Source organism: Caulobacter sp. FV1ye6ST (assembly GCF_058681225.1).
In genome coordinates, this window is the sequence record NZ_CM178733.1 from 1 (window position 1) to 55,352 (window position 55,352).

A 55,352-nucleotide genomic window follows, 5' to 3' on the forward strand; every position below is an offset into this window, starting at 1 on the left:
CTTCGTTAGAAGCCGCCCTCCGAGAAATGCTAAGGAGTTCTTCGGGGCTTTTGAGTATTTCGGACTGGTCTAGTTTTTGTTTCTTTTGAAATAAGTGCTTGACTGGTTTCGGTGGTTTCTTTAGAAGCTGCCGGCTCTGCCGAAGACCTCCGGGTTGGTTGGCGGTGAGGTCGGAAAGTTTTGAAAAAAACGATTTGACACGGAATTCGAGGTTCGCTAGATAGCCGCCTCCGCCGACACCGGGCGCTAAACGGTGGGGTCGCTCCGGCGGTTCGGGTCTTTGACATTGTTGATTTGGAAAGAGAAACGCAGGCGGCGGCGCTCTGGCGGTAGACTTTAGGTCTACCTTCGACGCTGACAAATGCGGTCTCTTGAAGACACCATGAATATCATGGACTGGAAACTTCGGTTTTCATTTCATCGATGTGATTGGGAACTCGTCAAGATACTATGCAAACCAGATACCTGGTTCTGGGTTTTCCCCCGGGACTGGAAGTCTGATGTCAATGTCAACTCAACCTGAGAGTTTGATCCTGGCTCAGAGCGAACGCTGGCGGCAGGCCTAACACATGCAAGTCGAACGGATCCTTCGGGATTAGTGGCGGACGGGTGAGTAACACGTGGGAACGTGCCTTTTGGTTCGGAACAACTCAGGGAAACTTGAGCTAATACCGGATAAGCCCTTCGGGGGAAAGATTTATCGCCATTAGAGCGGCCCGCGTAGGATTAGCTAGTTGGTGGGGTAAAGGCCCACCAAGGCTACGATCCTTAGCTGGTCTGAGAGGATGATCAGCCACATTGGGACTGAGACACGGCCCAAACTCCTACGGGAGGCAGCAGTGGGGAATCTTGCGCAATGGGCGAAAGCCTGACGCAGCCATGCCGCGTGAATGATGAAGGTCTTAGGATTGTAAAATTCTTTCACCGGGGACGATAATGACGGTACCCGGAGAAGAAGCCCCGGCTAACTTCGTGCCAGCAGCCGCGGTAATACGAAGGGGGCTAGCGTTGCTCGGAATTACTGGGCGTAAAGGGAGCGTAGGCGGACTGTTTAGTCAGAGGTGAAAGCCCAGGGCTCAACCTTGGAATTGCCTTTGATACTGGCAGTCTTGAGTACGGAAGAGGTATGTGGAACTCCGAGTGTAGAGGTGAAATTCGTAGATATTCGGAAGAACACCAGTGGCGAAGGCGACATACTGGTCCGTTACTGACGCTGAGGCTCGAAAGCGTGGGGAGCAAACAGGATTAGATACCCTGGTAGTCCACGCCGTAAACGATGAGTGCTAGTTGTCGGCATGCATGCATGTCGGTGACGCAGCTAACGCATTAAGCACTCCGCCTGGGGAGTACGGTCGCAAGATTAAAACTCAAAGGAATTGACGGGGGCCCGCACAAGCGGTGGAGCATGTGGTTTAATTCGAAGCAACGCGCAGAACCTTACCACCTTTTGACATGCCCGGACCACCAGAGAGATCTGGCTTTCCCTTCGGGGACTGGGACACAGGTGCTGCATGGCTGTCGTCAGCTCGTGTCGTGAGATGTTGGGTTAAGTCCCGCAACGAGCGCAACCCTCGCGATTAGTTGCCATCAGGTTTGGCTGGGCACTCTAATCGTACTGCCGGAGTTAATCCGGAGGAAGGCGGGGATGACGTCAAGTCCTCATGGCCCTTACAAGGTGGGCTACACACGTGCTACAATGGCGACTACAGAGGGCTGCAATCCCGCGAGGGGGAGCCAATCCCTAAAAGTCGTCTCAGTTCGGATTGTTCTCTGCAACTCGAGAGCATGAAGTTGGAATCGCTAGTAATCGCGGATCAGCATGCCGCGGTGAATACGTTCCCGGGCCTTGTACACACCGCCCGTCACACCATGGGAGTTGGCTTTACCCGAAGGCGCTGCGCTAACTCGCAAGAGAGGCAGGCGACCACGGTAGGGTCAGCGACTGGGGTGAAGTCGTAACAAGGTAGCCGTAGGGGAACCTGCGGCTGGATCACCTCCTTTCTAAGGATGCTTCTCCAGCCTCTCACGAGGCTATTGAAGCTCCAATTAGTGCGCTAGACGCACACAAATGAGCGGATCGCCGCCGTCTTCGTTTCTCTTTCCACTTGTTCTGGACCGTCGAGGTTCAGGACACGATCGCGAGCCCTGGAGCGGGTCAGACTGTTGTCTGATCTGATCTGAGCGGCCTATGGGCCCGTAGCTCAGTTGGTTAGAGCGCACGCTTGATAAGCGTGAGGTCATAAGTTCAAGTCTTATCGGGCCTACCACTCTTCCATCCTACGGATCCGCAACCGACCAGTTCCCCGCTGGGCAAGCAACTCACACCGAGTGTGAGGGGCCATAGCTCAGTTGGTAGAGCGCCTGCTTTGCAAGCAGGATGTCGTCGGTTCGAATCCGTCTGGCTCCACCATTTTTCCTCGCAATCCTCGCTACCGCTTCGCTGCTTGAGCGAGGCTAGCTGGTAGGGTTGGGAAAATCGCGATCGAGGATGATCAAGTTTGCGCTGGCTCTTGAGCCAGTTGCGAAATGACATTGTGAAGGCAGGGTTCCTCCGCCAACCGTAGCTCACCCCTGGGATACGGACCTGGTTTAAGGATGGACTTAAGAAGACATCATTGTCTGACTAAAGGTAGAGCTCATGCTCGAGGCCTTCCCGCGCGATGCGGCTAGGTCTCAAGAGGCATGGGTTTTGCTGAGAACGATCAAGCGCATAAGGGCTTCTGACGGATGCCTTGGCATTGAGAGGCGATGAAGGACGTGGCACGCTGCGATAAGAGCCGGGGAGGCGCGAGCACCCTTTGATCCGGCTATCTCCGAATGGGGAAACCCACCTTTATGGTCACCCAACTTAGTCTTGCCTTCGGGCAGGGCCAGGATTGGTTGATCAGAAGAGGTATAATGGGCTGAATACATAGGCTCCATTAAGCAAACCCGGGGAACTGAAACATCTCAGTACCCGGAGGAAAGGACATCAACCGAGACTCCCGTAGTAGTGGCGAGCGAACCGGGACCAGGCCAGTGCTGTCGTGACATAAAGCTGAATGTGCTGGGAAGCACAGCCATAGTGGGTGATAGCCCCGTAAGCGTCAAATAGCGACAGACTCGAGTAGGGCGGGACACGTGAAATCCTGTCTGAACATGGGGGGACCACCCTCCAAGCCTAAGTACTCCTCAATGACCGATAGCGAACAAGTACCGTGAGGGAAAGGTGAAAAGCACCCCGACAAGGGGAGTGAAACAGATCCTGAAATCGGAAGCCTACAAGCAGTCGGAGCCACCGAGCGTGGTGACGGCGTACCTTTTGTATAATGGGTCAGCGACTTCATGTGCCGTGCAAGCTTAAGCCGTTAGGTGTAGGCGCAGCGAAAGCGAGTCTGAATAGGGCGAATAAGTACGTCGCATGACGACCCGAAACCAGGTGATCTATCCATGAGCAGGATGAAGGTAAGGTAACACTTACTGGAGGTCCGAACCGGTGAATGTTGAAAAATTCTCGGATGACTTGTGGATAGGGGTGAAAGGCCAATCAAACCTGGACATAGCTGGTTCTCCGCGAAAACTATTTAGGTAGTGCCTCGGACGTATTCCTTGGGGGGTAGAGCACTGAATGGATGCGGGCGGCGCGAGCTGTACCAATTCTAATCAAACTCCGAATACCCAAGAGAACTATCCGGGAGACACACGGCGGGTGCTAACGTCCGTCGTGAAAAGGGAAACAACCCTAACCATCATCTAAGGCCCCCAAGTACTGGCTAAGTGGGAAACGATGTGGGTTTGCTTTGACAACCAGGATGTTGGCTTAGAAGCAGCCATCATTTAAAGAAAGCGTAACAGCTCACTGGTCAAGCGAACCTGCGCGGAAAATGTAACGGGGCTTAAGCCAGTCGCCGAAGGTATGGGTGTGCACTCTGTGCACGCGGTAGCGGAGCGTTCCGTAAGCCGATGAAGGTGAGGCGTGAGCCTTGCTGGAGGTATCGGAAGTGAGAATGCTGACATGAGTAGCGATAAAGAGGGTGAGAGACCCTCTCGCCGAAAGCCCAAGGGTTCCTGCGTAAAGCTAATCTGCGCAGGGTTAGTCGGCCCCTAAGGCGAGGCCGAAAGGCGTAGTCGATGGGAATCAGGTGAATATTCCTGAACCAGTTGGAAGTGACGGATCTGGTAAATTGTCGGGGCTTATTGGATTGCTCCCGGCAGTGAACAGGTCCCTGGAAATAACTCCAACGGAGACCGTACCCGAAACCGACACAGGTGGGCAGGTAGAGTATACCAAGGCGCTTGAGAGAACTGTGCTGAAGGAACTCGGCAAATTGCACGCGTAACTTCGGGATAAGCGTGACTCTCTTTTGGGCAACCAGATGAGAGTGGCACAAGCCAGGGGGTAGCGACTGTTTATCAAAAACACAGGGCTCTGCGAAGCCGCAAGGCGACGTATAGGGTCTGACGCCTGCCCGGTGCCTGAAGGTTAAAAGGAGGGGTGCAAGCTCTGAATTGAAGCCCAGGTAAACGGCGGCCGTAACTATAACGGTCCTAAGGTAGCGAAATTCCTTGTCGGGTAAGTTCCGACCTGCACGAATGGCGTAACGACTTCCCCACTGTCTCCAGCACAGGCTCAGCGAAATTGAATTCCCCGTGAAGATGCGGGGTTCCCGCGGTCAGACGGAAAGACCCTATGAACCTTTACTGCAGCTTCGCCTTGGCGTTAGCAACAACATGTGTAGGATAGGTGGGAGGCTATGAAACCGGGGCGCCAGTCTCGGTGGAGCCATCCTTGAAATACCACCCTTATTGTTGTTGACGTCTAACCGCGGCCCGTTATCCGGGTCCGGGACATGGCGTGGCGGGCAGTTTGACTGGGGCGGTCGCCTCCCAAAGTGTAACGGAGGCGCGCGATGGTGGGCTCAGACCGGTCGGAAATCGGTCGTCGAGTGCAATGGCATAAGCCCGCCTGACTGCGAGACTGACAAGTCGAGCAGAGACGAAAGTCGGCCATAGTGATCCGGTGGTCCTGCGTGGAAGGGCCATCGCTCAACGAATAAAAGGTACTCTAGGGATAACAGGCTGATTTTGCCCAAGAGTCCATATCGACGGCAAAGTTTGGCACCTCGATGTCGGCTCATCACATCCTGGGGCTGGAGCAGGTCCCAAGGGTTCGGCTGTTCGCCGATTAAAGTGGTACGTGAGCTGGGTTCAGAACGTCGTGAGACAGTTTGGTCCCTATCTGCCGTGGGTGTACGAGACTTGAGAGGATCTGTCCCTAGTACGAGAGGACCGGGATGGACACACCTCTGGTGGACCTGTCATGGCGCCAGCTGTGCAGCAGGGTAGCTAAGTGTGGAATAGATAACCGCTGAAAGCATCTAAGCGGGAAACTAACCTCAAAACAAGGTCTCGCTGAGAGCCGTGGAAGACCACCACGTTGATAGGCCGGGTGTGGAAGTGCGGCGACGCATGGAGCTTACCGGTACTAATAGCTCGATAGGCTTGATCGTTCTTCAGTCAAACCCATGCAATCGCATGGCTCTACTTCAGACACTGATGTCTTCTTCACAATCCTCATCCCAACGGGCGTGATCCCTGAGGGATGAGTGATATCCTTTTCGCTGACCTGGTGGCTTTGCCGGGGGTTCCCCACCCGATCCCATTCCGAACTCGGTCGTTAAGTCCCCCTGGGCCAATGGTACTTCGTCTCAAGGCGCGGGAGAGTAGGTCGCCGCCAGGTCCGCCAAAAGGATATCAAACCCCAAGTCCAAAACCCTGCATCACAATCTCGAAACACCCTGACGCGGGGTGGAGCAGCCCGGTAGCTCGTCAGGCTCATAACCTGAAGGTCACAGGTTCAAATCCTGTCCCCGCACCCAAGGCCTATACCGTAACACCACACACCCTGTCCGCGCGCGGATAGGGCTTTTTTGTACCTAGACGTGCAATCACCGGTGGCATAAACGCAACGCTCGCTGATTGGTGGGCTTGGGAATAACGCTTCCCATCTCCAGAACCCCGGTACCCCTCCGCCGTGAGCCGCCTTGCTGACGGGTAGCCTAGCCACGATGCTGCGTAAGCGGAGCCCCAACCCCACCTAGCGCCGGTGCGTGGTTCCTCGGATGGTGCGCGCCCTGATCTGGGGCGAGCTTAGCTCCATGACGATCTGAACCGCCCCGGGTTTGCCGGAGGCCCTAACTCCTGAGAGATAGGGTCCATGATGAGCAACAAGACGACGAACAAGTTTTCACCTGAGATTCGCGAACGAGCGGTGCGGATGGTGCTAGACCACGAGGGCGAGCATCCGTCTCGCTGGGCGGCGATGGTGTCGATCGCCGACAAGATTGGCTGCACGGCCCAGACACTGAACGAGTAGGTCAAGAAGACCGAGGTCGACGCGGGCAAGCGGGCAGGCGTGCCCAGCGACGTGGCCGAGAAGATGAAGGCGCTGGAGCGGGAGAACCGGGAGCTGCGCCAGGCCAACGAGATTCTGCGCAAGGCGTCGGCTTATTTCGCCCAGGCGGAGCTCGACCGCCCGTTCAAGAAATGATCGCCTTCATCGACGATCACCGAGGGGCTTACGGGGTCGAGCCGATCTGCAAGGTGCTGCCGATCGCCCCGTCCACCTACCGCGAGCGACTGGCCCAACGGCGCGATCCGGCGCGGCTGTCGGCCAGGGCGCGGCGGGACCAGGCGCTGAAGCCCGAGATCGCCCGCGTCTTCGCCGAGAACTTCGCCGTCTATGGCGTGCGCAAGGTCTGGCGGCAGATGCGCCGGGAGGGTTTCGAGGTCGCCCGGTGCACGGTGGCGCGCCTGATGGGTGAGCTTGGCCTTCAAGGGGTGATCCGCGGAAAGCCGGTGCGCACCACGATCAGCGACAAGGCCTCGCCCTGTCCGCTCGACCACGTGAACCGCCAGTTCCACGCCCCGGCGCCCGACCGACTGTGGCTGTCGGACTTCACCTACGTCGCCACCTGGGCGGGGTTTGTCTATGTGGCCTTCGTCATCGACGCCTATGCCCGGCGGATCGTGGGCTGGCGCGTCAGCCGCACCGCCCACGCCAGCTTCGTCCTCGATGCGCTGGACCAGGCCCTGCACGAACGCCGCCCGCAACATCGCGGCGGCCTCGTGCACCATTCGGACCGCGGCTCGCAATACGTCAGTATCAAGTACACGGAGCGATTAGCCGAGGCTGGCATTGAGCCTTCGGTTGGCAGCGTCGGCGACAGCTATGACAACGCCTTGGCCGAGACCATCAACGGTCTCTACAAAGCCGAGGTCATCCATCGGCGCGGCCCTTGGCGCTCCTACGAGGCCGTCGAGTACGCCACGCTTGAAACGCAGTTCGGCGAAGCCAATGGGTCGACTGGTTCAACAATCGCAGGCTCCTCGAGCCCATCGGCAATATCCCGCCCGCCGAAGCCGAAGCCGAAGCCGCCTGCCAGGCCTTCATCGATGGGGTGCTCAAGCCACGCTTCCTTCCAGCGGTGCAGCCCACCGAGTTCAACTATCCCGTCGACATCCAGGGCAAGTGGCAGGCCCATCGTTATCGCTTCCTCCAACGCTACCGATCAGGGTTTACCGACAACCTAGGCGAAGAGTTTGACGCCCCTTTTGTTCGCTTGGATTGGATCGCCGCCGACCGGTTCAATATCCAATGGCATCGCCACACCGGAGCCTGGTTTCTCCTGCATCGCGGCAAATCACTCGCCCAGGCCCTCAAGCTCATCGAGACTGACGGCCACCTCCATCCTCTTTAGGTCGCAATCTCGATGCGACGCTCAACGGATAGCTACCCCGCGGCCTACGCCGGATGGGTACGGACCGCGTCGGGTGTCGTGCAGTTTTTCTGACGGGGGAGCCAGAAGACCCCGATTCCGAGGCGGTCACTCAGCGGCTTAACTGACGGGCGCGGCGACGAGCCGCGATCGAAGCCCAGGAGACCGGGATGGATCCGCGCGAGGAAGTGGGTGAACGCGACCCGCCGGTTTGGGCGGCCGAGCCGATCGCCTGGGCTTCTTGCCTCGCTACGGCGATCCTGCCGACGGCCGTGCTGGACGCCGTGTTCCGCACACTGAAGACTCCCATGCCCGCCTCGGCGACCTTTGGCCTCTATGTCTGCGCCTTCACTCTCCTGGCCTGGATGGTCAAGCCCTGGTCGGCTCGGTCCTAGAGCATTTTCCGATCGGACTGGATCGGTGCAATGCTCTAGCCCTTTGTTTTAACGCATTTTCCGACGACGAACCGGTGTCCACTTCGTCCGAAAATGCTCTAGTCGCAATCCGGCTTAGAGCTTCAGCTTCGCGGCGATGGCCGACCAGGGCGCGAGCTTGAAGTTCTGGTGTTCGGGCGGCGAGATATTACGGCCGTCCTGGGCGACGAAGGCCCCGGCCTCCAGGCCCGCGCCCAACGAGGCGCTGGTGACGTCCAGGCCGTCGGTCTCCGAGATGCCGTCGACGCCGTTGTCGCCATTGGCGGTGACGGCGAAGCTGCCGACATAGGCGTTGCCGCCCTCGCGACGGAACACGGCGTAGCTGTTGTTGCCCTGGCTGGAAACGACCAGGTAACCCTTGCCGCCGGCCTGGGCGTAGAGGCCGACGCCTTCGAGGTCATCCTTCAGGGCCGGGTTGTCGGCGATCTTCACCACGGCCTTCCTGGCCTGGCCTGCCTTGGCGTCGGCGCCGAGCCTCCAGAGCGCCACGTCCTCCTCGGCGACATAGAGCGCGCCGGTCTCGTCGTCGGCCACGCAGCCTTCGGTCTGGGTGTCGAACCGGAGGTCGCGCACGGCCTGGGCGGCGACCTTGCCGGCGGGCGTGGCCGTCAGCTTCCACTGGCGCACCAGGCCGTCGGGATCGCTGATGAACACGAAGGTTCCGCCTTTTCGGTCGCGATACATGCACAGGCCGTATGGGTCCGAGAGGCCGGTGGCCTGGACGCCGTCGGCGACGTTGGTCAGCTGGCGGGTCTCCGGATCGAGGGTGTAGAGCGCGATGGCCTTGTGGGTCCGGTCGCTGGCCGCGACCAGGGTCACGATCTTGCCGCCCAACTTGAAGCCGCCCCGCAGGTCGACATTGTTCATCTTGCCGTCGGCCAGATATTGCAGGCGCTTGCCGGACAGGTCGTAGACCAGCAGGCCGCCCTTCTTGTCGGTGGCGATGATCGCGCTCTTGGCCGGATCGGTCGGATGCACCCAGATGGCCGGATCGTCGGCGGCGTCGCCGTCGTGACCGACCGGCTCGGTCTCCATGCTCGGATAGACGAGGGCGACCTTGCTGGGCGCGGCCGTCGGCGCGTCCTGGCCCGGCGAGAGGTTCAGCGCCGAGACGATGTCCCGCCACGAGATGATCTTGCTGTTGGCGCCGGCCTTGCGATCGTCGGCGATCAGCAGGGCGCCGCCGGGTAGGCCCCGGCCGACCGGGGCGCGGACGCCGGACAGGCCCGAGGGGGCCGCGATCGCCGCCGCGCCGTTCGCCTGGACCCTGAACGCGCCGACGAAGCGGTCCCCCGCGCTTCTGTCGTAGATGTTGTAGTCGCCAGCGTCGGCATTGGCCGCGACCAGATAGTCAGCGCCCTTGCCGCCGTTGATCACCGCCAGGCCGCCGACCTCGCCGGCGATATGGCCCAGGCGGTTGATGTCGACGATGGTCGGAACCGGATCAGCCTCCGGATCGGCGTCGTAGCGCCAGATGCCGACGGCCTTTTGGGCGACATAGAGCGCGCCGCTGGCGTCATCGGCGACGCAGTATTTGGCTTCGGACGACAGGCGCAGCGTGCGGACGACGCGACCGTCGATCTTGCCGTCGGCGGTCGGATAGAGCAGCCACTGGTCCAGCTGACCCTCGCGGCCCATGGCGAAGGCGTAGAGCGCGCCGTCGCGGGCGCTGCGGTGCAGGCAGATCCCTTCGCCGGAATAGCCGAGCAGCAGCGGACGCGCGTCGATCGTCGTGGTCTCGCCGCTGAGGTAGTCGCGGCCGAACAGGCGCAGGCGGCCGGCCTGGCGGTCCAGCGCGGCCAATAGAGCGCGCTGGCCGTCGTCGCGGGTGTCGACCGCATAGACCTCGCCGCCCGGGATGGCGGCGATGCGCTGGCCGTCCAGGCCGTAGAGCTCGAGGCCTCCCAGCTTGGCGCTGGCGGCGATCACGCTGCGCGCCGGATCCTTCGGGTCGCGCAGGAGGGCCACGGCGTTGGCGCCGCCTTGGGTGGTTGGGACCGTCGCGCCGATGACGCCGACGGCGGGCGAGACGGCCGAAGCGGCGGTCTGGGCCAGAACCGGAGTCGCGGTCAGCAGGGCCAGCAGGCTGGCGGTCAGTGTCAGGCGGTTCATGGCGTCGGCCCCTCGTGCTCGGCGGCCTGCCCCCCGCGACCCCGTTTCGTCCGGATACCGCGCGTCGATGACAGCGGCGTGAGGCTGTCGGTCTCACCAGAAGGGTTTGGCGTCCAGCAGCGCCCTCAGCGCCTCGCGGGCCGCATCCAAGAGGGCGTCCTCGTCGTCGGCCATGACCACGCGCGAGACGTCGCGGGCCAGATTCGCGTCGCCCTGGGTCACCGTCTCGACCAGGGTCTGGCGGACGCCGCGGTCGTTGAGCGCGCCCAGCGCCTCCTGCACCGCCCGCGAGGCCTGCAGGAACCGCTCGACCCGCTTGGGATGGTCGGGAAACAGCGGGCTGAGATCCTCGGCCGCGTAGCGCAGGGTCTTGCCCTTGAGCCGCAGCCGATGGCGGTCGTGGGCGTCGAGCTCGTCGAAATGCTTGGCCCGGGCCTTCACCGGCTTGAGGCGGTGATCCAGCACGCGGGCGGAGAAGGCGTCCGCGCGGCTGTCGCGCAAGGCCGCCAAATCCGTATCCGTCGTCCAGGCGCCGGTCTCGAGCCAAGCCGCCGCCTCCAGCAGAACCTCGCGCGCCCGGCCGCTGGTCGCCGCGGCCTCCATGCGCAGATAGGCGTTGGCGCGGGCCGCGTTCAGGGCGCGTTCGAAGTCGTCGCGGCCAGCGAAGGCCGCGCCGCTTCCGGCTTCGCGCCAGACCTCGCCGATGAAGACGTCCAGGTCGCGAGCCGCGTCGAACTCGGCCGCCAGCCAGTGAAGGCCTTCGTCTAGCAGCTGGGCGGCGGCGTCTTCGGCCAGGGGCTTGAAGATCTTCAGCAGCGCCCGCAGGCGGCGACTGGCGACGCGGGCCTGGTGGACGCCCTCGGGCTCGGGCCGCTCCCGCAGCGATTCCAGCGCCGCGCACAGATGGGCGAGATCCGCGTGACCCAGGGCCTGCAACGCCTCGCCGACGCTGGCGTGGCGGTCCAGCGTCGCGGTCTGGCGGCGGGGCGAGACGGGCGCGTCGCCGGCGGCCAGGCCGTAGCCGCGCTCGGCCTTGCTGACCAGCGACAGCCGCAGCGGGACGTGGCGGGCGATGTCGCGCGCCAGGTCGAACAGGGCGCTCGCTGGGCCGCTCTTCAGCTCCAGCTCCAGTTCGCAGACCGCCGCCTGGCGGTCGCCGGCCAGCAGCTTGCCCTGGTCGAGGGCCGCCTCGATCATCGCGCCGCCGACCTCGACCAGCCGCACCGTGCGTTGGACGCGGGTCGTGAACACCGGGCTCAGGGTCTGGCCTATCAGCATGGCCGCGGCCGGCGTGCGGCCCAGGGCGTCAGGGTCGGGCTCGGGCCCGGCGATCGGCTCTTCCCACTCACCGCGCGAGAACACGCCGCCGGCCGAGGCCGATTTCAGGGTCTGCTTGCGGCCGCCTTCGCCGTCACGCACCCGCAGGCCGAAGCCGGCCTTGCGCAAGGCATGACCGGGCGTGTCGAAATAGGTGGCGTCCAGCTGTCGCACCGCGCCATCGCCCTTCAGCTGGGCCAGGGTCTCGGGCGCCGCCTCGGGCGGGATCAGGAATTTCAGCTCGATCTCGCGATCCATGCCCTGACCAACTCCCGCGCGGCCCTTCGGCTCCCTTAGCGCTATGCCGCCTAGTCGACGTCTTGCCAAGTGTTTGGCGCGGGTCCAAACGTTCGCGCCATGAGTCAGATCAACGCTTCCCCCGTCTCCCCCCTGGCCCGCCACGACTGGACCCTCGCCGAGGTGGAGGCGCTGTTCGCGCGTCCGTTCATGGAACTGGTGTTCGACGCCGCGACCGTCCACCGCGCGCATTTCGATCCCTCGGAGATGCAGTTGTCGCAACTGTTGTCGGTCAAGACCGGCGGCTGCGCCGAGAACTGCGGCTATTGCAGCCAGTCGGCGCACTTCAAGACCGGTCTCAAGGCCGAGAAGCTGATGGCCGCCGACGACGTGGTGGCCAAGGCCCGCGCGGCCCGCGACGGCGGCGCCCAGCGCTTCTGCATGGGCGCGGCCTGGCGTGAGCTGAAGGACCGCGACCTGCCCAAGCTGACCGAGATGATCGGCGAGGTGAAGGCCCTGGGCCTTGAGACCTGCGCCACCCTGGGCATGCTGACCGCCGACCAGGCCAAGGCCCTGAAGGACGCGGGTCTCGACTACTACAACCACAACCTCGACACCGGCCCGGACTACTACAAGGACGTCGTCACCACGCGCACCTACCAGGAGCGCCTCGACACCCTGGCCCACGTCCGCGACGCCGGCATGAGCACCTGCTGCGGCGGCATCGTCGGCATGGGCGAGAGCCGCCGCGACCGCGCCGGCCTGCTGCACCAGCTGGCGACGCTGCCGGCTCACCCCGACAGCCTGCCGATCAACGGCCTTGTGCCCGTCAGCGGCACGCCGCTGGGCGACAAGGTCCTGGCTGAAGGCAAGGCCATCGACGCCATCGAGTTCGTCCGCACCATCGCCGTCGCCCGCATCGTCTGCCCGAAATCCATGGTCCGCCTGTCGGCCGGCCGCGAGGGCATGGGCCGCGAACTGCAGGCCCTGTGCTTCATGGCCGGCGCCAACTCGATCTTCGTCGGCGGCAAGCTGCTGACCACCCCGCTGCCCGGCCAGGACGAGGACAGCCAGCTGTTCCAGGACCTGGACCTGCGGCCGATGGGCGGCGCGGTCCGCGTCGAGGCCCATCACCACGACCACGAGATCGTCGCGGCGGAATAGGGCGCTGCGGCACGGCTCCGCCGCTTCACGCGGCGCGGCCGCTGAAGGGTATGGGGAGGCGAAGGTCACTGGAAAGGGACGCGGAGCGCCGGGCTACGCCCGGTGTGTGAGGGTGTAGGTACCGTTTCGACGAAGCTCGAACGCTCCGCGCGGTCGTTATCCGGAAGCGTGGCGCCGTGAGGGTGTTGACCTCCCGACGCCCTTGAAGCCTCCGACGGGCGGGCCGGATCGCGAAATCCGGTCCCGGTCGGGAGCCTTTCGACTCCCCTGTCGCTCTCCTCGGCCTGCATCCACCGTCGTTTTTGTGTTCCAGGGTCGACTACCTCGGGGATGGCGCAGTTGCGGAGCTTCCCCCGCGCCGACGAGCGCGCCCGCTCGATCGCCCCCCGTCGCCGCAACGGTCGCTGGCCATGCGCCCTTTCCTCGCGACGAGGTGGAGCCATTGTGCGGGCGTTCTGAACGCCGATCATTCAGGGGCGCGAAAAATCGACAAGCGATTGATTTCGTGGGGCTTGGCGCCGCGAACGCCGGGGATAGAGCCTCGCCAATCCCCTCGGCCCCACCGCCCCTTCCACCGTCATTCCCGCCCTTGTGGCGGGAACCCCTGGTTCAGCTGACACGTGAGACGCCTTGGCGGGCCGGCCCGCCATACCTCCGCACTTGCGGCGGACAGAGGGGTTCCCGCCACAAGGGCGGGAATGACGGGATGTTTTTGACACGGTGTTGAGCCATCCGACCCCCGAGGTCGGAGCCATCCTTACATCTCACGGCGAGACGATCGCAGTGCTGTCCAGGTCACTCCGCCGACACCGCTCACCGAGCGGCCGCTGGAGGCGGCCCTCGCCTGACTTGTGATTGGCCGCTCTCCTGCGACGATGTGGTCAGGAGGCCGCCATGGAGCCGATGGATGCCGTGGCCCACTGAAAGGAGGCAGGATCAGCAGTGGGGGAATTCCGTTTCGCCCCATAGTTGCCGCTTTGGCTCAAGACTATCTGTGCAGTTGTGGGCGGAAGTCAGTCGGATGGCGGAGGCTAGGCAAGGAAGGCGCAAGGGCCCAACACGGGTCTTTTTTCTTAGTCTCCTGTCTGTCTTGGCGGTTCACTTGGTGCTGTTCCTCGGCCTGGGCCAGTGGCGGCAGGCGAAGCCAGCGTGGGACGACTACGACACGCCTTCAACGTTAGTACTATTACTTCTACCCCGTCCGGAGCCGCCTGAGCAGAGGCCGCGGAAAGCAGTGTTAAAGTCGAGCGCGCGCAACTTACGCCGCAAGCCGCGGTGGCTTTGGATGCGACGCATTCTGAGGCTCGGGTCCGGGCAATGATGGCCGCGCCGCGTCGGCTCACAGATCAATTGAACGTCCCTTCCTCGGATGCGCCCCCCTTACAAAGCCCGAGCAGCGGCGGAGATGGCCGAGCGATCGACCATGACCGTCTATCTGCCGCCTTGAGGGGCGGGCAAAGATGTCGATTGAACGATTCTCGAATAAGCGCCGAAGAGCGCCAGCAATGCGACGAACGGCTCGGCGCGATGGCAAAAGCATCGACTCCGCTTGATGGTGCGACCATGTCGCCCGAAGCGCGCGCCGAGTTCGAGCTCGCATGGAAAGAAGATCACGCTCCGGCCAAATGGGCGCGGTTGGGCTGTTTTGTCCGATTTGGGCAAGGCAAGGTTGTGACCTATAAGCCAACCCGAGGTGTCAGTCTGGGTCCGTGTTTCTTCGCGACACCGAAAGCGACGCTTCAACCCGTGAAGCCGAAGGCCAAAGGCTTTGAATAGTTGAGAGTGGAGTTCGCAGCGAACGGATGTCGCCATAAGGTAACCCCGTGAGCGGGCAGCGCTTCACCTACCTGACTTGTCCCATGAATTTCGGTTGGCCCCTAAAACCTGCGTCCACCCTTCTCAGACCATCAGCACGGCTACCCTCGGCCGAACGATCCGCTGAAGGCGGGGAGGCGACCGCCTCCTAGGCCGCGTGCGCCAGCAGGGTCTTGAGCAGGTCCATGGTCTGGGGCGAGCCTGCCAGCTGTTCGCGCGAGGACGGATCGCGGGCCAGTTTCAGGGCTTCGAAGCGGGCCTTGTCAGCGACCGGGCCGGTGGGGCCGGCCTCGCCCATGGCCAGCTTGGCCAGCAGTTGCAGGCGGTGCGGCAGCGGCGCGGGGGCGCGGACCAGCATGGTCAGCAGGCGTGTGTCGGCCTCGATCAGCGCGCCGATTTCGCCCAGCTTGGCGCAAAGCGGCTCGAAGTCCTCGCGCACCAGGCCCGAGCGGACCAGCTGGCGCTGAAGCCCCGCCAGGTTGCTGAGCTTGGCGACGGGCGAGTCCGGCCCCGCGCGCAGTTCCTTCTCGAAGCGCATGGCGCTGATATTGGCGTTCAGCCAGCGGCCGGCGTTGCGCTTGTTGACCGCGCCCATGACGTTCTCGGCCAGGCGGATCAGCATCTTGATCTCTTCATAGGCCGAGCGGTCGCGGCCCAGCAGCGCCTCGATGAAGTCGCCGTTGAGCAGGGTCTTGGAGCGGGTCGTGAAGGCGTTCTGGATGTCCTCGGCCTGGAGGATGCGTCCGGCGGCGGCCGTCAGGCTCATGGCCAGGGCGCGCAGATATTCGATCTCGGCCTCGGCCTCGGTGGGCTTGAGGCGGCGCACGCCGTTCAGTTCGGTCAGCACGCGTTCGGCGATGGCCTTGCGCACGCTCGGGAAGTTTTCGCCGGCCAGCCATTCGCCGAGGCGACGCGCGGTGCCCGACAGCTCCGGCATGACGGCGCGGACGCCGGATTCGATCTTGATCAGGGCTTCCACGGCCATACCGCCCGTCAGGCGGGTCATGGCCGCCAGGGTGACGCCCAGGTCCTGGTTGGTGGTGTCCAGCAGGTCGGCCATGCCGGCGCGCGAGCCGATGATCTCGGCCAGCGGCTGCTCGATGGCCTGGAGCGCGGCGAAGCGGGCGCGCGGCTCTTCCGGGGCGGCGTCGGCCAGGTCCAGCAGGCGGGCGATCTTGGCCGACCAGCTGACCGCCGGGGCGATCGAGGCGGCGACGCCGGCGCCCAGCAGGAAGGCGCGGTCCGGGTCGGCGACCAGGCGCTCGGCGGCTTTCGCGAAGCCTTCCTTGTCGAGGTCCGGCAGGGTCCCCTTCTTGAAGGCCTTCATCAGGTTGGCGACGGTGCGCTCGACCAAGCCCTGGAAGTGGCGGATGACCTCGTGCACGGACTGGCCGCGCGCCTCGGCTTCCGGAATGGCGATCTTCTGCAGCGCGTGCTGCAGGTCGGTGCCGGACGCCTCGAGCTTCTCGACGAGATCGGGGCGGTGCAGCAGTTCGAACGGGGTGGCCTTGTGCCGGGCCAGGAAGCCTTCCAGCAGGCGGCCGATGCGGTCGCGAGCGTGGGAGGTGTAGAGGTCGGCGGGCTGCACGCAGAGGGGGTCGCGGTCCTCGACCTCCTTCTTGGGCTTGCCGCCGTCGACCAGCCCCTTGGTGAAGATGGCGATCGACTTGTATTCGCCGGTGGCCTCGTCGAGCGTTTCCTTGCTGACGCGCACGGCGACGGCGCGATTCTGAACAAGGACGTCCTCGGCGACCTGCAGCGCGTGCGCACGGTTTTCCGAGGCGATCTCCAGCGTCCACTGGGCCCCGACTTTCCGCCGGACAAACAACTCGTAATGGACTTGGCTCATGCCCGCCCCGCTTCAGGAGGCCCCACTATGGGTGTCCAGACCTTAAGGTGAGGTTGAGGGAACCCGCGCCCGACGCCGCCCCGCGCCGCAATCGCGCCTTCGTGGAGCCGCAAAGCCCAGGAAGAAGCAGGGAAAGCTTTACCGCGCCATGCGTTGAAGCCAGGACGTTCGACCGATAGGATCGATCGACGCAAGATAAGGCTAAGGACAAGAACGACCAGATGGCCGCCATCACGCTCATTGACGACGACGAAAACATCGTCGCCTCGGTCTCGCTGGCTCTCGAAAGCCACGGTCACGCGGTGAAGGCCTATTACGACGGGGTCGCCGGTCTCGAAGGCGTCGAGGCCAGCCCGCCGGACCTGGTCATCCTCGACGTGAAGATGCCGCGCATGGACGGGATGGAGGTGCTGCGGCGCCTGCGCCAGACGTCCGAGATCCCGGTGATCATGCTGACGTCGAAGGACGACGAGATCGACGAGATCCTGGGCTTCAACCTCGGCGCCGACGACTACATGCACAAGCCGTTCAGCCAGCGCCTGCTGCTGGAGCGGGTCAAGGCCGTGCTGCGCCGCGCCCGTCCGGACGACGAGGACCTGGCGCCCATGGCCGGCTCGGCCGCCGCGGCGGCGGGCTCCAAGGTCATGAAGCGCGGCAAGCTGACCCTCGATCCGGCCCGCCACGACAGCCTGTGGGACGGCCGCCCCGTGCGCCTGACGGTCACCGAGTTTCTGCTGCTGCAGGCCCTGGCCCAGCGTCCGGGCTTCGTGAAGAGCCGCGACAACCTGATGGACGCCGCCTACGACGATCAGGTCTATGTCGACGACCGCACGATCGACAGCCACATCAAGCGCATGCGCAAGAAGTTCCGTCAGGTCGATCCCGAGTTCGATTCCATCGAGACCCTGTACGGCGTTGGCTACCGTTACCGCGAGTCCTGAGGCCGCGAGCCCCTCTGAAGCCCCCAAGGCCAGACGACGCTTCGTCTGGCCGCGCGGGTCCAGGCTGGGCCGGCTGATCATCGTCCTCAACGTGCTGGCCCTGGCGATCGTGGTCGTCGGGGCCCTGGTGCTGAACGAACTGCGAAGCGGTCTGATCGCCGCCCGCGCCGACAGCCTGACCACCCAGGGCGAGCTGATCGCCAACGTCATCGACCAGACCGCCACGGTCGGCGAGCCCGAGCCCGCGCTCGACCCCTATGTCGCCAGCCAGCTGCTGCAGGTGCTGTTCATCCCGCGCAACCAGCGGGCCCGCCTGTTCGACGCCCACGGCAAGACGCTGGCCGATTCGTTCGTGGTAGCCGACCGGGTCGACTGGAAGGTGCTGCCGCCGGCCCGCAAGCCGGGCGACAAGGACGCGCCGCCGCACCTGACCCCCGCCGCCCAGGCCCGCGCGGACAAGGCCCGCAAGGCCCTGGCCGACGAGATCGCCCAGGCCATGAAGGGCCGCCCGGTGGCTGGAACCCGCGTGGCCGAGGACGGCGAGCGGGTGGTGTCGGTGTCGATCCCGATCCAGCATGTCCGCGCCGTGCTGGGGGTCCTGACCCTGGAGGCCGGCGACGTCGACGAGATCATCTCGGCCGAGCGCAAGGCGCTCTTGCCGTTCATCATCGTGGCCATGGTCGCGATCGTGATGTCCAGCGTGTTGCTGCACCGCCTGATCGCCGTGCCGGTGCTGCGCCTGGCCCGCGCCGCCGACCACGTTCGCCTTCAAGGGGCCAGGGCCATCTCCCTGCCCGATCTGTCCGAGCGCCGCGACGAGTTGGGCGACCTGTCGCGCTCGCTGGAGGACATGACCCACTCGCTGTCCGAGCGCATGGACGCCATCGAGCGCTTCGCCGCCGACGTGGCCCACGAGATCAAGAACCCGCTGACCTCGATCCGCTCGGCCATCGAGACCCTGGACCTGGTCACCGACCCCGCCGCCCGCGCGCGGCTGCTGGCCATCCTGCAGAACGACGTCAACCGCCTGGACCGCCTGGTCACCGACATCTCCAACGCCTCGCGGCTGGACGCGGAGCTGTCGCGCGAGCATCCCAAGGCGATCGACCTGTCCAAGCTGCTGGCCGAGGTCTCCAGTCTCTATGAAACCCAGCTGCGGCCGGGCCCGGCGCCGGGCAGCGTGCGGGTGCGGTTCGCGGCCGAGATCTCCCGCCCGACCCTGGTGCTGGCCCGCGAGACGCCGATCGGCCAGGTGTTCCGCAACCTGATCGACAACGCCCGCTCGTTCAGCCCCGACGAGGGCGAGGTGCGGGTCTCGCTGTCCCGCACGCGCGGCAAGCCTACCGTGGCGGTGATCGTCGACGACGACGGCCCAGGCATGCCGCCCGACAATCTGGAGACCATCTTCGAGCGCTTCTACACCTCGCGCCCCAAGGGCCGGGCGTTCGGCGGCAATTCGGGCCTGGGCCTGTCGATCGCCCGCCAGATCGTCGAGGCGCACGGCGGTCTGATCCACGCCGAAAACCGCAAGAACGAGGCCGGGGCCGTGATCGGCGCCCGCTTCGTGGTCGAGCTGCCGGAAGTCCGGGAGTGATTCGGCCGGAGACCCCGCCAGGCGCGCCGTCCGAGATCCGTCACGCCGGCCTGATCGCCCGCCGCCACGACGGCCTGTGGCGAGGCGCCCTGATCGAGGGGCCGTCGGGCGTCGGCAAGAGCGACCTGGCCCTGCGCGCCCTCGACGCCGGCTTCCGGCTGGTCGCCGACGACCGGGTCGTGGTCTTCGCCGCCGCAGGCCGCCTCTATGGCAAGCCGCCGGAAACCCTGGCCGGCCTGATCGAGGTGCGCGGCCTGGGTGTTATCGACGTCTGCGCCTTGCCCTTCTGCCAGGTGGCGCTGGTCATCCGCTGCGTCGCCGACCCCGCCGCCGTCGAGCGTCTGCCCGACCCGCGCACCGAAACGATCGCGGGTGTTTCCGTTCCCGTTTTCGACCTGTGGCCGCGAGAACCCGCCGCCCCGGCGAAAATAAGACGCATGATGCAGTCTCTTGGAGTCGCTCTCTAACGAGCGTATCAAGGCCGCCCGCGCGACGCTCTCCCGGTCGCCGCGGGAATGGGGATCCCTGTTGAGATACAAGGCATGATCGGGCTCGTGATCGTGACGCACGGGCGTCTGGCGGAAGAGTTCATCTCCGCCATGGAGCATGTGGTCGGGCCGCAGGCCGCCGTGAAGGCGATCTGCATCGGCCCCGAAGACGACATGGAACGCCGCCGTTCCGACATCTTGAAGGCTTGCGCCGAGGTCGACACCGACGGTGACGGCGTTATCCTGCTGACCGATATGTTCGGCGGCACGCCCAGCAACCTGGCCATCTCGGTCATGGAGCAGACCAAGGCCGAGGTCATCGCCGGCCTGAACCTGCCCATGCTGATCAAGCTGGCCAGCGTGCGCCAGCGCGAAAACCTGCAGACCTGCGTGGCCCACGCCCAGGAGGCTGGACGCAAGTACATCTCCGTGGCCTCCTACGTGCTCGCGGGGGAAAAGTAGGGAATGACGTCAAGAACGGTCGAGATCGTCAATGAGCGCGGCCTGCACGCCCGCGCCTCGGCCAAGTTCGTGAAGATGGCGTCCGGCTTCGACGCCGAGGTGACCGTCAGCCGCGAAGGCTCGTCGGTCGACGCCCGCTCGATCATGGGCCTGATGATGCTCGCCGCCGGCATCGGCTCGACCATCGACATCAGCGCGGAAGGCCCCGAAGCGGGGCCGGCGGTCGAAGCGCTGTGCGAGCTGGTGGCCAACCGGTTCGACGAGGAGCGGTAGGGGCTCGCGCCTTGCGCTCAAGTGACGTTCGCGGAACCCGCGATGGGTGGATCGCGGACTCTTCGTGAAAGCGCCGCTATCCCGGACCGAACTGTCTTCACCGACATAGTCGTCCAGGCATCCCGGCAGCAGCGCCACCTGCCGACGATCCTCACCCTCGATAAAGCGCGCCATCCCGCACCTCCGAAGCCTTCCCCTAAAGACTACGGTGCTTCGGGGTTTTCACACAGCCTCGGTGGTGAGCGGCCAAAGCAGCGGGGTGTTCTAGTCGGTGGAGCCTGAGCGTGATCGTTCCCATCTCGCGACGAGGTTCATGACGGCCAGCACAAGAAGTAGGTCCACGAACGCTAAAGGCAGCATAACGAAACCGGGAAAGCGCTCTGGCAACGTAAGGAAAAATGCGGCTGTTACCTGCGCAGCAAATAGCAGGGAAAGCACGGAGGCAAACAGAAGGGATCGGATGCTTTCGGCGTTTACGTAAACAGTGATCATAAATACAGCAGAAATGTCGACGACTACTAGTCCCCGACCTTCCTGGCCGAAGTGCGTGAAGAGCGCGTATATCGGAAGCAAGAGGACAAAGACTATCACACCGACGGCTCTTGGTCCGAGCCGGTCCCATAGAGCGCGCAATTCGGTCATCATGATTGCCTGTCTGCCGCCCGCCACATGCCAACCTAAACCTGTGTCGGGCGTGTCCGCTATGGGTCGAAAGTCGACCTTGGTCGGTGCGATCCTTAAATCTCTTGGAGGCAGCAGCGTGCTGGGCTGAGAAGGTCTGTCAAGGACCGCCTCCGGCGGCCGCGTGCGGCGACGCGGAGCGTCGTCCTTGAGAGACCTTCTCAGCCCAGCGATCGTCTCGCCGTGAGATATAAGGATGGCGCTCTTCCGGGGCGGAAGAGGCTTCTGACCGAAAACTACGCGGCCTTCGGATGACCAAGGCGTTAAGGCCGCCCAGCCACCCTACTTCAGCACCGCATCCGCGCTGACCAGCCGCACGTCGTGCATCTGGTTCAGATAGGCCTCGTAGTAGCCCTTGTGGGAGGCGCCGACGATGGCGAGCATCCGCATGCCGGGGTGCTGGCCCAGGACCTCGCGGATGTTGGCGACCATGCGCAGGTTGCGGGTCTCCCAGTAGCCCAGATATTGCCGGCCGAAGCCCTGGGGCGAGGGCTCGACGAACGTCGCGCCGAAGTCGCCCTTGTAGGCCATCATTTGGGCGTCTGCGGTGTTGAAGGCGCGATAGAGATTCAGCAGGCCGTCCGGCTTGTCGAGGTTGGCGGTCAGGCGCTCGTTCTCGGCCCGGCGGGCGTGGCTGACGGGATTGTCCCAGGCCTTCATGATCGCGGCGTCGAAGGCCTTCTGCTCGACCGGATCGCCGCTGTCGGGCGTGTCGGCCGAGTGGTCGTCGACGCTCCACAGGCGTTCATGACCCAGGCGCGCGGCCAGGACGGCGGAGATCAAGTTGGTCTCGTTGCGGCGGACCTGGGCCTTGGCGAGGCTGGCGGCCAGGTCTTCGGTCAGGCCATCGCCGGCTTTCCGCTCTGCCTCGGGCAGTCGCAGCCATTGCACCAAGGCCGAGCCTTCCTCGCCCGCCGCCAGGAAGATGGCCGCCAGGTGTCGGCGTTGAGCCGGCGTCGGCGCGGCCGGCCACGTGGCCAGAAGGCGCTCGGCTTCCACATTGGCCGCCGGCACGTCGAGGCCGGTGGCGCGCGCCGCGGCCGTGGTGTCGTCGCAATAGCGCTTCACCGTCTCCGTGTAGCGAGTCGGATTGCGGCGCAGGGCGTCGCACTGCAGGCCGGACAGGTCCTCGGTGGCGATCCCGGTCGGCTTCCAGGCGGCCAAGCGGTCGATCAGCGGCGCCAGCAGCGCCATGTCGAAGGTCTTCGGCAGGCCCGACAGGTGCGTCGTGCCCAGCACCAGCACCGCGTTGGGCTTGCCGGCGGGCGGACCCTTCAGCGTCTCGGGATGGAAGCTGGGCTTATAATTTTCCACTTGGGTTTGGGCCTGCGCCTGGGCGGCGCCGGCGAGCATGGCCAGCGCCCCAACGCCGGCGACGAGAATACGAACGGTGCGAAACATGAAGGCCCCTCGGATAGCTACTCAAGCTTAGAGGCCCGGGGGAGGGCGAACGGAGGCGCCTGTCTTTAATTTAATGATCTTGTCTCTTCGCACGGAGGAGCTGGAGGCGGCCTTGCCGCTCTACCCCAAGATCCCCGCCAGCGCGTCGACCACGCGCTCGACGTCGCCGTCGGTCATGGTCGGATACAGCGGCAGGGTCAGGCAGCGGGCGTACCAGGCGTCGGCCCCGGGCAGGTCCGCCAGGCCCTGGCGGTTCACGTAGTAGGGCTGGCGATGCACCGGAATGTAGTGGACCTGTGTCCCGATCCCACCGGCCTTCAGCGTGTCGACCACGGTGCGGCGCGACAGTCCCTCGGCCTCGAAGTCGATCAGCACGGTCAGCAGGTGCAGGGCCGGGTTGGAATAGGCTGGGCTCGCGGCCAGGCGCACGCGCGGCGCGCGTTCGGCCAGCAGCCTGGCGTACAGCGCGGTCAGTTCGCGCCGACGGGCGACGAAGCGGTCCAGCTTGGTCAGCTGCGACAGGCCCAGGGCGCACAGCACGTCCGGGATGCGGTAGTTGAAGCCCAGCTCCGGCATCTCGTACCACCAGGGATCGCCGCCGGGCTCGCGGACCATGCCGTGCGAGCGCAGCAGCCGGGCCTTGGCGGCCAGGGCCGGGTCGTTGGTGGTCAGCATGCCGCCTTCGCCGGTGGCGAGCGTCTTGACCGGATGGAACGAGAAGCTGGCGAAGCTGGAAAAGGCGCCGTCGCCGACGGGATGGGCGACGCCGCCGAACGTCGCGATCGAGCCCAGGGCGTGGGGCGCGTCCTCGACCAGCGCCGCGCCGGAGGCCGAGGCCATGGCCTTCAGCGCCGGCAGGTCGCAGACGTCGCCGCGCAGGTGGACGGGCAGCACGGCCTTGATCCGTTTGCCGGGCGCGCCGTTCAAGGCTTTGGCCAGGGTGTCCGGAGTCATCAGGCCGCTGTCGGGATCGACATCGGCGAACACCACCTCTGCCCCGACGTAGCGGGCGCAGTTGGCGGTGGCCAGGAAGGTGATCGACGGCGCGACGCAGACATCGCCTTCACCGATACCCAAGGCCATCATCGCCAGGTGCAGGGTGGCCGTGCCGTTGGAGACGGCGATGGCGTGCTCGGCCCCGACCTTCTGGGCGAAGGCTGTCTCGAAGGCCTCGACCGTCGGGCCGGTGGTCAGGAAGTCGCCGCGCAGGGCTTCGGCGACGGCCGCGATGTCGTCGTCCTCGATCGTCTGCCGGCCGTAGGGGAGGAAGCCGCTCATCGCGCGGCCTTCTCCTCCAGCATGGCCAGCAGGCCTTCGGGGCTCAGCCAGTCGTGGTTGTTGTCGCTGCTGTACGAGAATTCCTCCGCCACGCGCCGGGCGCCGTCGGCTTCCGAATAGGGTTGGCGGCCGAACTCGGCGAAGTTGGGTTCGATGGCGTAGCGGTCCTCGAACTCGACGGTCGAGCGCGCGTCGTCGGCGCTGATCATGATCTCGTGCAGCTTCTCGCCCGGACGGATGCCGACCACCTTCATGCCGGCGTCCGGCGACATGGCCTTGACCAGGTCCGGCATGGCCATGGAGGGGATCTTCGGCACGAAGATCTCGCCGCCGCGCATCATGGTCAGGGACGACAGCACGAAGTCGACGCCCTCGTTCAGGGTGATCCAGAAGCGGGTCATGCGCGGATCGGTGACCGGCAGCTCGGTCGCGCCCTGGCTGAGCAGGCGGCGATAGAGCGGCACCACGCTGCCGCGCGAGCCGACCACATTGCCGTAGCGCACGACGCAGAAGCGCGTGCCGATGTCGCCCGACAGGTTGTTGGCCGCCACGAAGGTCTTGTCCGAGGCCAGCTTGGTCGCGCCATAGAGGTTGGTCGGGTTGCAGGCCTTGTCGGTCGACAGGGCCACGACCTGCTTCACGGCGTTGTTCAGGCTGGCCCAGACCACGTTCTCGGCGCCCATGATGTTGGTGTGGATGCACTCGGACGGATTATATTCGGCCGCCGGAACTTGCTTGAGGGCCGCGGCGTGGATGACGATGTCGACGCCGCGCAGGGCCAGGGTCAGGCGTTCGCGGTCCCGCACGTCGCCGAGGAAGAAGCGCAGCTTGCCGTAGGTGGCCTCGTCGAACTGCTCGCGCATTTCGAGCTGCATGTCGCTCTGCTTCAATTCGTCGCGGGAGTAGATGATCACCTTCCGCGGCGTGTAGCGGCGCAGGACGGTCTCGATGAAGCGCCGGCCGAACGAGCCGGTGCCGCCGGTGACAAGGATCACCTTGCCGTCCAGATCGAGGGATTTGGGGGAGAAACGGCCCAAGGTCTGCCTCCTGCGACGGTCGTCCGCGCCCCAGGCGTGCGACGACTCGTGGTTAACGTCCCTGTGTGCGCTCGCAGACGTAAAGAGGACGTCAACCACGACGGGATACAAGGACGCATGCGCCGAAACCGCCTCCTTCCGATCGCCCTGATCGCCGCCCTCGCCGGCGGCTCCCTGGCCGCGCCGAGCGTCGCCTTCGCCGGTCACGGCGGCGGCGAGGAGAAGAAGGCGCCGCCGACCTATTTCGCCCTGGACCCGATTAATGCGGTGGTCCTGCGCCGCGACGGCCGCCGGGGCGTGATGACCGTCGAGACCGGCATCGAGGCCAAGGATCCGAAGCTGATGGAGCGCGCCCAGGCCTCCACGCCGCGCCTGCGGGCGGCCTTCGCCCAGGTGCTGATGGTCTATGCCGCCGGCCTGCGCGGCGGCGCCCCGCCGGACCTCGACTATGTCGCGCGCGAGCTGCAGAAGGCCTGCGATCAAGTGGTGGGCAAGCCCGGCGCCAAGGTCCTGCTGGGCTCGACCCTGCTCAGCTAGCCTTTGGTCTTCCGGCGCGCGCGGAAGAATCCGCGCAGCAGGTCCGCGCTCTCTTCCGCCAGGACGCCGCCCGTCACCTCCGGCCGCCAGTGACAGGTGGGTTGAGCGAAGAATCTTGGGCCATGGACGACCGCGCCGCCCTTGGGATCCTCGGCCCCGAACACCACCCGGCCGATCCGCGCGTGGCTGATCGCGCCGGCGCACATGGCGCAGGGCTCCAGGGTGACAACCAGGGTCAGGTCGGTCAGCCGGTAGTTTTCCAGCTTCGCCGCCGCCACGCGCATCGCCGCGATCTCGGCGTGGGCCGTGGGGTCGTGGGCGGCGATCGGGCCGTTGCCGGCCGTGGCGATGACTTCGCCGGTCCTCGGATCCAGGATCACCGCGCCGACCGGCGTCTCGCCGGCTTCGGCCGCCGCGCGGGCGGCGTCCAGCGCCAACCGCATCATGCGCCGATCCTGCTCCAAGTCTTGATCCTCAGAAAGATCAGTGCGCATTAGCCTTCAAACGCCCATCGAGAGATGCGCCCAGCCCGAGAAGGACGCCGAAAATGACCAAGCCACACGATCCCCTGTACGAGCCTGAACTCGAGGGTCAAGACGGAGAACTCGACGGCGGTCCCGGCGAGCGGGTCGCCAAGGCCCTGGCGCGGGCCGGCGTGGCTTCCCGGCGCGAGGTCGAGCGGCTGATCGAGGCCGGGCGCGTGGCGATCAACGGCAAGGTGCTGACCACCCCGGCGATCAAGGTCCAGCCCGGCGACTTCCTCACCGTCGATGGCCAGCTGGTGGCCGAGCGCGAGCCGACGCGGATCTTCCGCTACCACAAGCCCACCGGGCTGATGACCACCCACAACGACCCCAAGGGCCGGCCGACGGTGTTCCAGTCGCTGCCCAAGGAGCTGCCGCGCCTGATTTCGGTGGGCCGTCTCGACCTCAACTCCGAAGGCCTGCTGCTGCTGACCAATGACGGCGAGCTGTCGCGCGCCTTGGAGACGCCCAGCAACGCCTGGGTCCGCCGTTATCGCGCCCGCGCCTTCGGCGACACCACCCAGGCCAAGCTGGACGCGCTGAAGGACGGCATCACCGTCGAGGGCGTCAAGTACGGCGCGATCGAAGCCAAGATCGACAAGGCCCACGACAAGGCCGGCGGCGGCAAGAACATCTGGATCACGGTCAGCCTGTCGGAAGGCAAGAACCGCGAAGTCCGCAAGGTGCTGGAAGCCCTGGGCCTGAAGGTCAATCGCCTGATCCGCATGTCCTACGGCCCGTTCGCCCTGGGTCCGCTGGAAGCCGGCCAGATCGAGGAGGTCGGCCCCCGGGTGATCCGCGAGCTGATGGAAGGGATCGTCTCCGACGAGAACATGCCGACGGGGGATCGGCCGAAGTTCAACGGCGTCGCCGCCGCCGTGAAGGCCCCTGGCACGCCGGGCGGCGGCGACCTGCAGCGCCGAGGCGTTCCGCGCGCCGACCGCGCGGTGGTGCTCGACACGCCGCAAAAGTCCGAGAAGCCGGTCTACAAGGCCGGTTGGGCCAAGCCGAAGAAGAAGGTCTCGCCCCACGCCCCGGCCAAGGGCGCCAGCAAGGGCATCGCCGCGCCCAAGGCCAAGCGCGCGCCCAAGTCGATGGAGAGCAAGTTCATCGACATCGGCAAGCCCGCCGCGCGCGGCAAGCCAGCCGCCAAGCCCGCTGAAGGCGCGGCGCGTCGCGTGTCGGAAAAGCCGGGCAAGGCGGCGCCGCGTCCGGGGGCGGCCAAGCCCGCGCGGGGCGCTGGGCCCGCGCGTGGTCCGGCCCCGCGCGGTGGTCCACCGAAGCGCTGAGGAGCCAAGAACCTCGCCCTTCGACAAGCTCAGGATGAGGTTCTCTAGACCGCCGTCAGCATTCGTCCTCACCCTGAGCCTGTCGAAGGGCGAGGACGCGGTTAGGCTCTAAGCCGCGGCCGGGCTCGAGCCGCCGGTCCAGCGGCGCAGGGCCGGCCAGCGCACGGACAGCTCGGCGACGCCGATGAAGCCGGCCAACACCACCAGGGCGCTGGCGATCAGGCCCGCCTTGAACTCGTGCGGCGAGTCGGGGCGGGTGGTCATCGGCCGGATCAACAGCAGGATCACGGCGTTGTTGGCCGCGTGGGCCCCGATGCCCAGCTCGATGCCGCCCAGCCGCAGCGCCATCCAGGTCAGGCCCGCCCCCATGGCCGCGCGGACCAGGAAGGCGTCGATATTGGGGTCGAAGTGGATGGCCGCGAACAGCAGGCCGTTCAGCACCATCAGCACGATGGGGTCGCGGACGTAGGCCGCGCTCTGCTTCAGCAGCCAGCCGCGGAAGACCAGTTCTTCGGCGGCCGAGGCCAGGATCAGCAGGGCGATGGCCATGGTCGCGTAGAAGGTGCGGCCCACCAGGTTCGGCGACACCTTCCACAGCGGCGGATCCAGCGACTCGCCCAGGGCGGCGGCGACGCCGGTGACGGCGATCATCACCACGCCGACCAGGACGAGGCCGCCCAGCAGCAGGCGCCAGCGCACCGGCTGGCCGCGATTGATATAGTCGGTGATCCGGCGGTGGTGGATGGCCCCGGCCGCGAACACGAAACCGACCGCCGCGCCCAGGTTCACCCCGGCCAGCACGGCCAGGAAGAACAGCGACTGCCGCGCCGTCGGCTCGGCCAGGTTCGGATCGGAAAACACGCTGAACAGGTCGCCGGCCGCCGGCGCGCCGTCCAGGCCGCTGACCACCAGCAGGCTGATCAGGGTGGCGGTGATCGCGCCCAACAGGCCCGCCACGGCCCCGGCCAGCATGCCGACCGGCACGGCGAAGACCGTCCGCCACGGGTCGCGGTCATAGGGCGACAGGTCGGCCAGAAAGCGTGAACCCTTCACCGCCTCCATCAGCTCGCCCATGCGCATCGTCCGCTCGCCTCTCGCCACGCGTTGCTGGCTTCCGGCCCGACTAAGAGGGAAGGGCCGCGATCTTGTAAAGCCGGTGCTTGCGGCAGCGCGCGCGGGACGGCACACATCCGGTTACGGGTTGTAAGGGGGCGGGCATGAGCGACGGAGTTTCGGGCAAGGGCGATACGGGCGCCGCGCACCTGCACAGGCTGGTGCTGTTCTCGGACGCGGTCTTCGCGATCGCCATCACCCTGCTGGCCATCGAGATCCATCCGCCCGAGCACTGGCAGGGCGCGGCGGACCTGTTCGACCAGATGGGCCACAAGCTCACCGCCTATGCCGTGAGTTTCGCGACGATCGGGGTCTGCTGGTTTAGCCACCGCCGCGTGTTCGCCCGCCTGGAGCGGGCCGATGGGGGCCTGGATTTCTTCAACTTCCTGGTGCTGGGCCTAGTCGCCCTGTTGCCGCTGAGCACGGAACTCCTGTGGGAGCAGGGCGGGCAAGCCGTGCCCGTCTATGTCAGCCATGTGGCGCTGATCGGCCTCGCCATGGGCCTGGTCTGGGCCTATGCGGCCTTCATAGGCAAACTGACCGAGGCCATGTCGATGGGCGAGGCGCTGTTCGTGCTGCTGCGCGTGTCCCTGCTGCCCGGCCTGATGTGCGGCTTGACGATCTTCAGCCTGGTCAAGCCGTGGGGTTGGGCCCTGTTGGCCGGACTGATGTTGGGTCTCAACCTGATCGGCCGCCGCATGGCCGCGAAGGCCGCCTGATGCGCATCGTCTCGGGCCAGTATCGCGGCAAGGCCATCGTCGCCCCGCCGGGCGAGGCCACCCGCCCAACCTCTGACCGCGCCCGCCAGGCCGTGTTCAACATTCTGGAGCACGCCGCCTGGGCGCCGGAACTGAATGGCGCGCGGGTCATCGACGTGTTCGCCGGCTCGGGCGCGCTGGGGCTGGAGGCCCTGTCGCGCGGGGCGGGCTTCTGCCTGTTCGTCGAGACCGACGACGCCGCGCGCGGCGCGATCCGCGAGAACATCGACGCCATGCACCTGTTTGGCGTCACCCGCGTGCACCGCCGCGACGCCACCGATCTGGGACCCCGCCCGGCCAGCGCCGGGACGCCGTTCGACATCGCCTTCCTCGACCCCCCCTACGCCAAGGGCCTGGGCGAGAAGGCCGTGGCCGAGCTTCGCGCGCACGGCTGGCTGGCCCCGGGCGCGATCCTGATGTTCGAGCGCGGCCGGGGCGAGATCGACCCGGTTCTGGAGGGCTTCGAGCAGATCGACGCGCGCGACTACGGCGCCGCGCGCGTGCTGTTCTACAAGCTAACCTAGGTCACCAGCCCTTCGCCCCCACCCGGTTGTCCAGCTGAGAGCGGAGATGGCCCAGCCCCAGCCGGGTGATCCGGTAGGGGCCGCCGTCCTGGCTGGCGATCAGCCGCTTGCGCTTCAGCGACTGGAACACGCCGACCGAACAGTCGGTCAGCGCCCAGCCGTCGCGGGTGAGGCAGTCGGCCGCGATGACTTTGCCGTTGTCGTCGCGTTCGAGTTCGATCCGGCCGCCCTGGGCCAGGGCGTGCAGCGTGCGTTGCTGCGATTTGGAGATGTTCAAGGGATTGTCCGAGAGATCGAGGCGCGTGAGCGCGCTTCCGGCCAGCGGAGCGCGGGCGGAGCGGGCCTAGCGACTTTCGAACCGAGGTTCGGAGCCTGTTAGGCCCGGACCTCGCGCACAATCTCGGACATGAACCACACAAGAAGGTTGGTGACGGGGAGGATGGGGCAAAGTTCGGCGAAGCTCAAGGCGGCGGCAGAACGCCGATATCCTTGAGCCAGGTCTCGACCAGCGCCGGCCAGACCGCCACGGCGCGGCCCTTGGCCCTCAGGCCAAATGCGTGGCCGCCCTTGCTGAACAGGTGGACCTCGGTGGGCACGCCCGCATCGTCGAGGGCGCGGGCGTAGAGGGTGCTGTTGCAGATCTCGTCGACGGGGTCGTCCCAGGCCTGCAGCAGGAAGGTCGGCGGCGTCTGCTTGGTCACGTGGATGCTGGGATCGAGCTTGGTCCCGGCGCGGCATAGATGGCCTGGATAGGCGGCGATCGCGAAGTCGGGCCGGCTGCTGACCTTGTCGACCGCATCGACCGGCTTGTAGGCGGGCTCAAGGATGTTGCTGGCCTGGGCGACCATGTAGCCGCCCGCCGAGAAGCCGATCACCCCGATCCTGTCCGGCCTGACGCCCAGGGCCTTGGCGCGGGACCGGATCAGCCGGATGGTCCGCTGCGCGTCCTGCAAAGCTCGGGGCACGGGCGGCGTCATGTGGCACTTGCAGTCCTTGTTCCAGTAGTGGTTGCTGCCGGGCACCCGGTACTTGAGCAGCACGCAGGTCATGCCGCGCGCCGTGATCCAGTCGCAGATCTCGGTCCCCTCTATCGCCATGGCCAGAATCTGGAAGCCGCCGCCGGGGAAGACGATCATCGCCGCGCCGGTGTTGCGGCCTTTGGGCGGGAAGATGGTCATGGTTGGGGCCGTGACGTCGTAAATCGTGATGTCCTCCCGACCGTCGGGCGATGTCTTGATGGTGCTGTGCTCGGCCGGCTGGTCGCCCGCCATGTCCGGCGCACCGTTTGGCCAGATCGGGACCTGGGTCAGGCCCGGCGGTGGCCGCCATGCGCCGGCCTTGGGGTCTTCGGCGGCGCGACTGGGCGTCACGAACGCCAGGCTCAACAGCAGGCTGGCGGACAGCATCGCGCGGATCGTCATGGCTTGGACCTTCCTCGTGGGAGAGGTCAGGCGACCATCGATCGGCCGGCGCGACAAAGGATCAAATCTCGCCGTAGCCCCAAGTTCAGCTCATGGCTGGCTACTTCTTCACCTTCGCCGCCGTCGTCTGCGCGACCTTCACCGGCGCGCCTTGCTGGCGAGCCTCGCTGACCAGGCCCGCGCAGTCGGCGTCCTTGGCCTCGCCGGTGGTGACGAAGGGCAGGAGGGCCGCCAGCGGGTTGATCAGCGAGCCCAGGGCCGTGGCGATGCCGCCCTGGCCCAGGGTCTTGCTGACGTCGAGGCCCGGCTTGGGGGCCATGATCGGACCCTTGATGGTGATCGGAATGAACAGGCGCAGCAGGCGCGGCTTCTTGCTGTCGCCCTCGATGCGGAAGTCCATGCGCTCGGTGGCGAGGTTCACCGTGCCGCGGCCCTTGGCCAGCACCACGCCGGTGTCGGCGACCAGGGTCGTGGTGGTCATGACGCCGTTCCTGACGTCGAAGTCGGCGACGGCGCAGCGCACGGGCGTCTCCTTGTCGCTCTTGGACAGCAGCAGGAGCAGGCCCTTGGAGGCGTTGACCCCCAGCAGCTCGGCGAAGGCCTGGCGGATCTGGCCGCGCGGGGCGACCAGGGTGACCGAGCCGTCGGCGGTGGAGGCGGCGCGGTGGACGCTGTTGCCCGTGCCGGTCAGCTTGGCCCGGGCCATGACCGCGCCCTCGATGGCCGGCTTGCCGTCGCTCTTGATCGGGATGAAGTCCTCGATGCGGCCGTTCAGCAGGCGCACGTCGATATCGGTCTTCGGCACGGCCGGGCGGGCGTCGAGGCGCACCGTTCCCTTCAGGTCGCCGCGCGAGAAGGTCACGGCCAGCGGGTCGACGGTGAGCACGCCCTTGTCCAGGACCACCTCGGCGCTGACCTTGCGCAGCGGCAGGTTGGGCGCGTTCACGGTCTCGGCGCGATAGCTGACCTTGGCGTCCATGGCGCGGATGCGCTCGACCTGCAGGGTGGCGTCGGGCAGCAGGCGCTGTGTGGCGTCGCGCTGAGCGGCCTCGATCTTCTGGCCGGCCGAGGCGGTCTCGCCGCGCCCGGTGGCCGGGGCGGCGCCGAACAGGCTGCCCAGGTCGTCGAAGTCCAGCCGGCGCGAGCGCAGGTCGGCTTCCAGATAGGGCCGCTCGCGACCCGTCAGCACGAAGAGGTCGCCGCGGATGTCGCTATCGCCGACCCGGCCCGACAGCTTTTCGAAGTCATAGCGGTCGCCCTTGCGGACCAGATGGCCCTCGACCTTGTAGGGTGGCGTGTTGGGCAGGGTCAGGCCGGTCAGGTCGTGCAGGCGATTCAGGTCCGCGCCGGACACGGTGAGCTGGGTATCGAAGCGGCCTAGATCGAACGGCTTGATGACCTTGCCCTCGGCCGTGATGCGGGTCGAGCCGGCGCGGATATCGGCGTCGAACGGGTAGGGACGGCTGGGCGAGATGTTCAGCAGCGGGCCGCCGGTGACCTGGGCGACGAAGGCGGACCCGTTCAGGTTGCCCTTGCCCTCCAGCACGAAGCGGCCACCCTTGGCGCCGGCGCGTTCCTGGGCGTTGACCGTGCCGACGAACAGGGCCCCGCGCTGGCGGTCGTCCACCCGCAATTGGCCCTCGTTGATCACTAGGCGCTGGACAGCCGGCAGCTTCATCGGCTTGTCGCGCTTGCCCGCGCCGAAGGTCCAGTTGGCCCGGCCGTCCTTGCCGCGCAGCAGGCGCACGTCGGCCTTGTCGATGGCCAGGAACGGCAGGATGACCTGGCCGCGCAGCAGAGGCAGGATCTTGATCTGCACGGCGATGCGCTGGACCTGGGCCATCTGGCCGGCCCGGGGATCGACGGACTGGGCCCAGGCCGGCTGGCCTATCCGCACGCCAAAAGCCTCGGCCTTGGGCGAGAACGACCAGGGGTGGACGCGCAGGTCGCCGGTGATCGCCACCTCGCGCTGCAGCTGGGCCGAGGCGTAGCGCCCGATCGGGCCGCGCAGCCAGTTCCAGTCGAAGACTGCCAGGAAGATGACGATCGCCGCGACCAACGTCAGGGCCGCGCCTATGCCGATCCGCGCGCGCCGAGACAGGCCTCGGAACGGGTTCCGGGGCGGCTTGGGCGCGGGCGTGACGTCGAGCGTGGACAGGATCGTGGCTCCGGTTGAACCCACACAACGCGTGAGCCGGGCGATCCTGTTCCAATTCGAAGCGAAACGACCTCAGGCCGGTTCCGGGATCAGCGCGTCAGTAGACGAGACCGATCCGGCAGACGACCACCCCCGCGACGATAAAGACGGCGATGGCGACGAGTTCATAGGCCTTGAAAAACGGCCGGCTTGGCGTGCGCATGATAAATAGTTCCCCCGTCCCATTTTGGTGCAACTCGACGCTTCCGGCGCAAGGGCGGCGCCACCCGCTTTGGGGTTTACGGCGTCTTTCCGGGCCAGATCAGGTAACCGGCTTCGTCGCGCCCGGCCGCAACGTAACCGTAGCCATACGGCGGCGGATAGTTCACGCCCGGGCCCCCACGGCCCTGGGCGTAACCGCCGCTGTATGCACTGCTCTCGTACTCATATTGTGACTGTGAAGACCGGTTGTCATGGCGGCGCTCGCCGTAGCGATCGCCGGCATAACCGCCGCCATAGGCATAGCCGCCTGGATAACCGCCGCAGCGGTCACAGGCGTTCGCGTAACCGCCCTGATAGCCGTAGCCATAGCCATGGCCGGGCGTTGGCTGCGTCTCGACGTCCAGACGACCGCCGCCATAGCCGTGACCGTAGCCACCGCCATAGGCCCCGTCGCACTCGATGCGATCCCAGCGATAGGCCCCGCCCGGACCGGTGACCCGGCGCGAAAAGCACTGACCGGGCGCGGCGTTGGGCGGCAGAATCTCCGGACCCGCGGGACCGCCAACGCCGCCGTGACTCGAGCCAGCCAGCGCCGGCGCGGCCGTCAGGACGGCGGACGTGGCGAGGGCGATCGTGGTCAGGCGGCGAAAGGTGATCATGGGCGACTCCGGACGGGGTTAACAAAACATTTCCCACGCGGTCGCGACTGCCCTTTCACCCGTCGCGCGAGCGTGGCCATGGAGGCTTCCCCTGGCGCCGTGAGACGGGTAGCGTTGCGTCAAACATCTGTTTGAGGCGGCCATGGCGATCGAGGCGGTGATCTGGGATTTCGGCGGGGTTTTCACGACCTCGCCGTTCGAGGCCTTCCGCCGCTACGAGGCCGAACGCGGCCTGCCCGACAACTTCATCCGCATGGTCAACGCCACCGATCCCGACGCGAACGCCTGGGCGCGATTCGAGCGGGCCGAGATCGACGCGGCGGCCTTCGACGGTCTCTTCCTGGAGGAGGCCACGCGCCTGGGCCATCCGGTCCGCGGCGCCGAGGTGCTGCCGCTGCTTTATGGCGACCTGCGGCCTCGGGTGCTGGACGCGCTGAAGGCCTGCAAGGCGCGGTTCAAGGTCGGCTGCATCACCAACAACGTCCCCACCGGCCATGGGCCGGGCATGGCCCAGAGCCCCGAAAAGGCCCTGGCGGTCGCTGAGATCATGGCCCTGTTCGACGCGGTGATCGAAAGCTCCAAGGCCGGGGTGCGCAAGCCCGACCCGCGCATTTACCAGATGATGTGCGAGCGGCTGGGCGTCGCGCCCGAGGTCTGCATCTATCTCGACGACCTGGGCATCAACTGCAAACCGGCGGCGGCCCTGGGGATGACGGCCATCAAGGTCTCGACCGAGGCGCAGTTGCTGAGCGACCTTGCCGAGGCGACCGGATTGGCGTTCTGAGGGGGCGAAGCTTTCTCGGAGAAGTCCATGTCCCGACCCAAGATCGGCGCGCAAGCCGCCATCGCCCAGCTCGACGGCTGGAGCGCCGGCTCCGGCAAGGACGCGATCACCAAGACGTATCGGTTCGCCGACTTCAACGAGGCCTTTGGCTTCATGACCCGGGTGGCGCTGATGGCCGACAAGCTCGACCATCACCCCGAGTGGTTCAATGTCTACAACCGCGTCGAGGTGCTGCTGACCACGCACGACGCGGATGGGGTGACGGACCTGGACGTGACACTGGCGAAGTTCATGGACGGGGCGGCCTAGCCGTTTCCCCCTTCCGCTGAGGCGCCTTCCGGTTCAAACTATCGTTTGAATTATAATCGGGAGGACGCCGCATGGCGCAGAGCACGGGCCGGGTCGCCGGCAAGAAGGCCTTCATCACCGGCGGGGCCCAGGGCCTGGGCGCGGCGGCCGGGCGGATGCTGGCCAAGGAAGGCGCCAAGGTCGCCCTGGCCGATCTCAACCTGGCCGGCGCCCAAGCCGTGGCCGATGAGATCAACGCCGCCCACGGCGCCGGTACGGCCTTCGCCTACCATCTGGACGTCACCCAGGAAGACCAGTGGATCGAGGTGCTGGAAAAGGCCGCCGGCGACATGGGCGGCCTGTCGGTGCTGGTCAACAACGCCGGCATCGGCGGCGACGGCCCGATCGAGAGCCTGGATTTCGACCTCTGGAAGAAGGTGATGTCGGTCAATGTCGATAGCGTCTTCCTGGGCGCCAAGCACGCCCTGACCCACATGCGCGCCCACCAGCCCGGCTCGATCATCAATCTGAGCTCGATCGCCGGCCTGATCGCCAACGGCAACTCGCCGGCCTACAACGCCTCCAAGGCGGCGGTCTGGCTGCTCAGCAAGAACATCGCGCTGTACTGCGCCAAGATGAAGCTCGATATCCGCTCGAACTCCATCCACCCGACCTTCATCGACACCCCGATCCTGGAGGGCTTCACCTCGCGGTTCGGCAAGGAGGAGGCCTTCGCCAAGCTGGCCCGCCAGGTGCCGCTGGGCCGCATCGGCGAGCCCAACGACATCGCCAACGCGGTGCTCTACCTGGCCAGCGACGAGAGCAAGTTCATGACCGGCGCCGAGATCAAGGTCGACGGCGGCATTTCGGCGATGTGATCCGAAGATGCTCCCCCGCGTCGCGGGGGAGCATCTTCGGCCTCATCGCGGCGCGCGCTTGGCCAGGATCCGCTGCAGCGTCCGGCGGTGCATGTTCAGTCGGCGCGCCGTTTCCGACACGTTGTGGCCGCACATCTCGTAGACCCGCTGAATGTGCTCCCACCGTACGCGGTCGGCGCTCATCGGGTTCTCCGGCGGCACGGGAGCGGCGTCCTTGGCGGCCAGCAGGGCGCGGGCCACGTCGTCGGCGTCGGCGGGCTTGGAGAGGTAGTCGACCACCCCCGCCTTCACCGCCGCCACCGCCGTGGCGATGTTGCCGTAGCCGGTCAGCATGATGACCTTGGCGTCCGCGCGGGCGTCGCGCACCGCCTCGACCACCTTCAGGCCGGAACCGTCCTCGAGACGCATGTCCAGCACCGCGTGGGCCGGGGCATGGCTGCGCAGGATGGTCAGGGCCTCGGCCACGGAGGCGGCCAGCGTCACCTCGAACCCACGCTGCTCCAGCGCTCGACCCAATCGGGTCCGCAGTGGAGCGTCATCGTCCAACAACAGGAGCGTCTTGTCCGGCAGCGCCGAAACCAGCTCACCGATATCCGCCATAGAAGTCCGCGCCTCCCCAGCGCCAATACTCAACAGGCCAAATAATAACCCATACTTTCGTGCTTCCGTCTCGTACTCAAGCCCCCGTAAAGCCAGGAGCTTCCAAGGCCGGTCGAGGCCAGCGCGCCGAAACGACCGCTCCACCCCGCCGACCATTACGGAAATCAACGGTCGCGCCGGTTCGTTCCAGCAAGGTCTTGGCGATAAAGAAGCCTAGACCCATGCCGATATGCCCCGTTCGCGACCCTTCCGCGCCCGGACGCGTGGTGACGTAAGGCTCGCCCAGCTTGGCCAGCACCTCGGGCGAGAAGCCCGGACCGTCGTCGCGCGCCTCGATCACGATGTAGCGGGCGTCGAAGCGGGCGATGACGATGACCTCGCCGCGCGCGAAATCGACCGCGTTCTCGACGATCGAGGTCATGGCGTGGATGATCTCGGGCCGCCGCCAGATGTCCGGAGCGTTCTCGCCGGAAGGGCCATTGACGACCGCTTCCACACGGACGCCGTGCACCAGGTGCGGCTCGATCACGTCCTGGACCAGTTGCACCAGGCTCATGCGCTCATGCACCGCGTCCTGGGCCTCGGGCATTTCGGTCAGACGCTGCAGGATCTCTCGGCAACGGGCCGCCTGGCCGATCATCAGCTCGGCGTCCTCGCGGGTCTGCTCGTCGGGCGCGTTGCGGGCCATTTCACGGGCCACCACCGAGATGGTCGCCAGCGGCGTGCCCAGCTCGTGAGCCGCGGCGGCGGCCAGGGCCCCCAGGGCCGACAGGCGTTGCTCGCGGGCCAGAACGGTCTCGGTGACGTTGAGGGCCAGCTCCATACGCGCGGACTCGCTCGCCGCCTGCCAGGCATAGGCCCCGGTCAGGATGATGCCGACGATCCGGGCCGAGACGATGGTCCACAGCATCAGCGGGTTGGGCTCGAACGGCCATGGACTGCCATTGATGGTCGGCAGCGGCATATGGAAGAACGCCAAGACCACCGAGGCGGCGATGGCCAGGAACCCCAGGCCGATCGCATAGCGGGCCGGCAGCGTCGCCGCCGCCAGGGTCACCGGCGCGATCAGCAGCAGGGCAAAGGGATTGTGCGCGCCGCCGGTCAGATAGACCAGGCCCGACAGCTGCAGGATGTCGAAGGCGATCTGGGCGGTGGCCTCGCCATCGCGGGCCAGGCGCTGGCCGCTGGAGGCCAGGCCCAGCAGCACGTTCAGCCAGGCCGACAGGGCGATCAGGGTGAAGCACAGCGCCCACGGCACCTGCAGTTTCAAAACAAGGCCGCTGATCATCAGGACGGCGGTCTGGCCGACCACCCATAGCCAGCGCTGCGCCAGAAGGGTGCGCACCCTTAAGCGTCCGCGACGCAGGCCTGGAGCCGTCCAGGACCAGGCATCGTCTTGCGCCGGTTCGTCCCCCGGCTTATCGAGCCCTTTGTGACGTTGATCGTCGGGCGCTGTCGCGAACGATACGTCAGACATGGCCGCAGAATTGTCCAGAATTGCCCGCTTTGCGAGAGCAAAAGGGCAGCCTGCGAGAAAAGGATGAAACGCACATGCCTCGTCACCGCCTTTTCCTGATCCTGGCCTGCGTTCTGGGCCTCGCGGCGACCGCCGGACTGGCGTGGCGCGCCGGGGTGTTCAAGCCCGAAGAGGCCGTCGCCGTCGGCGGGCCGTTCCAGCTGGTGAACCAGAACGGCATCCCGACGACCGAGAAGGCGCTGAAGGGCAAATGGAGCGCGGTGTTCTTCGGCTTCACCTACTGCCCCGATGTCTGTCCGGGCACGCTGCAGGGCCTGGCGGCGGCGACCGACCAGCTGGGACCCAAGGCCAAGGACCTGCGGATCGTCTTCATCTCGATCGACCCGGCGCGCGATACGCCCGAGCAGATGAAGACCTATCTGTCGGCCGACTACGTGCCGAAGACGACGATCGGCCTGACCGGGACGCAGGAGCAGGTCCAGGCGGCCGCCAAGGCCTACAGGGTCTATTACGCCAAGGTCGGCGACGGCCCCGGCTACACCATGGACCACTCGACGGCCATCTACCTGATGGATCCGAAGGGCCGCTTCAAGACGGTGATCCCCTACAACCTGCCCCCGGCGGACATCGCCCGGCGGATCGCCGACGCGATGCGCGAGGGCTGAGCAGACGCATAGGTCAGGCTTGAGGCCTCTCGAGAGAAAGCCTCAAGCCTATTCAGAGCGGAGGGTTCTTCCTAGGCGCCCTGTGTCGACAGGACGGACGCTACGCAGTCTTTCTGCGCCCCATCGATCTTCAAGCGCCTCATGGTGGGAACGAAGGTCATCTCATACCGGTCAGCAAAGCGGCAGCCGCCGAAGAGGTTGCGGCCCAGCTTAGCCACCACGACAACCCCCTGCTCGATCGGGCAGGTGTAGGTGACGAAGGTATCGGCGTTTTGGGTGGTGATCTGCTGGGTATGCCCCGTCGAGGACGGAAACCCCATGTAGGAGAGGCCGTTGTCCTTCACATCGACGCTCAGACAAGAATGGGCGCTCGGGGCGGGGTTTAACGCGCCCTGCACTACGTCGCGCACGAGCGCTTCCCGACCAAACGCCGAGTTCTCGGCGCCCGCCGGACCGGCGCACAGCATGGCCGCCGCGCCGATCATGCCGAGTCGCGTCAATGTCATTGTCGCCTCCAGCTATTCTTGAGCGAGCAATATACACACATGCAATTAAGGCGCTAGGCGGAAGTGGGGGGCTATCAAGCGCCGCGGCGCAAAATGTCGTGAGCGGCTAGACTCTGTTAGCGTTCGGCGTGGTATGCTGCATTGCAACATCGCGGATGCGCCATGCTCTACGCTCTTCACGAAGCAGCTTACTACGCCTCCACCCCGATGCGCCAGATGGCGCTGGCGGCCCGGGACTTCTGGGGATCGCCGCTGAATCCGGCGGCGGACACGGCCGTCGGCCGGCGCATGCACGCCGGCGCGGACCTGTTCGCCAACATCACGCGCCGCTACGGCAAGCCGAAGTGGAACATCGACTCGATCAAGGTCGGTCAGGTCGACGTCCGGGTTCGTGAGACGGTGGTCTGGGAAAGCCCCTGGGCGCGCGTGATCCAGTTCGACCGCGACATGGCCGACATGCGCCGGGCCGGCAAGTTCAGCCTCGATCCCGCCGTGCTGATCGTCGCGCCCCTTTCAGGCCACTACGCGACTCTGCTGCGCGGCACGGTCGAGGCGTTCCTGCCCGACCACGCGGTGTTCATCGTCGACTGGGTCAACGCCCGCAACGTGTCGGTGCTGGAAGGCCGCTTCGACTTCCACGACTATATCGACCACATCATCCAGATGCTGGCCGTGCTGGGTCCGCGCCCCAACGTCGTGGCCGTCTGCCAGCCCGGCCCGCCGGTCCTGGCCGCCGCCGCCCTGATGGCCGAGCAGAACCACCCCTCGCGGCCGGCCAGCATGACCTTCATGGGCTCGCCGATCGACGCGCGCCTGTCGCCGACCGTGACCAACAACCTGGCCGAGGAAAAGCCCTTCGCCTGGTTCCAGTCGAACATGATCTACACCGTGCCGCCGCCCTATCCGGGCGCGGGACGGCGCGTCTATCCGGGCTTCGTCCAGCTGGCCAGCTTCATGAGCATGAACGCCGAGCGCCACCAGGAGGCTCACCGCCGCTACTTCCAGGATCTGGTGAAGGGCGACGGCGACAGCGCCGACAAACACCTGGAGTTCTACGACGAATATCTGTCGGTCCTGGACCTGACCGAGGAATTCTATCTCCAGACCATCGACATCGTCTTCCAGCAGCACCTGCTGCCCAAGGGCGAACTGATGCATCGCGGGACGCGGGTGAAGCCCGAGGCGATCACCGACATCGGCCTGATGACGGTGGAGGGCGAGAACGACGACATCTCCGGCATCGGCCAGACCCAGGCCGCCCACGGCCTGTGCTCGAACATCCCCGACGACCTGAAGCTTGACTATGTGCAGCCGAACGTCGGCCACTACGGCGTCTTCAACGGCCGCCGCTTCCGCGAGGAGATCTATCCGCGCGTTCGCAAGTTCATCCGCAAGTGCGACCCGCACTTCGAGGAAGAGGCGTAGGGGCCGAAATCCTCGGCGAAGGACGAGGGCGGCTTGCACCCAGCCCCGGCGCACCCGATCTTAACGCCCGATGTTCGCGCTCAAGGCCCAACGTTTTTCCGACGGTGATCGACTGGAGATCGGCGGCTGGCCGGTGCGCCTGCGGGTGGACGGCCGGGCGCGGCGGATCTCGCTGCGCGTCGACCGCGCCAGATCCGAGATCGTCGCCCTGGCTCCCAATCTCAAGCGCCTGAACGAGGCCGCGGCCTTCGCCCAGGAGAAGTCCGGCTGGATCGCCAAGCAGCTGGCGGCCTTGCCCGAGCGGATGAACCTGGCGCCCGGCGGGATCCTGCGCCTCAACGATCGGGCCTATAGGCTGGAGGTCGGCCCGGGACGAGCCCGGATCGACGGTGAGCGCATCGTCGCGCCCGACGACGCCAACTGGGGGCTGAAGGTCATCCGCCTGGCCAAGCGCGAGTCGCTGGCCGTGCTGACCGAACGCACCGCCGTCCACGCCGCGGCCCTGGGCCGGCCGATGCCGTCAGTGGCGGTGGCCGATCCGAAAGCGCGCTGGGGATCGTGCCGGCCGGCCACGTCGCGCGCGCCGGCGGCGATCCGCTACAGCTGGCGGCTGATCCTGGCCCCGGCGGCGGTGGCCGACTATGTCGCCGCCCACGAGTGCGCCCACCTGATCGAGGCCAACCACGGGCCGCGCTTCTGGGCGCTGTGCGAGCAGCTGGCCGGCGATCCCGCGCCCCACCGGGCGTGGCTGAGAGCGCACGCGGCGGAGCTGCACGCGATCGGGGCCTGAGGATCCTCCCCCCGCGATGCGGGGGAGGGTTTGTCAGTAGGGCAACTGATCGGCCGGCGGGGTCGCCCCGGCCGGGGTTTCGGCCGCCGGACCTTCCGGACCCGGCGTCGTGTTCATCAGGTCGCCGATCGGGTCGGTGTTCTCGATCGGCGGGGGCTCGACCACGCCGCCGGGGATCGGGGTGGCCTTCAGGCGGGGCAGGGCCGCGGCCATGAAGGTGCGCCAGATCTCGGCCGGTGCGCCGCCGCCGGTGACCCGCTTCATCGGCGTGGCGTCGTCCTTGCCGGTCCAGACGGCGGTGACGAAGCCGCCGGTGTAGCCGACGAACCAGGCGTCCTTGTAGTCGCTGGTCGTGCCGGTCTTGCCGGCCATGTCGTAACCCGCGACCTTGGCGCGCGTGCCGGTGCCGCTGGCGACGACCTGGCGCATCATCTGGTTCATGTACTGCAGGGCCGGCGAGCCGATCACCGCCGAGCGGGCCTGGCGGTCGACGCTGTGGTCGTACAGCACCTTGCCGCTGGCGGTGCGGATGCGCTCGATGCCGTAGCCCTTGGCCAGGAAGCCACCGTTCGAGAACGGGGCGTAGGCCTGGGCCATCTCCATCGGCGAGACCTCGACCGCGCCCAGGGCCATCGACGGATCCAGCTGGATCTTGCTGGTGATGCCCAGGCGGCGGGCGGTGGCGGCGACGTTGCTGGTGCCGACCTCGTTGGCCAGCCGCGCGGCCACCGTGTTGATCGACTGGGCCAGGGCGGTCTGCAGGGTGATCGGACCCAGATACTTGTTGGTGTAGTTCTTCGGCTCCCAATTGCCGATCTTGACCGGTTCGTCGACGACCATCACGGCGGGCGTGCGGCCCTGTTCCATGGCGGTCAGGTAGACGAACGGCTTGAAGGCCGAGCCGGCCTGGCGGCGGGCGGTGGTGGCGCGGTCGAACTGGGTCTCGGCATAGTCGGCGCCGCCGACATAGGCGCGGATACGGCCTTCGCCGTCGATGGCGACCAAGGCCGCCTGCTGAACGCCCTGGGCCTCGTGGCCGTCGACGCCCAGCTTCACGGCGCGCTCGGCCGAGACCTGGATCGGAAGGTCAAGGGTGGTCTCGACGACGAGGTCCTCGGTCGGTTCGCCGACCAGCGAGCGGACCTGGGCGTCGATATAGTCGGTGAAGTACTGGGCGCGCTGGTTGGCCAGGGTGGCCGAGACCTGCACCGGGGTCTTGAAGGCCTCGTCGCGCTGCTCGGGCGTAATGGCCTTGATGCGCACCATCTCGTCCAGGACGATCGTGGCGCGGCGGGCGGCGCGTTCCTTGGCCGAGACAGGCGAATACCGGGCGGGGCCCTTCATCATGCCGGCCAACAGCGCGGACTCGCCGATGGTGAGGTCCTTGGCGGGCTTGTTGAAGTAGCGCTGCGAGGCGGCCTCGATGCCATAGGCGCCCGCGCCGAAATAGACCCGGTTCATATAGAGGGCCAGGATCTGCTTCTTGCTGAACTTCATCTCCAGCCAGACGGCGAGGATCAGCTCCTGGGCCTTGCGACGATAGTTCTGGGCCGGGCTCAGGAACAGGTTGCGGGCCAGCTGCTGGGTGATGGTCGAGCCGCCGCGCTGGGGGCCGTCATGGGTGGCGTTCCACGCCAGCGACCGCATGATGCCCCAGGGGTTGAAGCCGAAGTGGTGGTAGAACTGGCGGTCCTCGATCGCCACGAAGGCGGCCGGCACGTATTCCGGCAGGGCGTCGATATCGACCGGGGGCGCGTACTGGCTGCCGCGCACGGCCAAGAGGGCGCCCGAGCGGTCCAGATAGTTGATCGAGGGCTGGCGCTTGACGTCGTAGAGCTTGGACGTGTCCGGCAGATCGCTGGCGAACACCGCGAAGAAGGCCACGACGAAGATCAGGCCCCAGACGCCCAGAACCGTGCCCCAGTAGACGAGCGCCTGGAGCGGGGTGCGCTGAGGCTTCGCCGGCCTGTTCCCGCCGAAGGGTCCATTCGCCATGGTCGTTTCGTTCCTACGCGCGCCGAGGTCTCATCACGCCCCCCCTCGGACGTACCATTGGGGGGCGCGCGTTCCGTTTAACCGAAGGCCACAGAACGCGCGACAAGATTGACGAGATATGAACGGGGCCGATTTCGGGTCGATCCGGAAACCACGGTGACTTCGATCCCGCCTTGGCGCGGAGGCGACGGATCGCCATAACAGCGCCCGTGTACGTTCCTCCCGAATCCCCAGAACTGGACCACGCCCGCGACGTCCTGCGGCGCACCTTCGGCCATGCCGATTTCCGAGGCATGCAGGCGGGCGTGATCAACGAGATCCTGGCCGGGCGCAGCGCCATGGCCGTGCTGCCGACCGGCGGCGGCAAGAGCCTGTGCTACCAGATCCCGTCGCTGATCCTGCCCGGGCTGGGCCTGGTGATCTCGCCGCTGATCGCCCTGATGGCCGACCAGGTCCAGGGCCTGCGCCAGGCTGGTGTGGCCGCCGAGCGGCTGGACAGCAACGTCTCGATGGACGAGCGCAGCGACATCTGGCGGCGCATAGACGCCGGCGAGGTGGACCTGCTGTACCTGTCGCCCGAAGGGCTGATGCAGCCGTGGATGCTGGATCGCCTGGGCCGCACCCCCCTGGCCCTGGTCGCCGTCGACGAGGCCCACTGCGTCAGCCAATGGGGTCACGACTTCCGGCCCGAATACCGGATGATGGGGCGGCTGGCCGAGCTGTTCCCCAACGTGCCGCGCCTGGCGGTCACCGCCACCGCCGACGCCCGCACCCGCGACGACATCCGCGCCGAGCTGCGCCTGCAGGGCGCGGCCGAGTTCGTCGACAGCTTCGCCCGCCCCGAATTGGCGCTCAGCGCCGAGCGAAAGCGTGGCAAGGGCCACGATCGCGTGGTCGAGCTGGTCCTGGAGCGCCCTGGCCGCGCCGGCGTGGTCTATGCCGGCAGCCGCGACTCCACCGAAAAGCTGGCCGAGAAGCTGAACGCCGAGGGCATCCCGGCCGTGGCCTATCACGCGGGGCTCGACAAGGCCGTCCGCGCCAAGCGGCTGGAGGACTTCCTGGAGGCCGACGCCGCGGTGATGGTGGCGACGATCGCGTTCGGCATGGGCGTCGACAAGCCCGATGTCCGCTTCGTGATCCACGCCGACCCGCCGGCCGCCATCGAGGCCTACTGGCAGGAGGTCGGCCGCGCCGGCCGCGACGGCCAGCCGGCCGAGGGCATCACCCTCTATGGCTCGGCCGACATGGCCTGGGCGGGGCGCCGGATCGACACCAAGGATGCGCCCGACGAGGTCAAGCAGGCGCAATCGCGCAAGCTTCGCCAGTTCTATTCGATGCTGGAGGGCGTCACCTGCCGCGCCGCCGCCGTTCGCCGCTATTTCGGCGAGGAGGGCGTGGCCCGCTGCGGCGTCTGCGACATCTGCGTCTCGCCGCCGACTGGCATCGACGCCACCGAGGCGGCCCAGAAGGCTCTATCGGCTGTTCACCGGATGGGCGGCCGCTTCGGGCGCGGGCGGCTGATCGAGCACCTGATGGGCAAGACCAAGGATGTCACGCCGCAGGAGGCTCAACTGCCGACCTTCGGCATCGGTCGCGAGTTCAGCCAGCCGGTCTGGCGCGACCTGTTCGACACCCTGATCTTCGAGGGCTTGCTGCGCGAAGACCCCAATGACGGCCGGCCACTGATCGGCCTGGGCGATGTCGAAGGCGTGCGCCAAGTCTATCGCGGCGAGCGCCGCGTCGCCCTGCGCCAGACAGCCGAGGCGCCGGAGACCGGCCGCGCGACGGGCGCGCGCAAGCGCCGCGAGGGCAAGGCCCTGACCATCCCGCTCGAGAACCAGGTGCTGTTCGAGGCCCTGCGCGCGTGGCGCAAGGAGCAGGCGCAAGCCCAGCACGTGCCGCCCTACGTCATCTTCCACGACGCCACCTTGGCCGAGATCGCCGCGGCCCGCCCGGCCACCCTGGCGGCGCTCGGCAAGTCCGGCGGCGTCGGCCAGGGCAAGCTGGATCGTTACGGCGAGGCGGTTTTGAAGGTCGTGCGGGAGAACTAGACGGCTCTCCGCGCGTTAGATCCGCGTCAAGCCGAGGAGCCTCCCCCATGACCGACGTCAGCAGCTTTATCCCGACCGACGCCTCGTCCGCCGCCGCCGAGGCCTTGGGCGGCGCCAAGAAGACGACTTCCGAAAAGACCAAGCGCGCCAAGGAAGCCGTGACCAAGGCCGTCAAGTCGGCCCGCGAGACCGCCACCGAAGTGGCCCAGCAGACCCGCACCTTCGCCGAGGAAAAGGCCAAGGTCGGCGCGGCCTGGACCCGCGACAAGGCCCAGGTCGTGCATCACACCGCCGAGGAACATCCGATGGGCGTCGCCCTGGGCGCCTTCGCGATCGGCTTGGGCGTGGGCTTCCTGATCGCGCGCAACTTCGACTAGCGAGAGACCTCTCTAGAGGCTCAGGCGCTCGGCGTTGACGCCCGCGGCCCTCAGGGCCGCGAGGCGGGCGAACGCCAGCGTCAGGGCCTTGCGTCGCGCCGGCGCCAAGGGCGTGAGCGGCGACTCCCGCACGACCGCGCCGCCGAAACCGTCTGCTACGACCAGCCCCGGCTCGTCCGGCAGCACGCCTTCGGGAAAATGCGGCGCGACGGCGAAATAGAACGCGTCGCAATAGGGCTCGTATTCGCCCCACTTCCGGTCGACCCGGAAGTCCTCCAGCCCCGACTTCACCTCGACGATCAGCACGTCGCCCTTGGGGCCCAGCGCCATCAGGTCCGCCCGCCGTCCGTTGGGCAGGGTGACTTCAGCCAGCGGCGCATAGCCCAGATCGACCAGCAGCCGCGCGGCGCCGCGCGTGACATTCACGGTGGTCTCGGGCCGGGACGGCTTCAGCTGGATGATCACGTCCATCGCCGGAATAATGTTCCAGCTTTGTTCGCATGACAAGCGCGCTGTCGGCAAATAGCGTCCACCGAGCTTCACCACTTCGGAAATGACATGACCTTTACGTCGATCATCGTGAACCTTCTGCCGATCATTCTCGTGATCGGGGTTTGGCTGTTCTTCATGAGCCGCATGAAGAAGTCCGTGCCGGGCATTGAGGCGCAGACTCGCTTCTGGGCGGACTATCTGGAAGAGACGCGGCAACTCAATCGCTCCCTAGGTTCTGTGGACACTTACCGCAGCCATAGGACGATGGCGGCGAGGGTGACGACGGCGAGGTAGTTCCTGGCGGTCTTCTCGAAGCGAGTGGCGACCCTGCGGAACTGCTTGAGCTTGGAGAAACAGCACTCAACGAGGTGGCGCTGGGCGTAGAGGGCCTTGTCCAGCGCATACTTGCGGGCGCGGGACGGATTGTTGGGAATGACGGCGATAGCGCCCTTGTCGGCGATGGCCTGGCGCAGGTGGTCGGCGTCGTAGGCGGTGTCAGCCATGACGACCTTGGCGGGGAGATCCTGGATCAACGGGCCGGCCTGGGGCGCGTCGCCCTTCTGTCCGGCGGTGAGGGTGAAGTTGACCGGGCAGCCCAGGCCTCGGACGGCCATGTGGATCTTGGTGCTCAGGCCACCGCGCGAACGACCAATGGCCTGATCTTCAGACCCCCTTTTTTTGCCCCCGCCGCATGCTGGTGGGCGCGAACGATGGTGGAATCCACAATCAGGTATTCAAAGTCTGGATCGTCCGACATCGCCGCGAAGATCCGCCACCACACCCCCTTGGCGCTCCATCGACTGAAACGCCGGAAGACGCTGTTCCAGTCGCCGAACACTTCGGGCAGGTCGCGCCAGGGCGAGCCCGTCCGGACCAGCCAGAGCACGGCCTCGACAAACATCCGGTTGTCGCGGCCTGTCGAGCCCTTCTGATCCGGACGGCCAATGATCAGCGGCTCAATCCGCGCCCATGCCGCGTCGTCCAAGACAAGGCGATCCATCACACCCAAGGCTGCCTCCAAAAGACAGCTTTGAATCACAAGCCTAGTTCAATGGGAATCCTAAGAGTCCACACCACCTAGCAGGCTGTTGAAGAAGCCTCCCGTCTGGCGATGAAGTTGGCTTCGTCGCCGCCGTGGAAGCAGATCTGGCCCTTGAGGGAGCCGTCGGGCTGGAGTTGAGCCCATCCGTCGCCCTGGGCCTCATCCATTTCGTCGTTTCCGCGCCAGTCGAACTGCACGGCGTCGTGGTCGCCGGCGGCGGCGAAGGCGCCAGTGACGCAGCCGAAGGCGAACTGGCCATGGGTGGCTTCGAAGAGGATGTAGGCGGGCTCCATCATGTCCCGATAGTCGTCAGTGTAGTCGGGCGTCTGGACGATGCGCCACTGGCCCAGGACGCTCATGCCGGGGCCGCCAGGAGCTTGGGCAGACGGATCAGGTTGTAGGCCGCCAGCGCCAGGGTGAAGGCGGCGTCGACCTTGGCGCGGCCGCGCACCTTGACCTTGGCTAGGCCGGCCGAGCCCTTGATCCAGCCGAACACCTCTTCGATGCGCTTGCGACATCGCTGGCTGATCGCATAGCCGGGGTGGCGCTTGGTGCGGCCGTCAATGGCGGTCGAGCGCGGCTTGCCCAGCTTGGACAGGTGGCCATCGACGGCGATGTGCGGTGTCACCCGGCGCGCCCGAAGTTGGCCAATGAAGTCGCGCACGTCATAGGCCTTGTCGGCGCCCAGGGTGATCCGACGCCGGCCGCTTCTTCGGTCCAGCATCGCCACAGCCGCCTCGCGCTCGGCTGTGCCCGTGGCCAGGGTCACCCCACCATCCGTCACCAGGCCATGGCGGTTCTCCATCAGGGCGTGGCCCATATAGCAGAGCCTCGCCGGCTGGCCGTCGCCCTTCTTATAGAGCCGAGCCTCAGGATCGGTGGTGCTGCGGTGCGTCTGGTTGGAACGCTTCTCCTTGTGGAAGCCGCGCTCGGCGTTGCGACCCGGCCCCTCGGGATCGCTGTCGTCGCCATCGACCCTGCGGAAGCTCTTGGTCGACGCCCAGGCTTCGATCAGCGTGCCGTCCACCGAGAAGTGGTCTGACGACATCAGCCGCTTCACCCGAGGCTGGGCCAGCACCGCGCGCAGGAACTTGCCGGCGATCTCGCCCGCCAACAGCCGGTCGCGGTTCTTGGTGAAACTGGAATGATCCCAGGCCGCATCGTCCACGCCAAGACCTACAAACCAGCGGAACAGCAGGTCAAACTCCATCCGCTCCATCAACTGGCGCTCCGATCGGATGCCGTAGAACGCCTGCAGCAGCATGGCGCGCAACAACCGTTCCGGCGGGATCGACGGACGTCCCAGCCTCGGCGGATAGAGCGCCGCGAAGTCCGCGCTCAAATCCCCAAGCGCCCCGTTCGCGATCTCCAGGATCGGCCGCAAGGGATGATCGCGCCGAACCCGAGCATCCAGATCTACATATGAGAACAGCGACCCCGTCCGCTCGTCCGACCCGCGCATCCACCCCTCCAGAGCTCCCGCCCAAAGAGTGAATCATGTCGAACTCCGCCCCGCTACGGACTTCTTCAACAGCCTGCTAGAGCGAGTGGCCGTAGCGCTAGAGGCGAGAAACGCGGCTGAGCGACCCTAAGGCGCGGCCTGCTGCGTCGGCCGCAGCATGCCCACGTCATATCCCAGCGCCTTGGCCCGGGCGGTCAGAGCCGCCCGGTCCGCTTCGGTCGGAAGCTTGCGCGACAGCAGCCACAGGTACTTGCCCGAACCCTCGCCGACGATCGACCAGCTGTAGTCGTCGGCGTGGTCCATGACCCAGTAGTCGCCGAAGAACGGGCCGAAGAAGCTGACCTTCAGCTTGGCGTTGGTCGCCGTGTCGACGACCTTGGCCTTGCCCTCGCTGGTCTTGACTGGGCCGTCCACCGCGCCCTGGCGGCAGGTGTTGAGCACGCGGATCAGGCCGTCGGGGCGCTTGGAATATTCGGCGGTGACGCCTTCGCAGCCCTTCTCGAAGCGCATGTCGTAGCGGGCGACCTCGTACCACTTGCCCAGGTAGCGATCGAGCTCCACGGTCTTGGCCGGCCGCGGCGGGTTGGGATTGCCGCTGGGCCCCGACACGCAGGCGCTCAGACCGAGGACGAGGGACAGGGCGAGCAGGGGCGTGCGCATGGGAACTCCGGACGGTTGCCGACAGGATACGATCCCAAGCGTTCGACGGACGCCCGCGGGTTGCCCAGAAACGACGACCGCCCCGCCGGGGTTCCGGCGGGGCGGCGTTAAGTCGACCAGGGAGGTGAAACCCTACTCGGCGGCGATGCTGACCGCCGATACAGGGCGGTCCTTGAAGTTGATGGCCTGCAGGTGGCGGATGCCTTCCTCGGCGATGTCGTCGCCGACCATCCGGTCGCCTTCGCTCTTCAGCTCGTCGATGTCGACATACATGGCGTAGAACGCCTTGGTGCGGTCGGTGATGATGCCGGCGTTGAGCAGCGTCTTGACCAGCACCCGGAAGATGTTGGTCTGCTCCTTCATGGCCTCCCGACGCACGTCGTCGGTCATGATCTTCCCGTACTCCTCGACCACCTTGTCCGGATCCAGGCCGAACGCGGCATAGAGATCCAGCTGCTGGTGCGGCGAGACGAGGTTGAACAGCAGGGTCTGGAAGCAGTGCGCCGCCCAGTCCTCGATGATGGCGTGCTCTTCCGGCGTGAGCTTGGGCACGGTGCGGTCGGCCCAGATCTTCCCGAACTTGTGGTGGAAGGCCTCGTCGGTCATCACCAGCTGCAGCAGGCGTTTGCCGACCGGGTCATTGATCTGGTTGTAGAAGGTGGCGAAGGCGCCCATGGCCAGGCCTTCCACCAGCATCTGCATGCCGATGATCTTCTTGTAGACCTCGGGCGCGCCGATGATCTCGACCAGCAGGGTCTTCAGGGCCGGGCCGCACTCGACCGGCTTGCCCCAGCGGGCCTTGATATATTTGGCGAAGGCCGTGACGTGGCGGGCCTCTTCGCGGGTCTGGTTGGCGGCGTACTCCTGCGCGCCCTGGTCCTTGAGCACGTGGCACAGGCTGGCCGACAGGTTCAGCGCGCCCTGCTCGCCGTGCAGGATCGACGAGAAGCTGCGCAGCACCGACTGGTTGATGAAGCGGATACGCGTCTTCGGGTCGGACAGGTGGTTGGAGACGTAGTCGGTCGACAGGGCGATCACGAGATCCTCGGGCACCAGGGCCTGGTTCTCCATGTCGAACGGCTCGTCGAAGTCGATATAGGCCTTGTCCAGCGGATCCCAGAAGTGGTCGTGGGTCGCGGAAATGATCTTGTCGAAGGCGCTGGAGCGGTTGCCGTACCGGTCGAGCTCGAGCATCGACTCGAAGTCGTCCGGCGCCACCGCGTCGTACATGGCGTCCTTGGTGATGTTCCGGTCTTTGGAGATTGGGTCGGTCATGTCGGCGCTCCCTATCGGACGTGCGATGTCCAGCGGGCAGGGTCCGTCTCGCGCGGATCTTGGCCCATCTGAACACTGTCAACTCAGTTGAGCGGAAGGGTCAAACAAAAAATGACGGAGGCGTCAGGTTTGCTGGCGTGGCCGGCTCTAGGCGACGCTCGCCGCGCCCTGCTCGCACCAGCCCAGCGCACGCGGCGTCTTGTCGAGATAGAAGCGGTGATTGTCGTCGAGGCGGAAGCCGGCCGCCTCGACCGCCGCCGAGACCGGCCGCGTCAGGTGACAGCCGCCCGCCAGGCGCTTCCACAGCGGCTCGATCCGCCGCTGCCACCGCGCCGTGCCGGCGTCGGGCGAAAGGCCGTGCTCGCAGAACAGGAAGCGACCGCCGGGCTTCAGGACCCGACGGGCTTCGGACAGCACGGCGTCGGGCGAGTGGACCGAGCACAGGGTGAAGGTGCACAGCACGGTGTCGAAAAGAGCGTCGGCGAACGGCAGGCGCTCGCCCTCGCCCGCGACGATCTCGACCGCCAGGCCTTCGGGGCGCGGGGCGGCCTCGGCGATGGCGCGCAGTTCGGCCGAAGGGTCGACGCCGGTGACGCCGGTCACCGTGGCCGGGTCGTAGAAGGCGAGATTCAAGCCGCCGCCGACGCCCAGCTCCAGCACCTGACCCCGAGCCTGGGGCACGATCCTGGTCCGCTGCTCGCGAAACGCCGGCGCGCCGCAGGCGCAGCACAGCAGCTTGGGCAGGATGTAGCGCTCGTACAGTGTCGCCATGGCGTGTTCCCCCTTTTGAGGTGGCAGCAGAGCGGCGCGGGGCGGGCTGGGTCAAGCCAGCCTGCTGTCAGATCTGGCAGCAGTGCGCTTTACTCGGAAACGACTACCCCCCTTTAGAGGCCGTTCCATGCCCAAGCCGCTCTTACCCAAGCCGCCCAGGCCGCCCGCCGAGGAAGCCGAGGGGGCGTGCGCCTGCGGGGCGGTGCGGATCGCCATCGGCGTGCCGGCGCGGTGGGCGTTTCACGACCACTCGGCCGCCAGCCGCCGCGCCCAGGGCTGCGCCTATGTCACCTACACGGCCAGCTACCGCAGCCGCTTTCGATGGGTAGAGGGCGAGGACCTCGTCAGCCGCCACGAGCACGAGGGAACGACCCGGGGTTTCTGTTCGCGCTGCGGGACGCCGATCTTCATGGAGCGCAAGCGCGCCCCGACCATGATCAACCTGCCGCGGGCCCTGTTCGACGCCCGCACCGGCCGCGAGCCGCGCTACCACACCGCGCTCGACCAGGCCCCGGACTGGGCCTATGGCGGCGGCAAGCTGGTCCCGCTGAAGGGTTATCCCGGCGTGATGTGGGAGCGGCCGAAGTCGAAGACCAAGCGCAAGGCGCCGATCGACGAGTTTCTCTAGCGGCCTTCCAGGGCCGCCAGCACCGCCGGCTGCACCCGCGCCAGCTCGGCGAGGCGTTCGATCAGGGCGTCCTTGCTGTCGAGGGCCAGGCCGTCGCGCAGCTTGGCCATCCGCTCGCGGACCTTGCCGAGATCGGCGGCGTTGGCGGCGGTGACCACGGCCGCCTGGTGCTTGCACGCTCCGAACTTCTCGAAGCCGGGGCAGGTGCATAGACCTTCGCCGGCCGGGGCCCACAGCTGGACGACATAGAGGTCGCCGACGCTGCCGGTGACGTGGGCGGTGACCTTCTCGTCCTCGATCGAGACCAGGTCGACGGCGCCGGCCTCGGCCATGGCCGCGCCGGTGTCGAACCAACGCTCGTCCATGCGCTCGCGCCAGGTTTCGGCGTCAAACAGCTTGCTCATGCCTCGTCCTCGATGCGGTGGATGTCGTCGTCCGACAGGCCGAAATGGTGGCCGATCTCGTGGACCAGCACGTGGGCGATCAGGTCGCCGAGGCCGACGTCGCCGCGCTCGGCCCACTCGTCCAGGATCGGGCGACGGTACAGAAACACCCGCGACGGCTCGGTCCCGAAGTCCAGCACCGAGCGGCGGCCCAGGTCCACGCCCTGGTAGAGGCCGGTCAGCTCGAAGGCGTCTTCGATGCCCAGGCTATCCAGAACCTCCTCGCTCGCGAAGTCGTCGACCCGGATCACCACCTCGCCGGAGAGCTCGCGGAATTCATCGGGCAGAGCGTCGAAGGCCTCTCGGGCCAGGGCGGCGAAGTCGTCGAGCGACGGGGCGAGGCGGTCGGACCAGGTCATAGGTCTCCAAATAGAGCGATTGGAGCGTTAAGCCACCGGGTGTCCGGACGAAATCGCGACAGACAGTCACGCTCTCCCCTGATCGCGCTCTGGTCACGGCCCGACTAATCTGGGATTCTGATTCGACGACCCGCTGGGGTAAGCAACGCGCCTGATGACTTCGTACGACCTGATCCTCGCGGCCGTGGCCGGCGCGGTTTGTCTCGCCATTTGCGTCACCCTGTGGTCGCTGGGGCAGCGCCGTGGCTATGAAGCCCGTATCGCCGCCTTGAAGGCGCGCCTCGGCCCGCAAGGCGGAGACGGCCTGGACGCGCCCGCCTGGGTCCAAGCCTTCGACACCGCCGTGATCGCCGTCGAAGGCGGTCGCGCCGATCTGGCCGCCGGGGCCGAGGGTCTTTCGGCCTGCGCCCAGGTGCTGGGCGTGGAGGCCCGGGTCGACGCGGTGATCGCCGCCCTCGGCGGGGCCGATCCCGATCATGCCCACAAGCTGACGGCGCTGTTCGAGCGCGGCGAAGCCTGCGTCTTCGAAGCGCGCGGGGCCACGGGCTGGGTCTCGGTCGAGGGCCGAGCGGTCGGGGCGCTGGCCTGGCTGCGCCTGATGCCCGGCAGCGGCGGGGATTCCGGTCTGCCGTCGGCTTCCCGCTTCGCCGCCTTCGTCGACAGCGTGGCCGAGCCGGCGTGGGTCGCCGGCGCCGACGGTCAGGCCGTCTGGGGCAACGCCGCCTTCGTCCGCGCCGTCGGCGCCGCCGCCGCCTCGACGGACGCCCTGGCCGGCAAGAGCTTCGACCGCTCGGCCGACGCCCTGGTCGTCGAGGCCGTCGAGAAGGGGGAGCGCCGCGAGGCCGTGCGCTGGATAAACTTGGAAGGCCGCCGCCGCGCGTTCCGCCTGTCGGCCCAGCCCCTGGAAGGCGGCGGGGTGGGGGTGTTCTGCGCCGATGTCACCGAGATCGAGGACGTCCGCGACGCCTTCAAGAAGCACGTCGAGGCCCATGACGAGACCCTGAACCACATCGCCGAGGCCGTGGCGATCTTCAGCGCCACGCGGCGGCTGTCGTTCCACAACACCGCCTTCGCCGAGCTGTGGGGCCTGGAGCCGGCCTGGCTGGCCGACCGTCCGACCCACGGCGAGATCCTGGATCGCTTGCGCCAGCGCCGCCGCCTGCCCGAGACCATCGACTACGCCGTCTGGAAGGCCGCCGAGCTCGCCCGCTATGAAGACGTCGGGCCTCAAGCCGACGATCTGTGGCACCTGCCCGACGGCCGCACGCTGAAGGTGGTGCGCCAGCCCCACCCGCTGGGCGGCATGCTGTTGATCTATTCCGACATCACCGGCGAGCTGCGCCTGAAGGCCCAGTACAACGCTCTGATCCAGGTGCAGCAGGCCACGCTGGACAAGCTGAACGACGCCGTCGCGGTGTTCGGCTCGGACGGCCGCCTGCGTCTGCACAACGAGGCCTTCGAGACCTTCTGGAACGTCAGCGCCTTCGCCCTCGAGGCGGCCGGCGACTTCGAGGGCGTGGTCGAGCTGTGCGTGCCGCGCTTGCACGACCTGGCCTTCTGGCGCGAGCTGAAGGGGCGGGTGGCCGATCCCGATCCGCAGATGCGCGCCCCGACCTCGGGCGAGGTTCGCACCTCGGACGACCGCATCGTCGTCTATCAGAGCCGGCCGCTGCCGGACGGCGCGACCCTGATCGCCTTCGCCGACGTCACCGACACCCGCGACCTGCAGTCGGCCCTGGCCGACCGCTCCGCCGCCCTGGCCGAGGCCGAGCGGCTGAAGCGCGATTTCGTCGGCAACGTCAGCTACGAGCTGCGCACGCCGCTGACCACGATCATCGGCTATTCGGAACTGCTGGAGCGCGCCGACGGCATTTCCGAGCGCGGCCGCAACCATGTCGCCGCCGTCCGCGCCGCCGCCACCCAGTTGGCCCGCTCGATCGACGACGTGCTGGACATGGCTCAGATCGACGCCGGCGAGATGGCGCTGGAGATCGAGGACATCCGCGTCTCCGACCTTTTGCTCAACGCCCAGGAACACGCCCTGAAGGACGCCCAGCTAGGCGCCGTGACCCTGGCGGTCGAGTGCGACGAGGAAGTCGGGCTGATCCGGGGCGATGGCAAGCGCCTGGCCCAGACCCTGGACCACCTGGTCGAGAACGCCCTGCGCCAGACCCCGCCAGGCGGCCGCGTCACCCTGTCCGCCCGTCGGGCCCTGGGCGAGGTGCGCCTCGATGTTTCCGACACCGGCCGGGGCGTGCCCTTCCACGTCCAGGCCCACATCTTCGACCGCTTCGTCGGCCGTGATCGCGGCGGTCCCGGCCTGGGCCTGGCCTTGGTCAAGGCGTTGGTCGAACTGCACG

Annotated in this window: 50 protein-coding genes, 3 tRNA genes, 3 rRNA genes, 4 pseudogenes and 1 other annotated feature (1 of these 61 running past the window's edge); of the genes and pseudogenes, 30 read left to right on the top strand and 30 right to left on the bottom strand. The window is 66.6% G+C overall.

All coding sequences use genetic code 11. The features are described from left to right. Positions 1-515 precede the first annotated feature (515 nt). The 9 genes and pseudogenes from ACW175_RS00005 to ACW175_RS00045 all read left to right on the top strand — a co-directional run bounded on the left by ACW175_RS00005 (position 516) and on the right by ACW175_RS00045 (position 8,152). Positions 516-2,001, top strand: a 16S ribosomal RNA gene (locus tag ACW175_RS00005). Positions 2,002-2,190: 189 nt separating this feature from the next. After that, positions 2,191-2,267, top strand: a tRNA-Ile gene (locus ACW175_RS00010). A 67-nt stretch (positions 2,268-2,334) separates the two neighbouring features. Next, positions 2,335-2,410, top strand: a tRNA-Ala gene (locus ACW175_RS00015). Between the two features lie 290 nt (positions 2,411-2,700). After that, positions 2,701-5,489, top strand: a 23S ribosomal RNA gene (locus ACW175_RS00020). Between the two features lie 115 nt (positions 5,490-5,604). After that, positions 5,605-5,719: ribosomal RNA gene (rrf, locus tag ACW175_RS00025) — 5S ribosomal RNA — on the top strand. Together the 16S, 23S and 5S rRNA genes with 3 tRNA genes alongside form the textbook arrangement of a ribosomal RNA operon. 62 nt (positions 5,720-5,781) lie before the next feature. Continuing rightward, positions 5,782-5,858 (top strand) — tRNA-Met (locus ACW175_RS00030). A gap of 341 nt (positions 5,859-6,199) precedes the next feature. After that, a pseudogene (locus tag ACW175_RS00035) lies at positions 6,200-7,409 on the top strand (IS3 family transposase); the annotation flags it as partial. Continuing rightward, positions 6,484-6,600, top strand: a sequence feature (AL1L pseudoknot). Its footprint overlaps the pseudogene before it by 117 nt. 30 nt (positions 7,410-7,439) lie before the next feature. Further along, positions 7,440-7,739: a DUF3024 domain-containing protein gene (locus tag ACW175_RS00040; RefSeq protein ID WP_492104863.1), complete on the top strand. Its 300-nt coding sequence runs from the start codon at positions 7,440-7,442 to the stop codon at positions 7,737-7,739. Positions 7,740-7,927: 188 nt separating this feature from the next. Beyond that, on the top strand, positions 7,928-8,152 hold the full coding sequence (locus tag ACW175_RS00045) for a hypothetical protein (RefSeq protein ID WP_492102656.1): 225 nt from the start codon (positions 7,928-7,930) through the stop codon (positions 8,150-8,152). Positions 8,153-8,266: 114 nt separating this feature from the next. Here the strand turns inward: ACW175_RS00045 and ACW175_RS00050 are convergent, their stop codons facing one another. Together ACW175_RS00050 and ACW175_RS00055 are read right to left on the bottom strand one after the other, a co-directional pair. Further along, positions 8,267-10,303 carry a phytase gene (locus tag ACW175_RS00050; protein WP_492102657.1) on the bottom strand — a complete coding sequence of 679 codons (2,037 nt, stop codon included), beginning with the start codon at positions 10,301-10,303 and terminating at the stop codon, positions 8,267-8,269. Between the two features lie 93 nt (positions 10,304-10,396). Continuing rightward, positions 10,397-11,878, bottom strand: coding sequence for a CYTH and CHAD domain-containing protein (locus ACW175_RS00055; RefSeq protein ID WP_492102658.1), 1,482 nt, complete (start codon positions 11,876-11,878; stop codon positions 10,397-10,399). 99 nt (positions 11,879-11,977) lie between these two features. On the opposite strand from ACW175_RS00055, the gene bioB reads away from it, so the two are divergent. Continuing rightward, on the top strand, positions 11,978-13,021 hold the full coding sequence (gene bioB, locus ACW175_RS00060; protein ID WP_492102659.1) for a biotin synthase BioB: 1,044 nt from the start codon (positions 11,978-11,980) through the stop codon (positions 13,019-13,021). A gap of 369 nt (positions 13,022-13,390) precedes the next feature. Here the strand turns inward: bioB and ACW175_RS00065 are convergent. Continuing rightward, a pseudogene (locus ACW175_RS00065) lies at positions 13,391-13,464 on the bottom strand (hypothetical protein); the annotation flags it as partial. A 1,024-nt stretch (positions 13,465-14,488) separates the two neighbouring features. On the opposite strand from ACW175_RS00065, the gene ACW175_RS00070 reads away from it, so the two are divergent. Further along, the gene (locus tag ACW175_RS00070; RefSeq protein ID WP_492102660.1) at positions 14,489-14,797 is read left to right on the top strand and encodes a hypothetical protein; all 309 of its coding nucleotides are present in this window, start codon (positions 14,489-14,491) and stop codon (positions 14,795-14,797) included. A 187-nt stretch (positions 14,798-14,984) separates the two neighbouring features. On the opposite strand, the gene ACW175_RS00075 is transcribed toward ACW175_RS00070, so the two are convergent. Then, on the bottom strand, positions 14,985-16,685 hold the full coding sequence (locus ACW175_RS00075) for a hypothetical protein (protein ID WP_492102661.1): 1,701 nt from the start codon (positions 16,683-16,685) through the stop codon (positions 14,985-14,987). A gap of 221 nt (positions 16,686-16,906) precedes the next feature. Between ACW175_RS00075 and chvI the strand changes: the two genes are divergently transcribed. The 5 genes from chvI to ACW175_RS00100 all read left to right on the top strand — a co-directional run bounded on the left by chvI (position 16,907) and on the right by ACW175_RS00100 (position 20,443). After that, entirely contained in the window at positions 16,907-17,626 is a 720-nt protein-coding gene (gene chvI / locus ACW175_RS00080) for a two-component response regulator ChvI (protein WP_099575376.1), read from the top strand. Further along, the gene (gene chvG / locus ACW175_RS00085; RefSeq protein WP_492102662.1) at positions 17,601-19,220 is read left to right on the top strand and encodes a two-component sensor histidine kinase ChvG; all 1,620 of its coding nucleotides are present in this window, start codon (positions 17,601-17,603) and stop codon (positions 19,218-19,220) included. The genes chvI and chvG overlap by 26 nt, the downstream gene beginning before the upstream one ends. Positions 19,221-19,255: 35 nt before the next feature. Next, positions 19,256-19,687, top strand: coding sequence for an HPr kinase/phosphorylase (locus tag ACW175_RS00090; RefSeq protein ID WP_492104864.1), 432 nt, complete (start codon positions 19,256-19,258; stop codon positions 19,685-19,687). A 75-nt stretch (positions 19,688-19,762) separates the two neighbouring features. Next, positions 19,763-20,170, top strand: coding sequence for a PTS sugar transporter subunit IIA (locus ACW175_RS00095; protein WP_492102663.1), 408 nt, complete (start codon positions 19,763-19,765; stop codon positions 20,168-20,170). Between the two features lie 3 nt (positions 20,171-20,173). Next, positions 20,174-20,443 carry an HPr family phosphocarrier protein gene (locus ACW175_RS00100; protein ID WP_492102664.1) on the top strand — a complete coding sequence of 90 codons (270 nt, stop codon included), beginning with the start codon at positions 20,174-20,176 and terminating at the stop codon, positions 20,441-20,443. A gap of 80 nt (positions 20,444-20,523) precedes the next feature. Here the strand turns inward: ACW175_RS00100 and ACW175_RS00105 are convergent. The 5 genes and pseudogenes from ACW175_RS00105 to pseB all read right to left on the bottom strand — a co-directional run. Further along, positions 20,524-20,617, bottom strand: a pseudogene (locus ACW175_RS00105) (hypothetical protein); the annotation flags it as partial. A gap of 607 nt (positions 20,618-21,224) precedes the next feature. Further along, the gene (locus tag ACW175_RS00110; protein ID WP_492104865.1) at positions 21,225-21,314 is read right to left on the bottom strand and encodes a hypothetical protein; all 90 of its coding nucleotides are present in this window, start codon (positions 21,312-21,314) and stop codon (positions 21,225-21,227) included. A gap of 92 nt (positions 21,315-21,406) precedes the next feature. Continuing rightward, complete coding sequence (locus ACW175_RS00115; protein ID WP_492102665.1) at positions 21,407-22,525, bottom strand: DUF5694 domain-containing protein; 1,119 nt, start codon at positions 22,523-22,525, stop codon at positions 21,407-21,409. A gap of 120 nt (positions 22,526-22,645) precedes the next feature. Continuing rightward, positions 22,646-23,803, bottom strand: coding sequence for a UDP-4-amino-4,6-dideoxy-N-acetyl-beta-L-altrosamine transaminase (gene pseC, locus ACW175_RS00120; protein WP_492102666.1), 1,158 nt, complete (start codon positions 23,801-23,803; stop codon positions 22,646-22,648). Further along, positions 23,800-24,840 (bottom strand): UDP-N-acetylglucosamine 4,6-dehydratase (inverting), encoded by a 1,041-nt coding sequence (gene pseB / locus ACW175_RS00125; RefSeq protein ID WP_492102667.1) that lies wholly within the window; start codon positions 24,838-24,840, stop codon positions 23,800-23,802. The genes pseC and pseB overlap by 4 nt, the downstream gene beginning before the upstream one ends. A 117-nt stretch (positions 24,841-24,957) precedes the next feature. On the opposite strand from pseB, the gene ACW175_RS00130 reads away from it, so the two are divergent. Beyond that, positions 24,958-25,377: a hypothetical protein gene (locus ACW175_RS00130; RefSeq protein WP_492102668.1), complete on the top strand. Its 420-nt coding sequence runs from the start codon at positions 24,958-24,960 to the stop codon at positions 25,375-25,377. On the opposite strand, the gene tadA is transcribed toward ACW175_RS00130, so the two are convergent. After that, positions 25,374-25,871, bottom strand: a complete 498-nt coding sequence (tadA, locus tag ACW175_RS00135; RefSeq protein WP_492102669.1) for a tRNA adenosine(34) deaminase TadA — start codon at positions 25,869-25,871, stop codon at positions 25,374-25,376. The two genes, ACW175_RS00130 and tadA, sit on opposite strands and share 4 nt — an antisense overlap. 53 nt (positions 25,872-25,924) lie before the next feature. On the opposite strand from tadA, the gene ACW175_RS00140 reads away from it, so the two are divergent. Beyond that, entirely contained in the window at positions 25,925-27,190 is a 1,266-nt protein-coding gene (locus tag ACW175_RS00140) for a pseudouridine synthase (RefSeq protein ID WP_492102670.1), read from the top strand. 58 nt (positions 27,191-27,248) lie between these two features. Here ACW175_RS00140 and ACW175_RS00145 read toward each other — a convergent pair. Continuing rightward, positions 27,249-27,332 (bottom strand): annotated as a pseudogene (locus tag ACW175_RS00145) (hypothetical protein); the annotation flags it as partial. Continuing rightward, positions 27,299-28,270: a CPBP family intramembrane glutamic endopeptidase gene (locus ACW175_RS00150; protein ID WP_492102671.1), complete on the bottom strand. Its 972-nt coding sequence runs from the start codon at positions 28,268-28,270 to the stop codon at positions 27,299-27,301. The pseudogene ACW175_RS00145 and the gene ACW175_RS00150, both read right to left, overlap by 34 nt. Before the next feature lie 137 nt (positions 28,271-28,407). Between ACW175_RS00150 and ACW175_RS00155 the strand changes: the two genes are divergently transcribed. Together ACW175_RS00155 and rsmD are read left to right on the top strand one after the other, a co-directional pair. Next, positions 28,408-29,022, top strand: a complete 615-nt coding sequence (locus tag ACW175_RS00155; RefSeq protein WP_492102672.1) for a TMEM175 family protein — start codon at positions 28,408-28,410, stop codon at positions 29,020-29,022. Then, positions 29,022-29,585 carry a 16S rRNA (guanine(966)-N(2))-methyltransferase RsmD gene (gene rsmD / locus ACW175_RS00160; RefSeq protein ID WP_492102673.1) on the top strand — a complete coding sequence of 188 codons (564 nt, stop codon included), beginning with the start codon at positions 29,022-29,024 and terminating at the stop codon, positions 29,583-29,585. The genes ACW175_RS00155 and rsmD overlap by 1 nt, the downstream gene beginning before the upstream one ends. Before the next feature lies 1 nt (position 29,586). On the opposite strand, the gene ACW175_RS00165 is transcribed toward rsmD, so the two are convergent. The 5 genes from ACW175_RS00165 to ACW175_RS00185 all read right to left on the bottom strand — a co-directional run bounded on the left by ACW175_RS00165 (position 29,587) and on the right by ACW175_RS00185 (position 34,024). After that, a complete protein-coding gene (locus ACW175_RS00165) occupies positions 29,587-29,862 on the bottom strand; it encodes a YjhX family toxin (protein WP_492102674.1) in 276 nt (91 codons plus the stop codon). A gap of 184 nt (positions 29,863-30,046) precedes the next feature. Then, positions 30,047-31,006, bottom strand: a complete 960-nt coding sequence (locus tag ACW175_RS00170) for an alpha/beta hydrolase (protein ID WP_492102675.1) — start codon at positions 31,004-31,006, stop codon at positions 30,047-30,049. Between the two features lie 100 nt (positions 31,007-31,106). Further along, positions 31,107-33,188, bottom strand: coding sequence for an AsmA family protein (locus ACW175_RS00175; protein WP_492102676.1), 2,082 nt, complete (start codon positions 33,186-33,188; stop codon positions 31,107-31,109). A gap of 73 nt (positions 33,189-33,261) precedes the next feature. After that, positions 33,262-33,366, bottom strand: a complete 105-nt coding sequence (locus tag ACW175_RS00180) for a hypothetical protein (protein ID WP_233586391.1) — start codon at positions 33,364-33,366, stop codon at positions 33,262-33,264. Positions 33,367-33,442: 76 nt separating this feature from the next. Next, positions 33,443-34,024, bottom strand: a complete 582-nt coding sequence (locus tag ACW175_RS00185) for a hypothetical protein (protein ID WP_492102677.1) — start codon at positions 34,022-34,024, stop codon at positions 33,443-33,445. Positions 34,025-34,166: 142 nt separating this feature from the next. On the opposite strand from ACW175_RS00185, the gene ACW175_RS00190 reads away from it, so the two are divergent. The 3 genes from ACW175_RS00190 (at position 34,167) to ACW175_RS00200 (ending at position 35,974) form a co-directional block, all read left to right on the top strand. Beyond that, a complete protein-coding gene (locus ACW175_RS00190) occupies positions 34,167-34,808 on the top strand; it encodes an HAD-IA family hydrolase (RefSeq protein WP_492102678.1) in 642 nt (213 codons plus the stop codon). A gap of 27 nt (positions 34,809-34,835) precedes the next feature. Beyond that, positions 34,836-35,117 carry a 4a-hydroxytetrahydrobiopterin dehydratase gene (locus tag ACW175_RS00195; protein WP_492102679.1) on the top strand — a complete coding sequence of 94 codons (282 nt, stop codon included), beginning with the start codon at positions 34,836-34,838 and terminating at the stop codon, positions 35,115-35,117. A gap of 71 nt (positions 35,118-35,188) precedes the next feature. Beyond that, positions 35,189-35,974, top strand: a complete 786-nt coding sequence (locus ACW175_RS00200) for an SDR family oxidoreductase (protein WP_492102680.1) — start codon at positions 35,189-35,191, stop codon at positions 35,972-35,974. A gap of 42 nt (positions 35,975-36,016) precedes the next feature. Here ACW175_RS00200 and spdR read toward each other — a convergent pair whose 3' ends face one another. Further along, positions 36,017-36,574: a stationary phase response regulator transcription factor SpdR gene (gene spdR, locus ACW175_RS00205; protein ID WP_492102681.1), complete on the bottom strand. Its 558-nt coding sequence runs from the start codon at positions 36,572-36,574 to the stop codon at positions 36,017-36,019. 76 nt (positions 36,575-36,650) lie between these two features. Next, positions 36,651-38,051, bottom strand: coding sequence for an ActS/PrrB/RegB family redox-sensitive histidine kinase (locus ACW175_RS00210; protein ID WP_492102682.1), 1,401 nt, complete (start codon positions 38,049-38,051; stop codon positions 36,651-36,653). Positions 38,052-38,125: 74 nt separating this feature from the next. Between ACW175_RS00210 and ACW175_RS00215 the strand changes: the two genes are divergently transcribed. Further along, on the top strand, positions 38,126-38,716 hold the full coding sequence (locus ACW175_RS00215) for an SCO family protein (protein ID WP_492102683.1): 591 nt from the start codon (positions 38,126-38,128) through the stop codon (positions 38,714-38,716). A gap of 71 nt (positions 38,717-38,787) precedes the next feature. Here the strand turns inward: ACW175_RS00215 and ACW175_RS00220 are convergent, their stop codons facing one another. Beyond that, positions 38,788-39,222, bottom strand: a complete 435-nt coding sequence (locus ACW175_RS00220; protein ID WP_492102684.1) for a hypothetical protein — start codon at positions 39,220-39,222, stop codon at positions 38,788-38,790. A 162-nt stretch (positions 39,223-39,384) separates the two neighbouring features. On the opposite strand from ACW175_RS00220, the gene ACW175_RS00225 reads away from it, so the two are divergent. Next, complete coding sequence (locus ACW175_RS00225) at positions 39,385-40,647, top strand: polyhydroxyalkanoate depolymerase (RefSeq protein ID WP_492102685.1); 1,263 nt, start codon at positions 39,385-39,387, stop codon at positions 40,645-40,647. A gap of 70 nt (positions 40,648-40,717) precedes the next feature. Continuing rightward, the gene (locus ACW175_RS00230) at positions 40,718-41,437 is read left to right on the top strand and encodes a M48 family metallopeptidase (RefSeq protein WP_492102686.1); all 720 of its coding nucleotides are present in this window, start codon (positions 40,718-40,720) and stop codon (positions 41,435-41,437) included. Positions 41,438-41,470: 33 nt separating this feature from the next. Here the strand turns inward: ACW175_RS00230 and ACW175_RS00235 are convergent, their stop codons facing one another. Continuing rightward, on the bottom strand, positions 41,471-43,432 hold the full coding sequence (locus tag ACW175_RS00235) for a transglycosylase domain-containing protein (protein WP_492102687.1): 1,962 nt from the start codon (positions 43,430-43,432) through the stop codon (positions 41,471-41,473). Positions 43,433-43,641: 209 nt separating this feature from the next. Here ACW175_RS00235 and recQ point away from each other — a divergent pair, with 209 nt between their 5' ends. Next, positions 43,642-45,483 carry a DNA helicase RecQ gene (gene recQ / locus ACW175_RS00240; RefSeq protein WP_492102688.1) on the top strand — a complete coding sequence of 614 codons (1,842 nt, stop codon included), beginning with the start codon at positions 43,642-43,644 and terminating at the stop codon, positions 45,481-45,483. Between the two features lie 47 nt (positions 45,484-45,530). Beyond that, positions 45,531-45,860 carry a hypothetical protein gene (locus ACW175_RS00245; RefSeq protein WP_492102689.1) on the top strand — a complete coding sequence of 110 codons (330 nt, stop codon included), beginning with the start codon at positions 45,531-45,533 and terminating at the stop codon, positions 45,858-45,860. Between the two features lie 12 nt (positions 45,861-45,872). On the opposite strand, the gene mmcB is transcribed toward ACW175_RS00245, so the two are convergent. From mmcB to ACW175_RS00280, 7 genes are all read right to left on the bottom strand, one after another. Further along, the gene (mmcB, locus tag ACW175_RS00250) at positions 45,873-46,331 is read right to left on the bottom strand and encodes a DNA repair putative endonuclease MmcB (protein ID WP_492104866.1); all 459 of its coding nucleotides are present in this window, start codon (positions 46,329-46,331) and stop codon (positions 45,873-45,875) included. Between the two features lie 266 nt (positions 46,332-46,597). Continuing rightward, positions 46,598-47,361 (bottom strand): IS5 family transposase gene (locus ACW175_RS00255; RefSeq protein ID WP_492101412.1). Its coding sequence is split into 2 segments (ribosomal slippage): positions 46,598-47,023 and positions 47,026-47,361, totalling 762 coding nucleotides; the frame shifts between segments, so codons are not numbered across the junction. A 68-nt stretch (positions 47,362-47,429) separates the two neighbouring features. Then, positions 47,430-47,753: a hypothetical protein gene (locus tag ACW175_RS00260; protein WP_492101776.1), complete on the bottom strand. Its 324-nt coding sequence runs from the start codon at positions 47,751-47,753 to the stop codon at positions 47,430-47,432. Further along, a complete protein-coding gene (locus ACW175_RS00265; RefSeq protein WP_492101777.1) occupies positions 47,750-48,856 on the bottom strand; it encodes an IS5 family transposase in 1,107 nt (368 codons plus the stop codon). The genes ACW175_RS00260 and ACW175_RS00265 overlap by 4 nt, the downstream gene beginning before the upstream one ends. 126 nt (positions 48,857-48,982) lie before the next feature. Continuing rightward, positions 48,983-49,516, bottom strand: coding sequence for a lipocalin family protein (locus ACW175_RS00270; protein WP_492102690.1), 534 nt, complete (start codon positions 49,514-49,516; stop codon positions 48,983-48,985). Positions 49,517-49,648: 132 nt separating this feature from the next. Beyond that, positions 49,649-50,791 carry a ferritin-like domain-containing protein gene (locus tag ACW175_RS00275; protein WP_099575407.1) on the bottom strand — a complete coding sequence of 381 codons (1,143 nt, stop codon included), beginning with the start codon at positions 50,789-50,791 and terminating at the stop codon, positions 49,649-49,651. Positions 50,792-50,938: 147 nt separating this feature from the next. Further along, the gene (locus tag ACW175_RS00280) at positions 50,939-51,562 is read right to left on the bottom strand and encodes a class I SAM-dependent methyltransferase (protein WP_492102691.1); all 624 of its coding nucleotides are present in this window, start codon (positions 51,560-51,562) and stop codon (positions 50,939-50,941) included. 127 nt (positions 51,563-51,689) lie between these two features. Between ACW175_RS00280 and ACW175_RS00285 the strand changes: the two genes are divergently transcribed. Next, a complete protein-coding gene (locus ACW175_RS00285; protein ID WP_492102692.1) occupies positions 51,690-52,190 on the top strand; it encodes a GFA family protein in 501 nt (166 codons plus the stop codon). On the opposite strand, the gene ACW175_RS00290 is transcribed toward ACW175_RS00285, so the two are convergent. Next, positions 52,187-52,594 carry an SWIM zinc finger family protein gene (locus ACW175_RS00290; RefSeq protein ID WP_492102693.1) on the bottom strand — a complete coding sequence of 136 codons (408 nt, stop codon included), beginning with the start codon at positions 52,592-52,594 and terminating at the stop codon, positions 52,187-52,189. The genes ACW175_RS00285 and ACW175_RS00290 overlap by 4 nt on opposite strands. Continuing rightward, a complete protein-coding gene (locus ACW175_RS00295; RefSeq protein WP_492102694.1) occupies positions 52,591-52,992 on the bottom strand; it encodes a metallopeptidase family protein in 402 nt (133 codons plus the stop codon). Before ACW175_RS00295 ends, ACW175_RS00290 begins: the two co-directional genes overlap by 4 nt. A gap of 154 nt (positions 52,993-53,146) precedes the next feature. On the opposite strand from ACW175_RS00295, the gene divL reads away from it, so the two are divergent. Continuing rightward, positions 53,147-55,352: the 5' portion of a cell cycle protein kinase DivL gene (gene divL, locus ACW175_RS00300; RefSeq protein WP_492102695.1), read on the top strand. It continues 107 nt past the right edge of the window; the window shows 2,206 of its 2,313 coding nt (coding positions 1-2,206); it begins with the start codon at positions 53,147-53,149; the stop codon falls past the right edge of the window.

Coding starts and splice junctions, on each gene's coding strand:
- ACW175_RS00045 (WP_492102656.1), top strand. CDS start 7,928: ATGGATCCGCGCGAGGAAGTGGGTGAACGCGACCCGCCGGTTTGGGCG.
- ACW175_RS00050 (WP_492102657.1), bottom strand. CDS start 10,303: ATGAACCGCCTGACACTGACCGCCAGCCTGCTGGCCCTGCTGACCGCG.
- ACW175_RS00055 (WP_492102658.1), bottom strand. CDS start 11,878: ATGGATCGCGAGATCGAGCTGAAATTCCTGATCCCGCCCGAGGCGGCG.
- bioB (WP_492102659.1), top strand. CDS start 11,978: ATGAGTCAGATCAACGCTTCCCCCGTCTCCCCCCTGGCCCGCCACGAC.
- ACW175_RS00075 (WP_492102661.1), bottom strand. CDS start 16,685: ATGAGCCAAGTCCATTACGAGTTGTTTGTCCGGCGGAAAGTCGGGGCC.
- chvI (WP_099575376.1), top strand. CDS start 16,907: ATGGCCGCCATCACGCTCATTGACGACGACGAAAACATCGTCGCCTCG.
- ACW175_RS00095 (WP_492102663.1), top strand. CDS start 19,763: ATGATCGGGCTCGTGATCGTGACGCACGGGCGTCTGGCGGAAGAGTTC.
- ACW175_RS00100 (WP_492102664.1), top strand. CDS start 20,174: ATGACGTCAAGAACGGTCGAGATCGTCAATGAGCGCGGCCTGCACGCC.
- ACW175_RS00115 (WP_492102665.1), bottom strand. CDS start 22,525: ATGTTTCGCACCGTTCGTATTCTCGTCGCCGGCGTTGGGGCGCTGGCC.
- pseC (WP_492102666.1), bottom strand. CDS start 23,803: ATGAGCGGCTTCCTCCCCTACGGCCGGCAGACGATCGAGGACGACGAC.
- ACW175_RS00130 (WP_492102668.1), top strand. CDS start 24,958: ATGCGCCGAAACCGCCTCCTTCCGATCGCCCTGATCGCCGCCCTCGCC.
- tadA (WP_492102669.1), bottom strand. CDS start 25,871: ATGCGCACTGATCTTTCTGAGGATCAAGACTTGGAGCAGGATCGGCGC.
- ACW175_RS00140 (WP_492102670.1), top strand. CDS start 25,925: ATGACCAAGCCACACGATCCCCTGTACGAGCCTGAACTCGAGGGTCAA.
- ACW175_RS00150 (WP_492102671.1), bottom strand. CDS start 28,270: ATGCGCATGGGCGAGCTGATGGAGGCGGTGAAGGGTTCACGCTTTCTG.
- ACW175_RS00155 (WP_492102672.1), top strand. CDS start 28,408: ATGAGCGACGGAGTTTCGGGCAAGGGCGATACGGGCGCCGCGCACCTG.
- rsmD (WP_492102673.1), top strand. CDS start 29,022: ATGCGCATCGTCTCGGGCCAGTATCGCGGCAAGGCCATCGTCGCCCCG.
- ACW175_RS00170 (WP_492102675.1), bottom strand. CDS start 31,006: ATGACGATCCGCGCGATGCTGTCCGCCAGCCTGCTGTTGAGCCTGGCG.
- ACW175_RS00180 (WP_233586391.1), bottom strand. CDS start 33,366: ATGCGCACGCCAAGCCGGCCGTTTTTCAAGGCCTATGAACTCGTCGCC.
- ACW175_RS00185 (WP_492102677.1), bottom strand. CDS start 34,024: ATGATCACCTTTCGCCGCCTGACCACGATCGCCCTCGCCACGTCCGCC.
- ACW175_RS00190 (WP_492102678.1), top strand. CDS start 34,167: ATGGCGATCGAGGCGGTGATCTGGGATTTCGGCGGGGTTTTCACGACC.
- ACW175_RS00195 (WP_492102679.1), top strand. CDS start 34,836: ATGTCCCGACCCAAGATCGGCGCGCAAGCCGCCATCGCCCAGCTCGAC.
- ACW175_RS00200 (WP_492102680.1), top strand. CDS start 35,189: ATGGCGCAGAGCACGGGCCGGGTCGCCGGCAAGAAGGCCTTCATCACC.
- spdR (WP_492102681.1), bottom strand. CDS start 36,574: ATGGCGGATATCGGTGAGCTGGTTTCGGCGCTGCCGGACAAGACGCTC.
- ACW175_RS00210 (WP_492102682.1), bottom strand. CDS start 38,051: ATGTCTGACGTATCGTTCGCGACAGCGCCCGACGATCAACGTCACAAA.
- ACW175_RS00215 (WP_492102683.1), top strand. CDS start 38,126: ATGCCTCGTCACCGCCTTTTCCTGATCCTGGCCTGCGTTCTGGGCCTC.
- ACW175_RS00220 (WP_492102684.1), bottom strand. CDS start 39,222: ATGACATTGACGCGACTCGGCATGATCGGCGCGGCGGCCATGCTGTGC.
- ACW175_RS00225 (WP_492102685.1), top strand. CDS start 39,385: ATGCTCTACGCTCTTCACGAAGCAGCTTACTACGCCTCCACCCCGATG.
- ACW175_RS00230 (WP_492102686.1), top strand. CDS start 40,718: ATGTTCGCGCTCAAGGCCCAACGTTTTTCCGACGGTGATCGACTGGAG.
- ACW175_RS00235 (WP_492102687.1), bottom strand. CDS start 43,432: ATGGCGAATGGACCCTTCGGCGGGAACAGGCCGGCGAAGCCTCAGCGC.
- ACW175_RS00245 (WP_492102689.1), top strand. CDS start 45,531: ATGACCGACGTCAGCAGCTTTATCCCGACCGACGCCTCGTCCGCCGCC.
- mmcB (WP_492104866.1), bottom strand. CDS start 46,331: ATGGACGTGATCATCCAGCTGAAGCCGTCCCGGCCCGAGACCACCGTG.
- ACW175_RS00260 (WP_492101776.1), bottom strand. CDS start 47,753: ATGAGCGTCCTGGGCCAGTGGCGCATCGTCCAGACGCCCGACTACACT.
- ACW175_RS00265 (WP_492101777.1), bottom strand. CDS start 48,856: ATGCGCGGGTCGGACGAGCGGACGGGGTCGCTGTTCTCATATGTAGAT.
- ACW175_RS00270 (WP_492102690.1), bottom strand. CDS start 49,516: ATGCGCACGCCCCTGCTCGCCCTGTCCCTCGTCCTCGGTCTGAGCGCC.
- ACW175_RS00275 (WP_099575407.1), bottom strand. CDS start 50,791: ATGACCGACCCAATCTCCAAAGACCGGAACATCACCAAGGACGCCATG.
- ACW175_RS00280 (WP_492102691.1), bottom strand. CDS start 51,562: ATGGCGACACTGTACGAGCGCTACATCCTGCCCAAGCTGCTGTGCTGC.
- ACW175_RS00285 (WP_492102692.1), top strand. CDS start 51,690: ATGCCCAAGCCGCTCTTACCCAAGCCGCCCAGGCCGCCCGCCGAGGAA.
- ACW175_RS00290 (WP_492102693.1), bottom strand. CDS start 52,594: ATGAGCAAGCTGTTTGACGCCGAAACCTGGCGCGAGCGCATGGACGAG.
- ACW175_RS00295 (WP_492102694.1), bottom strand. CDS start 52,992: ATGACCTGGTCCGACCGCCTCGCCCCGTCGCTCGACGACTTCGCCGCC.